This window comes from Corallincola holothuriorum (assembly GCF_003336225.1).
In the GTDB taxonomy this organism is placed as follows: domain Bacteria; phylum Pseudomonadota; class Gammaproteobacteria; order Enterobacterales; family Neiellaceae; genus Corallincola; species Corallincola holothuriorum.
In genome coordinates this window covers 1-57,671 of record NZ_QPID01000006.1, presented here as the reverse complement: position 1 = coordinate 57,671, position 57,671 = coordinate 1, and the positions used below count along the sequence as shown (strand labels likewise).

Annotated in this window: 54 protein-coding genes, 1 rRNA gene, 1 other RNA gene and 1 riboswitch (1 of these 57 running past the window's edge); of the genes, 19 read left to right on the top strand and 37 right to left on the bottom strand. The window is 47.1% G+C overall.

Annotated elements, in window-relative coordinates; all coding sequences use genetic code 11:
* The 4 genes from cmoA to DU002_RS10930 form a co-directional block, all read left to right on the top strand.
* Positions 1 to 104, top strand: the 3' end of a protein-coding gene (cmoA, locus tag DU002_RS10945) for a carboxy-S-adenosyl-L-methionine synthase CmoA (protein WP_114338434.1). 625 nt of this gene lie to the left of the window's left edge; only the last 104 of its 729 coding nucleotides appear in the window; its start codon lies beyond the left edge, outside the window; the stop codon is at positions 102 to 104.
* 2 nt (positions 105 to 106) lie between these two features.
* Positions 107 to 1,099: a tRNA 5-methoxyuridine(34)/uridine 5-oxyacetic acid(34) synthase CmoB gene (gene cmoB, locus DU002_RS10940; RefSeq protein ID WP_114338433.1), complete on the top strand. Its 993-nt coding sequence runs from the start codon at positions 107 to 109 to the stop codon at positions 1,097 to 1,099.
* A gap of 176 nt (positions 1,100 to 1,275) precedes the next feature.
* Positions 1,276 to 2,910: a gluzincin family metallopeptidase gene (locus DU002_RS10935; RefSeq protein ID WP_158538032.1), complete on the top strand. Its 1,635-nt coding sequence runs from the start codon at positions 1,276 to 1,278 to the stop codon at positions 2,908 to 2,910.
* Positions 2,911 to 3,023: 113 nt separating this feature from the next.
* The gene (locus DU002_RS10930; RefSeq protein ID WP_114338431.1) at positions 3,024 to 3,917 is read left to right on the top strand and encodes a LysR family transcriptional regulator; all 894 of its coding nucleotides are present in this window, start codon (positions 3,024 to 3,026) and stop codon (positions 3,915 to 3,917) included.
* Positions 3,918 to 3,986: 69 nt separating this feature from the next.
* Here the strand turns inward: DU002_RS10930 and DU002_RS10925 are convergent, their stop codons facing one another.
* The 8 genes from DU002_RS10925 to cysC all read right to left on the bottom strand — a co-directional run bounded on the left by DU002_RS10925 (position 3,987) and on the right by cysC (position 12,784).
* On the bottom strand, positions 3,987 to 4,994 hold the full coding sequence (locus DU002_RS10925) for an NAD-dependent epimerase (protein WP_199405229.1): 1,008 nt from the start codon (positions 4,992 to 4,994) through the stop codon (positions 3,987 to 3,989).
* 111 nt (positions 4,995 to 5,105) lie between these two features.
* The gene (gene galE / locus DU002_RS10920; RefSeq protein ID WP_114338429.1) at positions 5,106 to 6,122 is read right to left on the bottom strand and encodes a UDP-glucose 4-epimerase GalE; all 1,017 of its coding nucleotides are present in this window, start codon (positions 6,120 to 6,122) and stop codon (positions 5,106 to 5,108) included.
* A gap of 74 nt (positions 6,123 to 6,196) precedes the next feature.
* Positions 6,197 to 7,090, bottom strand: coding sequence for a UTP--glucose-1-phosphate uridylyltransferase GalU (galU, locus tag DU002_RS10915; protein ID WP_114338428.1), 894 nt, complete (start codon positions 7,088 to 7,090; stop codon positions 6,197 to 6,199).
* 145 nt (positions 7,091 to 7,235) lie between these two features.
* Positions 7,236 to 8,963 carry an SLC13 family permease gene (locus DU002_RS10910; protein ID WP_114338427.1) on the bottom strand — a complete coding sequence of 576 codons (1,728 nt, stop codon included), beginning with the start codon at positions 8,961 to 8,963 and terminating at the stop codon, positions 7,236 to 7,238.
* A 5-nt stretch (positions 8,964 to 8,968) separates the two neighbouring features.
* Positions 8,969 to 10,387: a sulfate adenylyltransferase subunit CysN gene (gene cysN / locus DU002_RS10905; protein WP_114338426.1), complete on the bottom strand. Its 1,419-nt coding sequence runs from the start codon at positions 10,385 to 10,387 to the stop codon at positions 8,969 to 8,971.
* Between the two features lie 39 nt (positions 10,388 to 10,426).
* Positions 10,427 to 11,335: a sulfate adenylyltransferase subunit CysD gene (gene cysD / locus DU002_RS10900; RefSeq protein ID WP_114338425.1), complete on the bottom strand. Its 909-nt coding sequence runs from the start codon at positions 11,333 to 11,335 to the stop codon at positions 10,427 to 10,429.
* Between the two features lie 24 nt (positions 11,336 to 11,359).
* Positions 11,360 to 12,163, bottom strand: a complete 804-nt coding sequence (gene cysQ / locus DU002_RS10895) for a 3'(2'),5'-bisphosphate nucleotidase CysQ (RefSeq protein WP_114338424.1) — start codon at positions 12,161 to 12,163, stop codon at positions 11,360 to 11,362.
* An 18-nt stretch (positions 12,164 to 12,181) separates the two neighbouring features.
* Positions 12,182 to 12,784 carry an adenylyl-sulfate kinase gene (gene cysC, locus DU002_RS10890; RefSeq protein ID WP_114338423.1) on the bottom strand — a complete coding sequence of 201 codons (603 nt, stop codon included), beginning with the start codon at positions 12,782 to 12,784 and terminating at the stop codon, positions 12,182 to 12,184.
* A gap of 357 nt (positions 12,785 to 13,141) precedes the next feature.
* Here cysC and gltX point away from each other — a divergent pair, with 357 nt between their 5' ends.
* Together gltX and DU002_RS10880 are read left to right on the top strand one after the other, a co-directional pair.
* Complete coding sequence (gltX, locus tag DU002_RS10885; RefSeq protein ID WP_114338422.1) at positions 13,142 to 14,629, top strand: glutamate--tRNA ligase; 1,488 nt, start codon at positions 13,142 to 13,144, stop codon at positions 14,627 to 14,629.
* A gap of 234 nt (positions 14,630 to 14,863) precedes the next feature.
* Positions 14,864 to 15,193 carry a ComEA family DNA-binding protein gene (locus DU002_RS10880; RefSeq protein ID WP_158538031.1) on the top strand — a complete coding sequence of 110 codons (330 nt, stop codon included), beginning with the start codon at positions 14,864 to 14,866 and terminating at the stop codon, positions 15,191 to 15,193.
* A 73-nt stretch (positions 15,194 to 15,266) separates the two neighbouring features.
* On the opposite strand, the gene recR is transcribed toward DU002_RS10880, so the two are convergent.
* Positions 15,267 to 15,869, bottom strand: coding sequence for a recombination mediator RecR (gene recR / locus DU002_RS10875; RefSeq protein ID WP_114338420.1), 603 nt, complete (start codon positions 15,867 to 15,869; stop codon positions 15,267 to 15,269).
* 145 nt (positions 15,870 to 16,014) lie between these two features.
* Here recR and DU002_RS10870 point away from each other — a divergent pair, with 145 nt between their 5' ends.
* A complete protein-coding gene (locus DU002_RS10870) occupies positions 16,015 to 16,551 on the top strand; it encodes a glutathione peroxidase (RefSeq protein WP_114338419.1) in 537 nt (178 codons plus the stop codon).
* Between the two features lie 47 nt (positions 16,552 to 16,598).
* Here DU002_RS10870 and DU002_RS10865 read toward each other — a convergent pair whose 3' ends face one another.
* From DU002_RS10865 to DU002_RS10830, 8 genes are all read right to left on the bottom strand, one after another.
* The gene (locus tag DU002_RS10865; RefSeq protein ID WP_114338418.1) at positions 16,599 to 20,204 is read right to left on the bottom strand and encodes a putative Ig domain-containing protein; all 3,606 of its coding nucleotides are present in this window, start codon (positions 20,202 to 20,204) and stop codon (positions 16,599 to 16,601) included.
* Between the two features lie 241 nt (positions 20,205 to 20,445).
* On the bottom strand, positions 20,446 to 20,772 hold the full coding sequence (locus DU002_RS10860) for a YbaB/EbfC family nucleoid-associated protein (RefSeq protein ID WP_114338417.1): 327 nt from the start codon (positions 20,770 to 20,772) through the stop codon (positions 20,446 to 20,448).
* Positions 20,773 to 20,847: 75 nt separating this feature from the next.
* A complete protein-coding gene (gene dnaX, locus DU002_RS10855; protein WP_114338416.1) occupies positions 20,848 to 23,235 on the bottom strand; it encodes a DNA polymerase III subunit gamma/tau in 2,388 nt (795 codons plus the stop codon).
* Positions 23,236 to 23,240: 5 nt separating this feature from the next.
* Positions 23,241 to 23,786, bottom strand: a complete 546-nt coding sequence (gene apt, locus DU002_RS10850) for an adenine phosphoribosyltransferase (protein ID WP_114338415.1) — start codon at positions 23,784 to 23,786, stop codon at positions 23,241 to 23,243.
* 97 nt (positions 23,787 to 23,883) lie between these two features.
* Positions 23,884 to 24,249 (bottom strand): response regulator, encoded by a 366-nt coding sequence (locus DU002_RS10845; protein ID WP_114338414.1) that lies wholly within the window; start codon positions 24,247 to 24,249, stop codon positions 23,884 to 23,886.
* Between the two features lie 472 nt (positions 24,250 to 24,721).
* Positions 24,722 to 25,477, bottom strand: coding sequence for an HvfC family RiPP maturation protein (locus DU002_RS10840; RefSeq protein WP_114338413.1), 756 nt, complete (start codon positions 25,475 to 25,477; stop codon positions 24,722 to 24,724).
* Positions 25,474 to 26,322 (bottom strand): HvfB family MNIO-type RiPP peptide maturase, encoded by an 849-nt coding sequence (locus DU002_RS10835; RefSeq protein WP_114338412.1) that lies wholly within the window; start codon positions 26,320 to 26,322, stop codon positions 25,474 to 25,476. The genes DU002_RS10840 and DU002_RS10835 overlap by 4 nt, the downstream gene beginning before the upstream one ends.
* Positions 26,323 to 26,413: 91 nt before the next feature.
* Positions 26,414 to 26,800, bottom strand: coding sequence for an HvfA family oxazolone/thioamide-modified RiPP metallophore (locus tag DU002_RS10830; RefSeq protein ID WP_114338411.1), 387 nt, complete (start codon positions 26,798 to 26,800; stop codon positions 26,414 to 26,416).
* A gap of 231 nt (positions 26,801 to 27,031) precedes the next feature.
* Between DU002_RS10830 and DU002_RS10825 the strand changes: the two genes are divergently transcribed.
* Together DU002_RS10825 and DU002_RS10820 are read left to right on the top strand one after the other, a co-directional pair.
* Positions 27,032 to 27,991, top strand: a complete 960-nt coding sequence (locus DU002_RS10825; RefSeq protein ID WP_114338410.1) for a tRNA-dihydrouridine synthase — start codon at positions 27,032 to 27,034, stop codon at positions 27,989 to 27,991.
* Positions 27,992 to 28,071: 80 nt separating this feature from the next.
* Positions 28,072 to 28,464 (top strand): TraR/DksA C4-type zinc finger protein, encoded by a 393-nt coding sequence (locus DU002_RS10820; RefSeq protein ID WP_114338409.1) that lies wholly within the window; start codon positions 28,072 to 28,074, stop codon positions 28,462 to 28,464.
* A 49-nt stretch (positions 28,465 to 28,513) separates the two neighbouring features.
* Here the strand turns inward: DU002_RS10820 and DU002_RS10815 are convergent, their stop codons facing one another.
* Positions 28,514 to 30,298: a DUF885 domain-containing protein gene (locus DU002_RS10815; protein WP_114338408.1), complete on the bottom strand. Its 1,785-nt coding sequence runs from the start codon at positions 30,296 to 30,298 to the stop codon at positions 28,514 to 28,516.
* A 77-nt stretch (positions 30,299 to 30,375) separates the two neighbouring features.
* Between DU002_RS10815 and DU002_RS10810 the strand changes: the two genes are divergently transcribed.
* Positions 30,376 to 30,909, top strand: coding sequence for a GGDEF domain-containing protein (locus DU002_RS10810; protein WP_114338407.1), 534 nt, complete (start codon positions 30,376 to 30,378; stop codon positions 30,907 to 30,909).
* A gap of 37 nt (positions 30,910 to 30,946) precedes the next feature.
* Here the strand turns inward: DU002_RS10810 and DU002_RS10805 are convergent, their stop codons facing one another.
* The 8 genes from DU002_RS10805 to DU002_RS10770 all read right to left on the bottom strand — a co-directional run bounded on the left by DU002_RS10805 (position 30,947) and on the right by DU002_RS10770 (position 39,764).
* Positions 30,947 to 32,215 (bottom strand): tetratricopeptide repeat protein, encoded by a 1,269-nt coding sequence (locus DU002_RS10805; protein WP_114338406.1) that lies wholly within the window; start codon positions 32,213 to 32,215, stop codon positions 30,947 to 30,949.
* Positions 32,215 to 32,829 (bottom strand): energy transducer TonB, encoded by a 615-nt coding sequence (locus DU002_RS10800; protein WP_114338405.1) that lies wholly within the window; start codon positions 32,827 to 32,829, stop codon positions 32,215 to 32,217. Before DU002_RS10800 ends, DU002_RS10805 begins: the two co-directional genes overlap by 1 nt.
* Before the next feature lie 2 nt (positions 32,830 to 32,831).
* Positions 32,832 to 33,233 carry an ExbD/TolR family protein gene (locus tag DU002_RS10795; RefSeq protein WP_114338404.1) on the bottom strand — a complete coding sequence of 134 codons (402 nt, stop codon included), beginning with the start codon at positions 33,231 to 33,233 and terminating at the stop codon, positions 32,832 to 32,834.
* A 14-nt stretch (positions 33,234 to 33,247) separates the two neighbouring features.
* Entirely contained in the window at positions 33,248 to 33,772 is a 525-nt protein-coding gene (locus DU002_RS10790) for a MotA/TolQ/ExbB proton channel family protein (protein WP_114338621.1), read from the bottom strand.
* A gap of 2 nt (positions 33,773 to 33,774) precedes the next feature.
* Entirely contained in the window at positions 33,775 to 35,127 is a 1,353-nt protein-coding gene (locus DU002_RS10785; protein ID WP_114338403.1) for a MotA/TolQ/ExbB proton channel family protein, read from the bottom strand.
* On the bottom strand, positions 35,124 to 35,903 hold the full coding sequence (locus DU002_RS10780; protein ID WP_114338402.1) for a DUF3450 domain-containing protein: 780 nt from the start codon (positions 35,901 to 35,903) through the stop codon (positions 35,124 to 35,126). Before DU002_RS10780 ends, DU002_RS10785 begins: the two co-directional genes overlap by 4 nt.
* A gap of 252 nt (positions 35,904 to 36,155) precedes the next feature.
* The gene (locus DU002_RS10775; RefSeq protein ID WP_158538030.1) at positions 36,156 to 36,806 is read right to left on the bottom strand and encodes a TIGR02466 family protein; all 651 of its coding nucleotides are present in this window, start codon (positions 36,804 to 36,806) and stop codon (positions 36,156 to 36,158) included.
* A 60-nt stretch (positions 36,807 to 36,866) separates the two neighbouring features.
* Positions 36,867 to 39,764 carry a TonB-dependent receptor plug domain-containing protein gene (locus tag DU002_RS10770; RefSeq protein ID WP_114338400.1) on the bottom strand — a complete coding sequence of 966 codons (2,898 nt, stop codon included), beginning with the start codon at positions 39,762 to 39,764 and terminating at the stop codon, positions 36,867 to 36,869.
* A 479-nt stretch (positions 39,765 to 40,243) separates the two neighbouring features.
* On the opposite strand from DU002_RS10770, the gene DU002_RS10765 reads away from it, so the two are divergent.
* The 6 genes from DU002_RS10765 to DU002_RS10740 all read left to right on the top strand — a co-directional run bounded on the left by DU002_RS10765 (position 40,244) and on the right by DU002_RS10740 (position 44,992).
* The gene (locus tag DU002_RS10765; protein WP_114338399.1) at positions 40,244 to 41,017 is read left to right on the top strand and encodes a TSUP family transporter; all 774 of its coding nucleotides are present in this window, start codon (positions 40,244 to 40,246) and stop codon (positions 41,015 to 41,017) included.
* On the top strand, positions 41,011 to 41,556 hold the full coding sequence (priC, locus tag DU002_RS10760; RefSeq protein WP_114338398.1) for a primosomal replication protein PriC: 546 nt from the start codon (positions 41,011 to 41,013) through the stop codon (positions 41,554 to 41,556). The genes DU002_RS10765 and priC overlap by 7 nt, the downstream gene beginning before the upstream one ends.
* A 16-nt stretch (positions 41,557 to 41,572) precedes the next feature.
* A complete protein-coding gene (locus DU002_RS10755; protein WP_114338397.1) occupies positions 41,573 to 42,220 on the top strand; it encodes a DUF2057 family protein in 648 nt (215 codons plus the stop codon).
* Between the two features lie 137 nt (positions 42,221 to 42,357).
* Positions 42,358 to 42,627, top strand: a complete 270-nt coding sequence (locus tag DU002_RS10750; RefSeq protein WP_114338396.1) for a late competence development ComFB family protein — start codon at positions 42,358 to 42,360, stop codon at positions 42,625 to 42,627.
* 86 nt (positions 42,628 to 42,713) lie between these two features.
* On the top strand, positions 42,714 to 43,532 hold the full coding sequence (locus DU002_RS10745; protein ID WP_114338395.1) for a YccT family protein: 819 nt from the start codon (positions 42,714 to 42,716) through the stop codon (positions 43,530 to 43,532).
* Between the two features lie 290 nt (positions 43,533 to 43,822).
* Positions 43,823 to 44,992 carry a porin gene (locus DU002_RS10740; RefSeq protein ID WP_114338394.1) on the top strand — a complete coding sequence of 390 codons (1,170 nt, stop codon included), beginning with the start codon at positions 43,823 to 43,825 and terminating at the stop codon, positions 44,990 to 44,992.
* 135 nt (positions 44,993 to 45,127) lie between these two features.
* On the opposite strand, the gene DU002_RS10735 is transcribed toward DU002_RS10740, so the two are convergent.
* Positions 45,128 to 45,778: a hypothetical protein gene (locus tag DU002_RS10735; protein WP_114338393.1), complete on the bottom strand. Its 651-nt coding sequence runs from the start codon at positions 45,776 to 45,778 to the stop codon at positions 45,128 to 45,130.
* A gap of 49 nt (positions 45,779 to 45,827) precedes the next feature.
* Complete coding sequence (locus DU002_RS10730) at positions 45,828 to 47,708, bottom strand: aspartate:alanine exchanger family transporter (protein ID WP_233496477.1); 1,881 nt, start codon at positions 47,706 to 47,708, stop codon at positions 45,828 to 45,830.
* Positions 47,709 to 48,137: 429 nt separating this feature from the next.
* Here DU002_RS10730 and DU002_RS10725 point away from each other — a divergent pair, with 429 nt between their 5' ends.
* A complete protein-coding gene (locus DU002_RS10725; protein WP_114338391.1) occupies positions 48,138 to 49,520 on the top strand; it encodes a glutamate decarboxylase in 1,383 nt (460 codons plus the stop codon).
* Between the two features lie 180 nt (positions 49,521 to 49,700).
* Positions 49,701 to 50,273 (top strand): YtfJ family protein, encoded by a 573-nt coding sequence (locus DU002_RS10720; protein ID WP_114338390.1) that lies wholly within the window; start codon positions 49,701 to 49,703, stop codon positions 50,271 to 50,273.
* Between the two features lie 35 nt (positions 50,274 to 50,308).
* On the opposite strand, the gene ffs is transcribed toward DU002_RS10720, so the two are convergent.
* Both ffs and DU002_RS10710 read right to left on the bottom strand, forming a co-directional pair.
* Positions 50,309 to 50,405, bottom strand: an RNA gene (ffs, locus tag DU002_RS10715) — signal recognition particle sRNA small type.
* Positions 50,406 to 50,480: 75 nt separating this feature from the next.
* On the bottom strand, positions 50,481 to 52,349 hold the full coding sequence (locus tag DU002_RS10710; RefSeq protein ID WP_114338389.1) for an AsmA family protein: 1,869 nt from the start codon (positions 52,347 to 52,349) through the stop codon (positions 50,481 to 50,483).
* Positions 52,350 to 52,516: 167 nt separating this feature from the next.
* Between DU002_RS10710 and DU002_RS10705 the strand changes: the two genes are divergently transcribed.
* Positions 52,517 to 52,843: a hypothetical protein gene (locus DU002_RS10705; RefSeq protein ID WP_114338388.1), complete on the top strand. Its 327-nt coding sequence runs from the start codon at positions 52,517 to 52,519 to the stop codon at positions 52,841 to 52,843.
* A 52-nt stretch (positions 52,844 to 52,895) separates the two neighbouring features.
* Here DU002_RS10705 and bluB read toward each other — a convergent pair whose 3' ends face one another.
* The 7 genes from bluB to rrf all read right to left on the bottom strand — a co-directional run.
* Positions 52,896 to 53,555 (bottom strand): 5,6-dimethylbenzimidazole synthase, encoded by a 660-nt coding sequence (gene bluB, locus DU002_RS10700; RefSeq protein ID WP_114338387.1) that lies wholly within the window; start codon positions 53,553 to 53,555, stop codon positions 52,896 to 52,898.
* A 5-nt stretch (positions 53,556 to 53,560) separates the two neighbouring features.
* Positions 53,561 to 54,166, bottom strand: a complete 606-nt coding sequence (gene cobO / locus DU002_RS10695; protein ID WP_114338386.1) for a cob(I)yrinic acid a,c-diamide adenosyltransferase — start codon at positions 54,164 to 54,166, stop codon at positions 53,561 to 53,563.
* On the bottom strand, positions 54,167 to 54,808 hold the full coding sequence (locus DU002_RS10690; protein WP_114338385.1) for a histidine phosphatase family protein: 642 nt from the start codon (positions 54,806 to 54,808) through the stop codon (positions 54,167 to 54,169). It lies immediately after the preceding gene.
* Positions 54,805 to 55,323, bottom strand: a complete 519-nt coding sequence (cobU, locus tag DU002_RS10685; RefSeq protein ID WP_114338384.1) for a bifunctional adenosylcobinamide kinase/adenosylcobinamide-phosphate guanylyltransferase — start codon at positions 55,321 to 55,323, stop codon at positions 54,805 to 54,807. Before cobU ends, DU002_RS10690 begins: the two co-directional genes overlap by 4 nt.
* Positions 55,320 to 56,084, bottom strand: a complete 765-nt coding sequence (locus DU002_RS10680; RefSeq protein ID WP_114338383.1) for an adenosylcobinamide-GDP ribazoletransferase — start codon at positions 56,082 to 56,084, stop codon at positions 55,320 to 55,322. The genes cobU and DU002_RS10680 overlap by 4 nt, the downstream gene beginning before the upstream one ends.
* Complete coding sequence (gene cobT / locus DU002_RS10675; protein ID WP_114338382.1) at positions 56,084 to 57,109, bottom strand: nicotinate-nucleotide--dimethylbenzimidazole phosphoribosyltransferase; 1,026 nt, start codon at positions 57,107 to 57,109, stop codon at positions 56,084 to 56,086. Before cobT ends, DU002_RS10680 begins: the two co-directional genes overlap by 1 nt.
* Before the next feature lie 88 nt (positions 57,110 to 57,197).
* A riboswitch (cobalamin riboswitch) is annotated at positions 57,198 to 57,345 on the bottom strand.
* Positions 57,346 to 57,597: 252 nt separating this feature from the next.
* A 5S ribosomal RNA gene (rrf, locus tag DU002_RS19665) occupies positions 57,598 to 57,671 on the bottom strand; the annotation flags it as partial.

The following is a 57,671-nucleotide window of genomic DNA, read 5'->3' as shown; positions in this document are numbered from 1 at the left end:
ACACCGCTCAGTTACATACGGAACGCTTAAATGAAATCGGCTTCAAACATGTAGCCACGTGGTTTCAATGCTTTAATTTCACCTCATTACTGGCGATCAAATAGCAATGCATGCTTCTCAAGATCAACAACTGTTTGAAGATTTCTACGCTGACATTATCGGCTCACCGCTTAGCCATTGGTTACAAACCGCGCCGGCACAATTAGCCCGTTGGCAAAAAGAACAACGTCACGGCGAATTAGACAGTTGGTTACGGGTGGTCAGCAAACTGCCTGAATTAAGTAGTACTTCCAACGACCTCAAACACAGTGTCACCTTTGGTAGTGAAGCCGAGGCTAGCAACTCAGATAGAGCCCGTATGACCGGCTTGCTAAAGCAACTGATGCCCTGGCGCAAGGGGCCTTTCCAACTATATGGTATGGATATCGATACGGAATGGCGCTCAGATTGGAAGTGGGAGCGGCTACTTCCGCATATCAGCTCACTGACAGATCGCAACGTGTTAGATGTCGGTTGTGGCAGTGGTTATCACATGTGGCGTATGTTGGGCGAAGGTGCAGCACGGGTTATCGGCGTCGATCCCACGCAGCTATTTTTAGTACAATTTTTGGCAATTAAACACTTTGCGCCAAAAACTAACCCGATCCACCTGCTGCCATTAGGGATCCAAGAGCTGCCAGAGCTGAAAGCATTTGATACGGTGTTTAGCATGGGCGTGCTCTATCATCGCCGCTCGCCAATTGACCATCTGTTTCAACTGAAATCACAACTCCGTCCGGGCGGTGAATTGGTGCTGGAAACATTAGTCATCGATGGCGATAAAGATCAGGTGCTGGTGCCGGGTGAGCGCTACGCACAAATGCCCAATGTCTGGTTTGTACCCAGCAGTGAGGCCTTAGAGCACTGGCTGGAGCGCTGCGGCATGGTAAATATTCGCACCGTTGATATAAATGTCACCACCGTTGACGAGCAACGCAGTACAGATTGGATGGACCGGTTGTCGCTAAACAACTATTTAGACCGGAATGACCAAAGCAAAACAGTAGAAGGTCATCCTGCGCCAAAAAGATCAATCATCATCGCTAATCGACCGGAATGAGCTTAAGGCGCCTCTTCCCACTGAGCTGTCCTGCCCCCTCCCTATGGGCATTACTACTGTGTTTCGTTTGGAGCTGTTTATCCACATCAGCTTCAAGCGCGCAGCGTCCAGCTCTGGCAGCGGAGTGGCAAAGTGCAGATCTATTGCGCCAGCGTTGCAGCCAAGCAGTCGACCTAATGATGAATGGGCCAAGGTTTACAGCCGATCACGGCGCAGATGCAGGGCGCAAGTTAGGGATCTGGATGGCGCCTTTTTTCGATCTATTGGCTCAAGTCGAGCAATTGCAGCGCACACACCCCGATCCTCATTGGCGAGAAACCGCTGGTTATTGCCGCCTATCTATCAACCTAGCCATAACAGAATGGCACAATGGCAACAGTGATCATTGGTTTGCTCCATTCCTCCAGTCGAAACAAGAAAGCCCGGCTGCATCATGGCAACAACATCAATGGCGAAAGGAGTACCCTGGGCTGTGGCAGAAAAATTACCCCGCAGCAACCAAAGAGGAGATAAACGCGGCGCGACTAAGCTTTAAAAGCGCGCTCCAACAAGACTTGCCAATTACACTGCCTAAAAAATGTCTTGAAAAAACGCCCTTACGAGCACAGCAGTTAAGTGAACAGCTCGCAATAACGGTCGATTTTTCCGACCCCAGTCGTTATCTCAGCTTTATGCGCTCAGCCTATCGTAGCGAATGCCGAGCCTTCGTTTATCGAGCCTATCAACAACGTGGCGGCAAAGCCGCGAGAAAACAGCTTAACCGTTTGTTGGCTGCTCGACTCTCATTGGCGACGCAAATGGGCTACGCCAGCTGGTCACACTATAGGCAACGGGATGCGCTCCTCGAACGTAAACAGGTCAGGGATTTTCTCACCACCCTAGAACGAGCCCTCACTGTCGAAGTATCCACGAAAACTAAGCAACAGTTTAAACCATGGGATCACTGGCGGCATCAAGCAATAGCAGCCAAAGAATCACCGACAAAAGAGATAACCCCAAGCGGAACTATATTTAATAAACGGCTTCTGTACTGGTCCGAAGCGCTAGGGATCAGAGGCAAAAAAGTAAATCTGCCGATCTGGCAAAGTCATATGGCGGTGTGGCAACTCACCGATGAAGAGGGGCTGATCTTTGGCGAAATTTACCTTGATCTATCGAGCCCTGATCCGGGCTTAGCGACTAGTCGTTTACGTTACCCTGTAGCCGGATTTCAGTCAGGTGCCATGCTCATCAGTACCAATAGATCCCAGCCAGTTACTACGTCAAAAGTAGATAGCAGCATATTAAAAGCGATCTACGGCATACTGTTTCACCCGACACACCCTGACTTCTCTTCATCTCCCTACCCGGACCTGGAAGGGTTTGAAGAGCGATTACTTAACCAGATAACCAAGCCAAACAGTTTTACCGCCCCCCCTCCGGTGAAACTACTCAAACGTGTGCTAATCGCCAAATTGGCTTATGTATACCATCAGCATAATCTGAGCATGACCGACCTAACGTCCTTAAACATGCGCCTGCTGGGAGATAACCGCCATCTTGTTGATGCGCCGTTAGCATCCTTGCCATACGCTATGTTGACGCTTGCTACAGCAGATAGCTTGAGCTATCGCGCGCTGTGGCAATATGCGTTAGCTAAACGCATCGCAAACCGCTACCAGCGAGGTGAAATCACCATTAGCGATATTATGCTGGCGTTGCATCAACTCAGAGGGGCTACGGCACAACAATCCCTAATTGATTTAGCAGCGCTCGACCAGATCGATGATCCACTCGCAAGTGGCCTCGCCAAATCCTTATTGCGCCACTGACACGGTTGCCCTTGTGCAACAAAATTGAATAGTTACAATATGATCAGCTCACATGGATGTAGGTAAAGGCATGTCACGCCCTTTTGTCTCATTGCAACAATGGAAGTAGAGAAATGACACAATACCGTCCCCGCACTACTTTGGAACAGTGGCGTATCTTGCAAGCCGTCGTTGATGCTGGCAGTTACGCCAAAGCAGCCGAACGACTCAGCAAGAGTCAATCATCGTTAAACCACGCTGTCGCCAAGATGCAGACGCTATTAGGTGTCCAGCTATTAGAGGTCAGAGGCCGCAAGGCTTTCCTTACTAAGGCTGGAGAAGTGATGCTCCGGCGCTCGCGACAGCTGACCGAAAATATCGAATCGCTCGAAAACCTGGCTGAAAACATTGATATGGGCTGGGAGCCGGAGATCCGACTCGCTGTTGAATTAATCTATCCAACAGAAGCCCTCAATCAGGTGCTGGCTTTTTTCGAGCCTGAAAGTCGCGGCTCACGGATCAATATTCAACGCGTCGTCCTATCTGGTGGTCAAGAGGCGGTTGTCTCGGGAGAGGTCGACCTAGCCATCGTCAATCATGTACCCAAAGGCTATCTTGGCCAGCCGCTCTGCAGTGGAGAGCTTTGGCTGGTCTGCCACCCAGATAATCCCCTCAACAATGAGGTGCCACTGGAATCGCAGCACTTGGAAAAATCATTGCAACTGGTGATCCGCGACACCGGAAAGCAACCAAAAGAAGAACAGGGTTGGCTGAAATCCGAACAGCGATGGACGGTCGACAATTTCTATGAGGCACTGGATCTTTTGCTACAAGGGATTGGATTTGCTTGGCTACCACCACATATTGTCACTGAGCAGGTGCAACAGGGTAAGCTCTCGCGCCTGTCTCTCTCTGGGAGCAAAAAAAAATCCGTCGTCCTTAGTCTGGTACAACCCACCCCCGACAACGTTGGTCCAGGCACACAACGACTCACGGAATTGTTTCTCAATCACCACCGCGAGACCTAATAAATTCTAAATAAAAAAAGCGGCTTACCTTGAGGAAGCCGCTGATCTTATATGCGAACAGTCATCGTTTTATACTTGGTAGTAATCACGATACCAATCGACGAAATTCTGGATCCCCGTTTCAATCGGCGTCGACGGATGAAAACCTACCGATTTGTTTAAATCTTCGATATCAGCATAAGTAGCAGGCACATCGCCCGGTTGGATCGGCATATAGTTACGCTCAGCTTCCTTACCCAGCGCTTTCTCAATACAAGTAATAAAATGCTCTAACTCTACCGGTTGATGATTACCGATATTAAAGACTTTATATGGGGCACTTGAACAATGAGGCTGCGGCGCGGCGCCAGACCAGCTCGAGTTCTGTGCTGCGGGCTGATCCTGAATACGGACGATCCCTTCAACAATATCATCAACATAAGTGAAATCACGCTGCATTTTTCCGTGATTGTATACGTCGATAGGTTTCCCTTCCAAAATCGCCTTGGTGAACAAGAACAGCGCCATATCTGGACGCCCCCATGGGCCGTATACAGTAAAGAACCTCAAACCCGTGGTTGGCATACCGTAAAGGTGGCTATAGGTATGTGCCATCAATTCATTAGCTTTTTTGGTTGCTGCATACAAAGACACCGGATGGTCAACATTGTTATGCGTTGCAAACGGCATGGTGGTGTTCAGCCCATAAACAGAGCTGGAAGAGGCATATACCAGATGTTCAACATCGTTATGGCGGCACCCTTCCAGAATGGTCAGTGTACCTGTGATATTCGCATCCGTATAAGCAAACGGATGCTCTAAGGAATAACGCACCCCTGCTTGGGCTGCCAAATGAATAACACGATCAAACTTCTCATTAGCAAACAGCTTGGCAATACCATCTCGATCTTCCAGTGCCACTCGGACATGACGAAAGTTCACCAACTTGTCTAACATGCGCAGACGATCAAGCTTTAAGTTCACATCGTAATAATCGTTAACGATATCTAAACCAACAACCTCGTGTCCTTCATTACATAGACGCATCGATGTATGAAAACCGATAAAGCCTGCCGCACCTGTCACAAGAAATTTCATCATTCTTTCCCATTATAAATCAGCAAAAAGCTCGGAAAACCCGAGCTATTTAATCTCAATTGTTACGACACCAAACTACAGCTTTCATGCGAATTCAGCAATGCCACGCGCCTATGCTTTAGCATATCCATGGGGGTTGGCTGATTGCCAGCGCCACGTGTCTACGGTCATATCCTCAACCGTTCTCGTCGCTTGCCACCCGAGTTCCGTACTGGCTAACGCAGGATCCGCCCAACACTCAGCGATATCTCCAGCCCGCCTTGGCGCTAAAGTATATGGCACCGATTTACCGCTGGCAGTTTCAAACGCTTTCACCATCTGTAGTACTGAGTAACCACAGCCAGTACCAAGATTGTATGTGACGACGCCTGGTGAAGTAGTCAGTTTATCCAAGGCACGTAAGTGACCAACCGCCAGATCCACCACATGAATGTAATCTCTTACGCCTGTTCCGTCCTGCGTTGGGTAGTCATCACCAAACACATTCAACCGCTCAAGCTTACCAACTGCGACTTGCGAAATATAAGGCATCAGGTTGTTTGGTAAACCATTAGGATCTTCACCAATCAAGCCGCTTTCGTGAGCACCGACCGGGTTGAAGTAACGTAACAAAGCAATATTCCAACTACTATCGGAGACATATAGATCTCGCAATATTTCCTCAACCATCAGCTTACTGCGGCCATAAGGGTTGGTGGCACTGGTAGGAAAGTTTTCTCGAATAGGCACCGATGCCGGATCACCATAAACCGTGGCCGATGAACTGAATACCAGGTTCTTAACGCCGAACTCTGCCATCACTTCACAAAGCACTATCGTACCAGTGACGTTATTCATGTAGTAGCTGAGCGGCTTCTGAACGGACTCCCCAACAGCCTTCAATCCAGCAAAATGCACCACAGCGGAGATATCGTGTAATTGGAACACTTTTCGCAAAGCTTCACGATCCAAAATATCGACCTGATAGAAAGGCACTTTTTTACCAGTGATCTGCTCAACTCTTGCCAGAGAAACATCTGACGAATTTGATAAATTATCAACAACGACCAAGTCTTGGCCTTCATTCAATAGCTCAACCACTGTGTGACTGCCAATATACCCAGCACCACCAGTTACTAATATCGTCATGGGAGATCCAGTTGTTTAATAGAAAAGCCGATTAGTACTTAACGTACTAATCGGACTAACACAAAGAGAAAAGTTTACAGCTTAGCTGTAACCTCTTTCAGGTACTCGGCAAACTCTTTACCCAGCCCCTTATGACGCAGTGCGTACTCGACATTGGCTTTCATGTAGCCAAGCTTACTACCGCAATCGTGGCTTTGCCCTTTCATATAATAAGCATTAACTTGCTGCTGCTTCATCAGTACAGCAATAGCATCTGTTAACTGGATTTCGTCGCCTGCACCTGCCGGGGTAAACTCAAGAATATCCCAAATATCAGAACTTAAAACATAACGACCAACGACGGCGAGATTCGAAGGAGCATCTTCCTTAGCAGGCTTCTCAACGATAGCTGTCATCGGCGCTGATTCGCCAGGCTGCAACTCGTGCCCTTTCACGTCGGCAATACCAAACTTAGAAACATCTTCGTCAGGTACAGCTTCCATCATCACCTGGCTACAACCGGTGTCCTTGAACATACGCACCATTTCAGCCATGTTGTCACGAGTAAGATCACTCTTAACATCATCAATAATGACATCTGGCAGCACTACGGCGAAAGGCGCATCACCAACCATAGGGCGGGCGCACAAAATCGCATGGCCAAGTCCTTTAGCCGTCCCCTGACGCACGTGCATAATGGTGACATCTTTCGGACAAATGCTTTGCACTTCATCGAGCAACTGGCGCTTAACACGCTTTTCCAGCGTCGCTTCAAGTTCAAAGGAGGTATCAAAATGGTTCTCAATTGAGTTCTTACTGCCGTGAGTCACCAAAACGATCTCTTTGATTCCTGCAGCAACACATTCATTTACAACGTATTGGATCAAAGGCTTATCGACGATCGGCAGCATCTCTTTCGGGATGGCCTTGGTGGCGGGAAGCATTCTGGTCCCCAGACCGGCAACCGGAATCACTGCTTTCCTTATCATTTACGTGTCCTTACTTAAAATTAGGTGAAGTTGAGGAGATTATACGCCGAATGTGACAGATTCGTTAAGCTAAAATGTGACTTAAGTCTCATCAAATTTTAATAGTCTTCGCTAATGCGCCATATCAGTGCATCGAAGTATCAATTCAGAATGGGAACAGGCGTGGAACAAGAAAAATAACGACAAGACTGTAAACTACGGAAATAGGCAGCCCTACTCTAATAAAATCAATAAGTTGGTAGCGACCCGTATTAAAAACCATTAAGTTAGTTTGATAGCCATAAGGGCTGACAAAGCTGGCGCTAGCGCCAAATGCCACAGCTAAGGCAAAGGGCATCAAATTCACATCGAACCCCATAGACAGGCCATAGGCTAGCGGAAAGGTCAATGCAGCTGCGGCATTGTTCGTGACTAACTCAGTCATCACCAAAGTCATCAAATACACACCAACAAATGCCAACCACACCTCCTGTCCAGCAAACACACGCTCAGCATAAAGCGCCAGTAACTCGGCCAAGCCACTATTTTCAACAGCCTTGGCTAGCGTCAGCGCAGCTGTCACGATTAACCAAAGCTCAAAAGGAAAACGTCGCTTAACTTCATTGGTGTTTAAAACTTTGATGGCCAACATGCCCGCCAACAAAAAGATCAATCCAGAGAGCAGCGATAGGAGATTGAGCGCAGCCAGACCAATGACAGTAACGAAGCCGGCCAAAATAGCCCACTCCTGCAACCGGGTAAGCGCCTTTGGTAACCGAATGCCACTGACGATAAAGAAGTTCTTAGCGATATTACGATGTTGAGTAAAATCAGGCCCGACAGCCAATACTAAGTTGTCACCCGCTCGTATTTTTACATCACCCAACTTACCGCTGATCTGCTCACCACCGCGACGCATCGCCACAACGGCAGCATCAAAACGGGCTCGAAAACCAGCGCGCTTAAGGGTGCGTCCAATTACCGATGCCGTTGGTGTCACCACCACTTCAATTAAGTTTTCTGAAGGGAGACCGTTACTCTCAGCAAACATATTCAAGCCATCATACTGCTTGAGTTGATAGAGTTTGCTGACGTCACCGGAAAACACCAAACGATCACCCGCTTCAATCAACACTTGGGGTGTCACAGGGCTAATCAGGTGCTCATCACGAACAATCTCCACAAGGAAAAGTGACTCCATGTTACGCAAGCCATTTTCGAGCACACTTTTACCGATCAGTGGTGAGTCAGCAGCCACTTTGGCATCAATGAAGTAGCGCTTGAACTCCCCTTCTTCCTGTTCATGCAAGGGGAGCCAATGACTAACACACAGGAGGGTGGCTCCACCGGCAACAACCAGAGAAAGGCCAACCCAGAAAAAATCAAAAAATTCGAATCCCGGCGCACCAGCATCGATGATTAAGCTATCAACGATCAGGTTGGTTGATGTGCCAATCAAAGTCATGGTGCCACCCAGTATGGCGGCATAAGACAATGGGATAAGCAACTTGGAAGGCGCGTGAATACCATTATTGCGCAGTGAAGGAATGAGTGAAGCCACTACCGCTGTATTATTAAGAAACGCGGAAGTAATCGCGGTAAAACCTATTAAGCGCAGTAAAGTAACAAAATAGCTCGTGGAGATTAGCTTATGGGAAAGCCGTTTTAACCAACTGGTCTTTTCCAAACCCAGTGACACACTCATTAATAACAACAGAGTTACGAGGCCTGGATTAACCGCGTTATGAATGAGTTCCGCCTGATCAACAAGCGACAAACCTAACGCGGCAATCAATACGATGCCAAATAACGAAGCAGGACGGACACGGGTAAATAGCAACCCGGCAAGCAGAAAACCAAACAAACCGAGCACCGTCCACTGCGTTAGCGTCATCGGATCTACTTCACGATGTCGAGCAGATCTTTCGCTTCCCAATGAGGGAAGTGCTTACGAACAAGCGCATTAAGCTCCAATTCAAAATCACTGAAATCAGAACGACTCGTTTCCGCACGTTTACCGGTACCAACCACCATACCAGCACCAACCGTCACATTGGTCAATCGGTCAATAATGACAAAATTGCCACAACCTTTGACCTTCTGATAACTATCAAATGCCACCGGCTGATTCAGGTTAACCTGACAACGGCCAATCTCATTCAAGTTAAGACGCACGGCGTCATTGTGCTCCATGGTGTTCACGTCAATCTGATAATCGATCTCTGAAACACTGCCCGCTGTCGTCTTAGTCGCTAACTTAAAATCATACTGTTTACGCGGCAACATTGGCTCTTCCGCCATCCAAACAATGGTGACATCAAGGGCATCTGTTACCTGGGGACGATTATTGGCATGAACCAGCATATCGCCACGACTCACGTCAATTTCATCTTCCAATGTCAGGGTAATCGCCTGACTAGCAAACGCTTCTTCCAATTCACCATCAAACGTGGTGATCGTTTTCACGCGAGACTGCTTACCAGACGGTAACGCGACCACCTCGTCACCGACACGAACAACACCACCGGCGATAGTGCCAGCAAAACCTCTGAAATCCAGGTTGGGGCGATTGACATACTGAACTGGCAGACGGAAATCATCGAAATTACGTGCAGCCGTAATTTCAGCACTTTCCAGCATCCCCATGAGAGTTTCACCATGATACCAAGGCGTCTGCTCACTTCGTTCGACAACATTATCGCCTTTAAGGGCGGACAATGGCACAAACTTAATATGAGGGCTCTCTAGCTTCTCTGCGAACTTAAGGTACTCGCTACGGATCTCTTCAAACACAGTCTCAGAGAATTCCATCAAATCCATCTTATTAACAGCCACGACCACCTGTTTGATCCCCAACAGAGAGACGATGAAGCTGTGACGTTTAGTTTGCGTTTGCACACCATAACGAGCATCAATCAGGATCACGGCTAAATCACAGGTCGACGCACCCGTCGCCATATTACGTGTGTACTGCTCATGACCCGGTGTGTCAGCGATAATAAACTTACGCTTATCCGTGGAGAAATAACGATACGCCACATCAATAGTGATGCCCTGCTCTCGCTCTGACTGCAAACCATCGACCAAAAGGGCTAGATCGAACTCTTCGTCAGTGGTGTTAAATTTCTTCGAATCTTTCTTAATTGACGCCATCTGATCTTCAAAGATCATCTTGGAATCATGCAGCAAGCGACCAATGAGGGTACTTTTACCATCATCGACGTTACCGCAAGTCAGAAAGCGCATTAGCTCTTTCTGTTCATGCTGTTTTAAATACCCCTGAATATCCGAGGCGATCAAATCTGATTGATGAGACATATTCTACTGTTCCGTTTTCGTCGCTATCGTTCGATCTATTTAGAAGTAACCTTCACGTTTCTTCTGTTCCATCGAAGCCGCCTGATCGTGATCGATCACCCGTCCCTGACGTTCTGACGTCTTAGTCAGCAACATCTCTTGGATGATTTCCGGCAACGTCGTAGCAGTCGACTCAACTGCCCCCGTCAACGGATAACATCCGAGGGTACGGAACCTCACCATCTTCATCTCGGGAACCTCGCCCTCTTTCAACGGCATGCGCTCGTCGTCAACCATGATCAAGGTACCATCACGTTCAACGACTGGACGTTTCTCGGCGAAGTACAAAGGCACGATCTCTATATTTTCCAAATAGATATATTGCCAGATATCTAGTTCCGTCCAGTTAGATAGGGGGAATACACGGATACTTTCGCCCTTATTAACCTTGCCGTTATAGATATCCCACAGCTCTGGTCGCTGGTTTTTAGGATCCCAGCGATGATGATTATCACGGAACGAGTAAACCCGCTCTTTGGCCCGAGATTTCTCTTCATCACGTCTGGCACCGCCAAAGGCCGCATCAAACTTATAGTGATCCAAGGCTTGCTTCAGGCCTTGTGTTTTCATCACATCAGTATGCTTAGCGCTGCCATGGGTAAATGGCCCCATGCCCATATCCACGCCTTCCTGATTGATATGCACTAACAGATCCATATCGTGCTTATCCGTGAAGCGATCACGAAATTCAATCATCTCCTTAAACTTCCAGGTGGTGTCCACATGGAGTAATGGAAATGGCAATTTACCAGGATAAAACGCTTTACGAGCAAGGTGCAGCATCACCGCCGAGTCTTTGCCTACAGAATAAAGCATTACTGGGTTATCGAATTCAGCCGCCACTTCGCGGATGATATGTATACTCTCAGCTTCTAATGCCTTGAGGTGGGTCATATTGAACGGTTTCATGGTTCAGTCACTACTTTGCTAGCGTTAAAAAGCATCTGCAGAGAGCAAGGCGCTGCTCGCTGCTATGAAAAATGGATTGAGTATCGATTCTTTGTGGTTATAGCGAAGTGGCTCTCTGCTATCTGCATCAACCATCTCACCACCCGCAGCCACCAATACCGCATGTGCTGCAGCCGTATCCCATTCAGACGTCAAACCCAAGCGAGGATAAAGGTGCGCACGTCCTTCGGCGACCAAACAGATCTTTAAAGAGCTACCCATCGCCACCATCTCATGACTCGGCAGCTTGGTGAGAAACTCTGCGACCTCCTTGGACTGATGACTACGAGAGCCCACCACAGCCCATGTATCACTCGGCCGTGGTGCCAATGCAGAAATGGCGGTTTCTTTACCTGACTCAATTTTGTAAGCACCGAGCTCAATACCACCAATGTAGGCGGTACCAAGTACAGGAGCGACAACCACGCCTAACACCGGCTTACCCTGATCGATAAGGGCAATATTGACCGTGAACTCACCGTTCCGCTTGATGAACTCTTTGGTGCCATCAAGAGGATCGATTAGCCAATAGGTATTCCACTGCTGACGGGTCGGCCAATCGATATCATCAGACTCTTCAGATAACACTGGGATGTCAGGGGTAAGTAGGGACAAGCCTTGCATAATGGCTTGGTGTGATGCCAAATCTGCCGCAGTTAAAGGGCTATCATCGCCTTTAATCTGTACATCGAAATCATCTCTTTCATAGACCTCCATGATGGCATCACCAGCAGCCTCAGCCACAGTGAGCACATCAAGCAGGAGTTCTTTATCTTGAGCTAAAGACATACTCTCTTCCTTAAGGGATTAGCGTTTTGCAGGCAGATAGCCTTCGCTTTCCAAATAACTGAGCAGTTGTTGCGCACACTCTTCGACACTCAGCTGCGCCGTTTTAACAATCACTTCCGCTTGCTCAGGTGTCTCATATTCACTATCGATACCAGTGAAATTAGGAATATCGCCTTTGCGCGCTTTCTTATACAGACCCTTTGGATCGCGTTGTTCGCAAACATCCAGAGGTGTATCGACGAACACCTCAATAAATTCGCCTACTTCAAGTAGCTGACGAACCATTTGCCGGTCAGCGCGGAACGGTGAGATAAACGCTGTTAACACCATCACGCCAGCATCAACAAACAGCTTTGCCACTTCTCCGATACGGCGGATGTTTTCTACTCTATCTTTATCACTGAATCCCAGATCACCACACAGGCCGTGACGAATATTGTCACCATCTAGCAGGTAGGTGTGCACACCATTGTGATGGAGTAGTTCTTCCAGACAACCAGCCACTGTCGACTTCCCCGAGCCACTCAACCCGGTAAACCAAAGAACCGCAGGTTTATGCGACTTGAGCTCTGCGCGCTCCGCCTTAGTAACCTTGTGATGATGCCAAACGATATTATTCATTAAGAAATCCCTCTCGCCAGCTGAAAGTGCTGACTTAACATAGCGATAAATTAACCCAGCTTGTATATTCCAAAAAAGAATTTTTATTTAGTTTTTATTCCATTTTGGAATATGGAGTTTTTAGACGAACTAGCCAACACTACTCAACCAGTAATTCTGACATTATTGAAGCATCGGCACGTCACAAACCAGCCCGATAGAAACTATCTGCACTAGCTTACAGCAAGCTACAGAGAGATAAATCCGCCTTTGCGGCAACAGACTCTCGCACGCTCGCAGCCCTTGGCATACAATAGCGCCTCATATATGTGCCTGTCCCGAGCAGGTTATCTATTTGGAAAACAATCGAGGCCTTAAATGACTCAGGTTCGCACACGCGTCGCCCCCTCACCTACTGGAGACCCCCACGTAGGTACTGCATATATCGCTCTGTTCAACTACGCCTTTGCTAAACAGCACGGCGGCAAATTTATTCTACGAATAGAAGATACGGATCAAGCACGCAGTACCCCAGAATCTGAACAGATGATTGTTAAGGCACTGCGCTGGCTCGGACTGGACTGGGATGAAGGCCCTGACACTGGTGGTGACTGTGGCCCTTACCGACAAAGTGAACGTGGCGATATTTACCAGCAGTATGCCCAGCAACTCATTGCCGATGGCCATGCTTTTTACTGTTTTGCCACCCCAGAAGAACTTGACCAGATGCGCAAAGAACAGCAGGAAGCAGGGTTGCGCCCCAAATATGATGGCCGCGGACTCAATCACACCCAGCAAGAGATCGAACAGAGATTGGCTGCCGGTGATCCCTACGTCATACGTATGAAGATCCCTGAACAAGGCAGCTTCAAGTTTAATGACCACCTACGGGGTGAAGTTGAGATCCCTTGGGAACAGATCGACATGCAAGTGCTGATGAAACAGGATGGCTTACCCACCTATTTTCTCGCCAACGTGGTTGATGATCACTTGATGGGGATCACCCATGTATTTCGCGGCGAAGAGTGGCTACCCTCGGCTCCGAAGTTACTCCAGCTGTACGCCTATCTAGGATGGGAAGCACCGGTTCTGGGTCACATGCCGTTACTGCGTAACCCGGATAAAAGTAAGCTTTCTAAACGTAAGAACCCTACCAGCATCCTCTATTACCAACGAATGGGTTATCTACCACAAGCGCTGCTCAACTATTTAGCTCGCATGGGTTGGTCAATGCCAGATGAAAGCGAAAAATTCACTCTGGAGCAGATGATTGCAAACTTCGATATCAAACGCGTTTCATTAGGTGGTCCGGTGTTTGATCCTGAGAAACTCGATTGGCTGAATGGCCTTTGGATCCGCGAAGACCTCAGTGATGATGACTTTATCAGCGAAATCCACAAATGGGCCTATAACGAAAGCTATCTCCGCCAGATGTTACCCCATATTAAGAGCCGCGTAGAACGTTTCTCTCAAGTCGCGCCTCTCACCAATTTTATGTACAGCGGCCTGCTTGATCTGCCAGCCTCAGCTTTCGATGGCTTAGCCTTGGATGAAGAGCAATTGCGTAAGGTACTGCAATTTGTTGCTTGGAAGATGGACCAACTCAACCACTGGGATAAAGAGCATATTTTTCCGGCATTAAAGTCCTTGGCAAGAGCCATGGATATAAAGATGAAAGAGTTTATGGCACCCATTTTCATCTCTATTGCCGGTACAACGGCAACCTTCTCGGTGGTTGATGCCATGGCAATACTCGGCCCCGATCTGAGCCGCGCCCGTCTTCGTCAAGCGTCACAAACGGTGGGCAGTCCGTCGAAGAAAGAAGCGAAGCGCTGGCAAAAAGAGTTTGATGCTCTAGCAATCTAAGGCTGTTTTCGAAACGGCATACTAGCACTTGAAAGGCGCATTCATTTTTGAACGCGCTTTTTATTTACAACTAATAAATCAAAGACTTAATCACATGTTGTTTTGTGAGGCGCTTCATATTTTCATCTTTAAGCTTGTCGAAAAATTCTGCATTTATCGCCACTTGAGCTAGATATTGATCCTGTGCAACCGATGCACAATATTCAACTAACCAATACTCAAGGAGGAGTTATTATGCGTACTCGCATATTCCACGCTATTGCATTTTCCGCCGCTCTATTAACCACCACGAGTCTGAGTGTTATCGCAAAAGATGCTGATATCGATAGCTCTACTGCTAGCAGCAGTCAGCAAACCATTCAGATAAACCAAGCCAGCGCCGAAGAGATCGCTGATGCTTTGGAGGGTGTGGGGATGAACAAAGCCCAAGCGATAGTCGACTATCGAAACATGTATGGCCCATTTACCTCGTTAGCGACGCTAGAAGCGGTTAAAGGGATAGGAGTAAAAACGGTCGAGGCGAACAGTGCAAAGATCGCTTTTGATGTTCCAATAAAAAAGTAACCCCAGACAAAAATAGAAAAAGGCCGCTACGCGGCCTTTTTACTCTCATAAAACATCATAAAACTGCAAATCATTACTCAACCCGCTTACGACCAGCAAATGAATGGGCTAACGTCGTGCCATCAATACTCTCTAGCTCACCACCAACCGGCACACCATGAGCAATTCGGCTCGCATGTAAACCACAGCTGTTAGCCATATCAGCAATATAGTGCGCAGTAGCCTCGCCTTCTACTGTCGGATTTGTTGCTAAAATGACCTCTTTCAGATCGCCTGCGGAAAATGCCCGCTGTAACTGATCCAGTCCGATATCAGCAGGCCCGATCCCGTCGAGGGGAGACAGGTGCCCCATTAGCACGAAATAGCGTCCATGAAACTGGCCGCTTTGCTCAACCGCAACAATATCCGCGGGGCTTTCCACAACACACAGCACACCACTGGCTTGACGCTTAGGGCTGGCACAGATATCACAAACATCTTGCTCGGTATAAGTACGACAGCGCTGACAATGGCCTACTTTATCTAACGCTTGTTGCAGAGCATCAGCAAGTACAGCTCCGCCACGCCGGTTTCGCTCCAAAAGATGAAACGCCATACGCTGTGCACTTTTTGGCCCCACACCAGGTAAACAGCGCAGAGCTTCAATTAATTCTGTTAATAGCGGTGAAAACTTCATAAAACCAACCGTTGTAAGCAAGGAGGCTAATCTATCAGTGGCAGCTTGTTGCTGTCGAGATCCTTACAACATTCCTTTTCAGGTGATCACTGTCGTCGATAGCCACGTATACTGCAGCTATAACAAACACTCAACGAGTGCCGCAATGACAAAATGGATGGTTCTACCTTTTCTGATCTGCTCAGTAGAGCTTTATGCTGCGACCTGTGACAGCCTGTTTGACGGGCAAGAACGCCGGAAGTTACATAGCAGCGCTTCTATTGAGCTATGCCCCCTCACCAGTAATAAGCCGGTACTGATCGTTAATACAGCGAGCCATTGCGGTTTTACTCCTCATTTCAAAACACTAGAGGCGATACACGAGCAATATCAAGCACAGGGTCTGGTCGTCATCGGAGTACCCTCAGACGACTTTTGGCAGGAAGAAGATAAAGAAAAAGACACGGCCGAAGTATGCTACATCAATTACGGCGTTACATTTACCATGCTGGCCACCAGCAGCGTGCGAGGCGACGATGCCGATCCTATTTTTAAACAACTAGCACAACGCAGCGGCAGCGCACCAAAGTGGAACTTCTACAAATACCTGGTTGATACAGATGGTTCAGTTCAGGTCTTCCCGCCAACCACAGCACCGGACTCAGAAGAGTTTCAACAAGCTATTATCAAGCTGCTGAAATAGAAAAGGCCGCTATTCATAGCGGCCTTTTTAACGACAACGGCTAAAATTTAGTTGCAGGTCGCAACTAAAAGATTACCCTCATCCAGATTGTCATTCACTTCAAACAAGTAAACATAATCACCTGCCGCTGGAATGCTTATTTCACTCTCAGTTTGCGCTCCAGATGCCACTTCAAGATACGTCACTTGATCGACCGTCACACTACCGCCTGCTGCATACTCAAAGGCCCAATCAGCACTGGCAAACTTAAAGGTAAAGTCCGTAGCCATAGGCTCAGCAACTTTTACTTGATAACGGTTATCACCAACATACTCAAACTTATGAGTGTCTGGTGTGGCAGCAAAGTTATCACCGGTTACATAACTCCCCCGGATCCACATATCCTGTCCGATAGGTCCAACTTCACCGGTTGCTGCCGCGTTGCAATCAACAGGCTCGGCCAGCGGCGGAGCCTCTGGTGCAGGCGGGTCATTAGGCTCAAAAACCAGTGGCGGCGCTTCGTACGCGATAACATTTTCACCATAGTTTACATATCCGGCAGCACCTTCCGTGGTATCAAACACTAAGTCACCGGCAATGGCATTTTCGTAGTTGTCATGAACAAGGAACTTAAAGCAGTCAGAACTATCAGTGTACGCAGACACTTCATACACCCCACCGTAGTCACCCACTGTCGCAGCACGAACACCGCTGTCCATAGAAATAGTCTTCTCAAATACTTCCGTTACCGCATCACAACTATCGTCGTTCCAAGCATACAGCTCATAGTCTTGGTAAAGTTCGAACACCTCGGCATCCGTTAAGTCATATGTCATCGACAATGGCAATGCAAAGTGTACGGTTACCGTTTGACGAGGTCTCGCCGCCTCTTCCGCGATAATAATCTGTTCAAGTTTGCTCTCTGCATCAGCTTCATTCAGGAAACCATGGAATACATTATCTTGGTTCCAGTCCATGCGAGAACTAAATGTACCTAACTCAGTATCAACACTATCAAGAGGAATACTTGAGTAATACAATCCTTTTTGAACAACGACCCCACCAGGCACAAGTCTGAGTTTCCAACCATTAGGCAGCTCATTTAGAGCAGTCTCAGTCACGACCCATTCATCTTCAAATCTGTTGACCAAAAACCAAGTGCGCGTTTGTCCATCGGCGTCAACAAAGAAGCTTTCGCTAAAACGAAGTACGTTATAGCCGCTAAGCCCCGGGATCTGAGACTCATCTATTTCTGCGAAGGAAAAATCATCTGCCAACGCTTGAAGGACTTGAGACTCTAGTTCAACAACATCTTGAGTACCCCACTCTGGATATTCGTGTCCAACCCAAAGGCCGTTTTCACCACGCTCCCAGACACGTAAAACTTGGCCGATGTCGTCTTCAGCTTTAGTAAACGGATAGGCAGGTAACGCATAGTGATGGTACGTCGTAAAGTCAGTGGTTCGTTCGTCACTTAATGTGCGAAGAACAGTTGTCCAATCCTGGAACTTGATCTTATTCCCATCAAGGTCAAATACCGGTGTTAAAGACTCTGGATCTAACACATAACGTGCCCCAGACAATTCCGTGATACGTTTACCATCAACCAAACGGGTAGTTTCAGAACGTTCATCCCAGAAGCTGCTGAGCTCTCCACCATCCCAACGGAAATCGGCATACTCTTCCAGTTCTCTATCTCCGCTTTTGGCAAATATAGGCTTGGCATTGGTCTCGACACGTGTCCCGTCGGGAGATACAACTTCGGTAATAACTTCGTTGACGGAGCCATCTGCGCTCCAATCTTTCTCGATGACGTGAGTCACAATGCCCGCTTGACTGGTAGTGCGAGTGCGACTTTCACTATATGTGGCTGTTTCAAGATCAGTGGGTTCGAACTCATCAAACTGAGTTAAATGAACCAAACCATCTTCACTAAACTGCTTCGATTCAACCCGATGCTGAACCATATCTACCGCAGAAAAATCCTGCTCAGCGACTGCAGCAACTAAATCAACATCATCAAATATTCGGCCATTGTCGCGTGCGCCTTCAACGGAAGGTGAGCTCTCGTCAAAGTACTCTAGGTAATCTTTAGATTGCGCGGCGTCATCATAGTTACCAACACGGTAACTTTGCCCCTTGAAATTCATTTCACCATCACGGTCTTTATCGACCTGCCATGAAGAAATGCTTACAAAAGTACCATCGCTAGAGAAAGTTTCCTTCCATTGCGCCGTTTCATACGCAACTGGCTCGCCATCTTCGAGTATCAAATTGTAATGAGCATCTGCGAAGTACTTAACCGCCTCGCCCTCTACCATTCGAGCCTGACCCTTTGTGATGATCTCTGAGTACTCTTCAACCAGGTAAAGAAGCTCCGAGGTATGCCAATCGACAAAACTATAACGGCGTTTTCCAGCTTTAACCGTTTGGTTATCTTCTAGTTGCTGAGCTATTTCGTCGGCCTTGGCTTTAGCCGCCTGCAGATCGTCGGTTCTCTCAATCGCGGCTTGTGCCAATTCAGATTTGAACTCATCAGCAACGGCATCATCAAGAAAGTCACCGAACAACAGCGCATCATCCGCACTTTGAGCCAACGAAGTGGAAACTGTCGCTTTCGCCGCTAGCAGTTCTTGTTTGAGCTGTTCGCTAGTCACTGTACCAGTCAAGGCAAGGTGCAAGGTATCTTCCAGTTCATCAACAGCTAAGGTAGTAAATGGCGTGACAACACCCGCTTCCGCTTGAGCCTGTGCAAAATCTAACTCAGGTAACGGAAGTCCGGATAACACAACGGGGTTAGACGAGAAATCTTCACCAGTATCAACATCAACAGCACCGTCACCCAGCAATGCTCGTAACGGAACTTGCGTTGCTAACATCACATCATCACTGGTCAATACGAGTGAATAGCTCCCCGTATTGTCGGTCACAGCACGAGGTTCCCCTTCATCCAATTGACCATTGAGATTCCTATCAAGGAAAACCACAGCACCAGACACATAGCCATCAATAACTTTGCCGGCTAACGTAATTAAGTCTGTGACTGTAATATCAAAAGGAGGTAACGACGAAGATACCACTCCGTCAGAGGCAGAAATAACAACCGACGTAACAACACCGCTGTCGTCACTTTCAGGGACGCCAGTAATAGCTCCAGTGTTCGTATCAAACTCAGCCCAATCAGGCTTATTTTCAATAGAGAATGTTAGCGGCGCACCACCCGCATCCATCGCTACAGGTGTAAAAGAATAATCCACTCCCTCATCGACCTGAACCACGGGTGCACCTGAAATAGCCGGAGCAACATTGTTAACCGTAATTTCAAAAGCCAGCAAGTTCGCGCTAAGCGAACCATCAGTAACAGAGATAACAATAGAAGAGGTTGTACCCAGATCTGTGGCCGTGGGCGTGCCTGTCAAGCGACCCGTTTGCTCATCAAAAACAGCCCACGCTGGCATTCCTGTAATAGAGAATGTAAGTGGTGATGATTCTGCATCAGCAGATGTAGGCAGAAAGCTATAACTGCTGCCCTCATCGATCGTAGTTATTGGAGAGCCTGAGATTGTCGGCGCTTGATTAACGGGAGTAGAGCCACCGCCACCTCCGCCACCACACGCAGAAAGTACAACAGCCATACCTATGGCTGCTGCCAGTTTACTCTTTGTTAGCATCATTACTGCTGATCCTTTGCACTGTTCAATAGAAATGTAAAAACCCTTAGAGCGAAATACGGAGCATCCAACTCACTCGCAGAGGCGGGAAATTCAGCAGCAGGGTATCAAACTAGCAACGCTAATTTAACCATTACTTAACAAAAATTAATCAGGATCAAAAGTGAAAATAACAATCTGTGAGGCAAATCAAACAGACAAAAAAGCCGCAATGAAGCGGCTGATTTATAAAGAGCGTATTTTACTAAAAAGGCATCTTCATACCTGGAGGTAATTTCATACCACCAGTGGCTTCCGCCATCTTACTCTTATTGGTTTCCTCGATACGACGAACGGCGTCATTGACGGCTGCAGCCACCAGATCTTCCACCATCTCTTTGTCATCTTCCATCAGGCTAGGATCAATCTCAACACGACGTACGCTATGACTACCAGTCATGGTGACCTTAACAAGACCAGCACCGGCTTCACCGGTGACTTCCATATTGGCGATCTCTTCCTGCAGCTTCTGCATTTTATCCTGCATCTGCTGCGCCTGTTTCATCAGGTTGCCTAAGCCACCTTTCATCATCGTTCTTTCCTCATTTTTATCATCATTACAGATGAACTTTTGATGCCGCCAACATACTCAGGGCGACTCAATATTTCAAGTTAATGGCTTGATAGAATCATCATCAACGCTGGCATCGAACTGCTCAACGAAAAACTGAACATTCAGATCGGCGTTGATGATCTGTTTCGTTCGCTCCAACAACTCGTTTTTTAAACGCTGCTGTATCTGCCGAGGAGTTTCATCTGCGTCCTCTTGAGCCAGGTCGATGACTAAAGAGATACGCTGCCCAGACAGATCACTTAATGCTTCGACCAACTGTGCCTGTAAGCGTTCCGTTGCCAGGTGCTTTTGTTCTGCCACTAACCCCAGACGCCAAACATCTCCCTGCTCAATTAGTACCGAGTTGATAGCAAGTTGCCGCACGATCCCACCGAGTTCGCAAAGCTCAATCAACTTGCTCCACACATCATCGGTAGGCAGTAATTTGCGTTTTGATGGCGCTTTTTTGCTTACCGAATCAGCCGTAACTGGCACTGAAGCGGCTTGATTAACAGAGTTTGTCGGTATTGAGCTTTGTCCGCCGCTATCAGCATCCGCTGTATTCTCAGTCACTGCTTGCTGTTGTGACGTTATCTCTTGCTGACTTGTTTCGATAGGCTGTGGCCTGTTTAACATCACCGGGTTGGGTGATGTTGCGCCCAACCCTTTAGGCTTTTTTCCGCTTCGCTCCAAATTCAGTTTATGGCTACGCAGAATATTTCTTGCGGCAATAGCCTTACCCGCCCCGCTCTGAACCTCGGTATTCGGTGCTGGGGCATCTTGAGTTGCCACATCCTGAACAGCGGTTTGCTGTGCTGAAGTTTGCTGACTGCCCGAATAACCATGCTCGGTAGCAGTCAACATAATATGCTCCTGCTCCCTAACCAGTGCGTCTTGCATACTTAATGCGGCGGAGTCACTTGATGACCACTGTTCCTCATCACTACTCTGGTTATCTGTCTCAGCATGACTATCGGTGGTGGAATGCTCGATGACCGCAGGCGCTACCACAAGCGGCGCAGTTACGCTCTCGGGTGACGCCTCTACCTCATCATGACTAACGCCAACACTTGAGCCTGCCTCAGCATAGGCTGCCACTGGAACACTGCTACCATGGGGCTGCTGCGGAGGCTTTTCCGGCTCATCGGCAACCGCTTGCGGTTGTGGATCCAAGACTGGGAGATCTGACGGCCTGTTCAAAGGCTCTACCGGTTTCGGCGTGGTCTTGTTGGCACTAGATTCGACTATTGCTACCGGGGGTTCCCCTCCCGGCTCTGCACTGCTTGTTACCACACTATCAGCATGAGCACTCAAAGTGCTGACGTTCTTGTTGGGTTCAACGCCCTGCTCAGTTCCCTTTGGGCGAAAGCTCAGGCAACGTAACAGCGTCATTTCCAAAGCCACCCGCGGATCAGGAGAAAGTGGCAACTCTCTGCGTCCCTCGACCATAAAACGGTAGTAAAGCTGAACCATCTCAGGGGCTATACCACCGGCTAATTCAGGTAGTCCCTGCCATAGGGCAGACTGTGCGATGGAATCATCCATACCTATCTGTTGCAACATCGCAATACGATGCAACGCATCAGACAACTCGGAAAGCAGTTTATCGAAATCAGGAGAGTATTGAGCCAAGTGGGCAACTTGCGCCATCGCGGCGGAACCATCGCCCTTGACTATGGCGGCTAATAATTGCGTCAGCTGTTCACGTTGCACCGTACCCAACATCTGACATACCGTCAGGTAAGCCGCAGAGCCATTGCCGTGAGCAACCGCTTGGTCGGTCAAACTAAGCGCATCCCGCATGCTACCTCGAGCAGCACGGGCGATCTCAATCAGCGCATCATTGTCGAACGGGATCTGCTCAGCACTGAGTACCGAGCGTAAATGATTTGATATCTCATCCACCGACAGACTACGAAGATTAAACTGCAAGCAGCGGGATAAAATAGTGATAGGCAATTTTTGCGGATCAGTGGTGGCCAGCAAAAATTTCACATGGGGCGGCGGCTCTTCCAGAGTTTTTAACAGCGCATTGAAACTGTGTTTAGACAGCATATGCACTTCATCAATCAAGTAAACCTTATAGCGCCCACGAGTCGGCCGATACTGCACGTTTTCCAATAACTCTCGTGTATCTTCGACTTTGGTACGCGACGCCGCATCAATTTCAATCAAGTCAACAAAGTTGCCCTGCTTTACCTCCATACAGGCGCTGCATACACCGCAAGGTGTCGGTGTCGGTCCCTGCTCACAATTCAAACTCTTTGCGAGTAGCCTTGCGATGGTGGTTTTTCCCACCCCTCGCGTACCACTAAAGAGAAAAGCATGATGCAGTCTCTGTTGTGCAATACCGTTACTTATCGCCTGAACAACATGAGGTTGGCCAACAACTTCAGCAAAGGTTTGAGGCCGCCATGTACGTGCTAACGCCTGATAGCTCATCTGTGTTAATCACCCTCAAACTGACATAGATAGTGACACTCAATTCCGTGCTCGACTAAACGTTGCTCGCCACCGATATCAGGCAAAGAGATAACAAAACTCGCACCAACAACCTCTCCCCCCATACGACGAACCAGCTTAGCCGTGGCCTCAATGGTGCCGCCTGTCGCCAGTAAGTCGTCAACTAACAGCACTTTGTCACCTGGCTCAATGGCATCAACGTGTAATTCCAACGTGTCCATACCGTATTCGAGCTCATAGGTCTCATCAATCGTCTCGCGAGGTAGCTTATTTGGTTTTCTTACCGGCACAAAGCCAACCCCTAGCGCAAGAGCGACAGGAGCACCAAAGATAAAACCTCTAGCCTCGGTACCGACAACTTTGGTGATACCCGTATTTTTAAAGGGCTCAGTTAACAGAGAGATGGCCAGAGAAAACGCCTCTCCGTGCTCGATCAGTGAGGTGACATCCCTAAACTGGATCCCCGGCTTGGGGTAATCTGGAATGGTTTTAATATTGTTACGAATAGTGGCGAGGTTCTGCGGATCCATGGAAATCTGTTGTTAGGAAAACATTGGAACAAAGATTACCATAGAACGTCACTATGCAGAAAAAGCCACACGCAGGCTTGCATCACAGAAGGGAGATTTAGGCAGCCATCGAGCGGTGGCACTGCTTTATTGTTTCCAGCAATAGGTCACCGTTTATCGGTTTGGATAGGACGCCATCAACTATCTGGCGATCATATTCGCAATGGCTATCCGTGCTCAACAACAGAATAGGGGTATTACTGTAGGCAGGAAGTCGACGAATGTTTTTCGCCAACGTCATACCATCCATAATAGGCATACGTTGATCGATAACCACAGCCGCAAAGCTACGTTTTCGTGCATAAGTTAATGCACTCAAGCCATCACCGGCTTGTTCAATATAGACACCGAGCATTTGAAGCTGCAAGGCTAAGGCCTTACGCACTTTAATGTTGTCATCCACTAACAATACTGTTTGTTCCATTTGCCTCACGTCCTTATCTGGTGACTACGAGCGGCGATCGCGGGGCATTATAGAGAAAACACCTCTAATCGCTAGCCTCTATGCCGCAACAACGTAAAACAGCCATCACAAAATCGATAAATTACGTCAATACATCGGTACAGATCGACATTGACTACTTGGTATGACCTATCCCTGAACAGATAAGTTTCATCAAAAAGAAGCTAAAAATAACTAGCAAGAGGAATATAGGAAGGCACAGCAAAGGGAAAGGCTAACACCGTTGTGAAAGCCTCGACAGTGTTTAACCTACGAGCTTAAACCACGTCAAAGTGGCAGGTAAGGTAGGGATTAACAGGACAGCTAAAAAGCCCAAAAAATAGGCAAAATTAAAGGGTTCTTTAAACGGTTGCTCAGACATACGACACCATCAAATTGATCTAGATCAAAACAAAGCGCGCATGCTACTGAAAAAGCCACTCGGTCACAAGCATTAGTCAGAATGAAAATGACGAATAATTCCACGCTGCGATAACTGAGCAACTATCTGCGCAACTCCACCTGTTAACTGCTCAATATTGAACTGAGGAGCAACAGCAATTAGCTGTTCAGCTAACGTCGTAATAGTGCCACCCGGTGTTTCACTCAACATTTGCAATAACTGAGCAGTCATCGCATTAAGTTCTAGAAAACACACCTCATCCTGACGATCGCGATACACCGCTAAATAGGTTGGCTGTTCCCCCACAGCTGCGGGCTGGAACTCAACACTAATATGGTGCACAGGGTACTGGTAGCTGACCACCATCGCGGTATTAGCCAACATTAGTCGCTCAGAGGTTTCCGGGGCGGTAGCAACAAATCCGTCCGACTCAGTATCTAATGCAGCAGACACAGCAAGCTCGACCCATTCGTAATGGGCCAACTCGCGCATAAATGTCGGGTCGGCATCTCCAAGCTGATATTCATCAGCAAGAAAGGTCACGAATTCATTGGAGATATCGAGAAAAATGGGAGATCGGCAATCATGGCAGGCAAAAAACTGACGCACCAATACGAGCCACTCATCCTCATGATAAAGCGAATGAAGCACAGGGAATGCTGAATCAATGAAGCCTTTGACATTATTAAAAAATAGTTCCCGGTATACCTTCAGTCGACGCTCTTCGATACCGCTAGGAGGCTTGTTATCAAGTGGCTGACGAATATGCTCAGTCAACTCATATTGAATGACCTGAAATGATCTCATGCTATCAACACCTCAGGCTCAACAGCGATGCTCTGCTGGATCTGGCGGATCTTATCAACCTCTAGCAGCAACTCTTTCATCGGCGGTAAGTTAAAATCCCTTTCTAATAAAGTCGGAAGTACCCCATGAAATCGATACGCCTCCTTTAATAAATTCCAGACCGGGTCAATCACGTCCGCCCCATGGGTATCAACGATTAAATCATCGGCTTCGTTATAGTGCCCGGCGACATGAATATAGCGGATCCGTTTGCTCGGCAGTCCGCGCAAAAAAGTGACCGGATCATAGCCATGATTAACTGAATTCACATAGATGTTATTAACATCTAACAGTAACTCACAGTCCGCTTCTTCCAATACTCGATTGATAAAATCGAGCTCATTAATCTCCTGGCCGGGCGCGGCATAATAAGAGACATTTTCGAGAACCAATGGGCGCTCTAATATCTCTTGCACCTGTTTTACACGATCCGCGACATAGAGTGCGGCTTCTTCTGTGAACGGTATTGGAAGCAAGTCATAAAGATGGCCGTAACCGGAGCAGTAGCTGAGATGTTCTGAATACAAAGAAATTTGGTGTGCATCCAAAAAAGCTTTGACCTGGCGAACAAACTCCAAGTCCAACGGCTGTGGCGCACCAATCGACAAACTCAACCCATGACATAAAAACTGATGACACTCAGTTAACTGACGAAATTGCTTGCCGAATTTACCACCCAATCGCATCCAGTTTTCTGGAGCGACTTCCCAAAAATCGACCTCATTGGCTGACTTAGCGAGTGCATCATCCAGCATTTCTCTGCGCAGCCCTAAGCCGGCGCCTTTAATTTCGTCAACAGGCTTCATCTTACTACCCCGAACTTCTCAATGCCCAGAAACAACTACAGCCAGCTGCTGCTGGCTGTATGCCATGGCGTTTCCACCAGCAAATTAGTAGTTACTTAGCACCACCACATTTGCCTTCGCCGCATTTACCTTCTTTGGCAGCTTTCTTTTCGCCACCACATTTACCTTCGCCGCACTTGCCTTCTTTAGCGGCTTTCTTTTCGCCACCGCATTTACCTTCGCCGCACTTACCTTCTTTGGCAGCTTTCTTTTCGCCACCGCATTTACCTTCGCCGCACTTACCTTCTTTGGCTGATTTCTTACCTTCACCACACTTGCCTTCGCCGCACTTACCTTCAGCGCCATCAAGTTGATAACCAGCGACCAGATCCTGCACCGCAAATGGATTTGCTTCAGCATGTGCCGGCAGAGCGGCTAATGAACCAATAACAACCGCACCCAGAGCTGCTGCAACGCTAGTTTTCTTAATCTTGTTCATAACGATTTCCTTTTTACGTATTTAACAATTTTGTTGTGGTTAATATCGAGTCGTTGCTTCAGCCACAGCCCCGATGTATTTGATAAGACCTTACCGGCCAGATTTTTATTTCACTTTTTTTCAATGATTTTGATCAACATAGTTTAGAACAAGAAAGGTAGAACCGCGTGACGCCTCTAAAACAAGCGATTAAACTGCTGCGAATTGAACAACAGAAGCCGGCTTCTACCCATGCAAATATATTTGGCCCCAATGGAAGGCGTGATGGATGACGTCATGCGCGATCTCTTGACCAGGCGGGGTAATTTCGATCTTTGCATGACGGAGTTTGTTCGGGTTTCTGATGGTCTATTACCGAATAGAGTCTTTCGCCGTTACTGCCCTGAGCTCGCATTAGGGGGCAAGACACCGAGCGGTACTCCGGTGAGAATACAGCTCTTGGGTCAAGATCCCGAGCTGTTAGCAGAAAACGCCGCCAGAGCGATTTCACTAGGGTCGCAAGGGATCGACCTGAATTTTGGTTGCCCAGCCAAAACCGTTAATAAAAGCCGCGGAGGCGCAATACTTTTACAATCCACAGCACAGATTGAACGTATCGTTGCCAGCGTTAGAGCTGCTATCCCCTCCAGTAGTCAACTGTCGGTAAAAATTCGCTTAGGGTGGGAAGATTGCCAGCTAGCGGAAGATAATGCGCTGGCGATAGAAGGCGCAGGCGCTAACAGTCTCATCATTCACGGCCGCACCAAAGCACAAGGCTACCTGCCGCCTGCCGACTGGCGACGCATAGGAAAAATCCGCTCGCACCTTAAAATACCGGTAATAGCCAACGGTGACATTTGGAGCCCTGATGATTACCGCCAGTGTCGAGACGAAAGTGGTTGTGATGACATCATGTTAGGTCGTGGAGCCCTGCGTATGCCCAATTTGGCAGCACAAATAAAGGGAGCCAATAGAGGCGTTAAGATCCCCCCGGATGATTGGCAAGCAATAAAAATTGAACTGGGTTACTTCTACCGTCTGACAATGCGTTCACGCAATAGAGCCTATTTTGCCAATCGAACTAAGCAATGGTTGGCGCAATTAGCCCTCCGTCACCCCAAAGCAAAAGAAGCCTTTAACAGGATCCGCAAATTGACGTCAGATCAAGAAATAGTCAGAGTTCTTTGGCAGCATTCAAGCGATTTGATTTAGGTCATCCGAAATAGCCAAGCCGTTACCTATGATAGCTACATCACATTTTGTATTTTTATTAGGTCAAAACGGTAGCTTACATGTGTAGCCCTTTGAGCAAACAGCACCAAGAGAAGTTTGAAGATATGCTATCGCAACAAGCTGATGCCCTGTGTAAACAAGCACAGGCGTTGCACATTTCATCACAAGCATTGGCAGCCAATGGCGATATCAAACAGCCCAACAGCATCGACCACTGGATAGACTTTCTCTATCAGTGCAATGACGATGCCTCTTTCCAGATAAGAAGAAAACTTGAAGGCATTGCGGCCGCACAGCAGCAAATTGAGCTGGGTCTGTATGGGCTCTGCTCTGATTGCGAAAGCCCAATTACCCTAGAACGCTTACTCCAGGAGCCTTCCCAGCAGCGTTGTGGCATCTGCGAAGCTAAATTCAACCAATTATCAGCCAGTAGCAAACGAGTCTGGCTCTAAGTGAACCTCAGATAAATGGCCGCACTTGAACCAGTGCGGCCACTTCAACTCAAGAAAAAGAGTTAATCCAATTATCCACCTTCTCTTCAAGTACTGCCAACGGCAAACTGCCATCGAGCAATACTTGGTTGTGGAATTCACGCAGCTCGAATCGCTCACCCAAAGCAGCTTCAGCCTTCTCCCTTAGCTCAATGATTTTCAGCTGGCCAATCTTATAAGATAAGGCTTGGCCTGGGATCGCCATATAGCGTTCAACTTCAGCGACGACGTCAGACTTCGCCATGGCGGAATTATCCAGCATATATTGGATGGCTTGCTCTCGACTCCAGCCTTTGGCATGTAGACCTGTGTCGACAACCAAGCGCATCGCGCGCAACATTTCATCGCTCAACTTTCCAAAGTATTGATAGGGATCTTTAAACAGGCCCATCTCCATTCCAAGATATTCCGCATAGAGCGCCCACCCCTCAACAAAGGCTGTCGCACTACTAAACCTCTGATAGGCAGGCAGATCGTCCAACTCTTGCTGAATAGTGATTTGAAAATGGTGCCCAGGGGCAGCTTCGTGTAACGATAAGGTGGTCATCCCCCACTTAGGTTGCGCTTGCAAATTGTATGTATTGATATAAAAAACACCCGGACGAGAACCGTCAGGAGAGCCAGGCTCGTAAGAGGCTCCCGCTGCAGACTGCTCTCTGAATGCCTCAACGGGCCGAACTTCATAGTCGGTCTTAGGCATCACGTCAAAATAGGCAGGGAGTACAGCATTGATTTGCGCTTTTAAGCCACTATAGCCTGCGATCAGCTGACTTTTGTCACTAAAAAAATAACTTGGGTCAGATGCCAGGTGCTGCAAGAATGCTGAAAGATCACCAGTAAACCCTACTCGTTGACGCACTGCTTCCATCTCATTCCGGATCCGAGCAACTTCCCCTAAACCAATATGGTGGATCTTTTCCACTGGCATCTCGGTTGTTGTATGACGATTGGCCAGATGTTGATACCAGGTCGCGCCGTTCGGCAGATCCCACATCCCATCAGAGCCTCTCGCTAACATAAGATATTCATCGTTCAAAAAGCGGTAGAGCTTAGTAAATGAAGGGATCACGAGTTCAGAAATTGCTTTGCGATAATCCGCCTGGAGCTGTTGCTGTTGTTCTTCGCTCAACGATGAAGGAAGCTGCTTAAGTGGCTGTACAAAAGTACTGGTGTCTATATCGGTAACCAGTTGTGACGATATCTGCTCAAGCATTCGCTCAACTAATATCTTCGGCAACACAACGCGACTCTCGGCCCCTTCTCGCATCCTGACGATGACATCATCAACCCAAAGTTCAAAGCCGGCCATGCGCGCCATAAAATCACGATAGTCTTTTTCTGTAGTAAAGGGTTGTGCGCTCTCCCCACTGCCAAGTTGCACAAATGTGCTGTAGCGAGAATAGAACTGATTAATCGGCATAAAACGCTGTGGAAACGTTTCATCTGCGAGATCGACTTGGCGATCGTACAGAAATATATCCAAGGTTAACTTTCGTGCCGCAGATAACTTATCCCTAGGGATCGCTTCGGCCTTTTCTTCATAGCTGGCATTCAACTCATGCCTAGCATGTAAATAAGCGTCGGTAAGATCGTTGCCCAGCACACCATTATACTGATACTCCCCCATGAATGGCGCATACAAAGGGTCTAACGCTAGCACTTCATCTAAGTAACCATCAACCAAAGTTGTGACGGCTTGATCAGCTGATTTAGCGGACTGAACAGTTATGTCAGATTTGGGTTCACAACCTGATAAAAAAAGTACAAAGGCTATGATAAAAATAATTCGTTGCATCACTTACTTCCAACCTATCCATCGACTGCGTTCTATACTTGAGCTAACTACGATAATAAAACTCAGAGCCGATTGTTATGATTTTTTCCTATCGAAATAGTGCATTTAGGGACGTTGTTACAGGTTTATATAACCAAGCCTACTTCTTAGAGGTGTTTCAACGGGAATGGAAACGACAACTTCGAGAGCAGCAATCACTTTCCATCTTATTAATTGATCCACATTTACCGCACACGCCACAAGCACAACAAAAGCTTTTGCTAAACAAATTAGCCAGATTACTTGAAGACAGCACTTATCGCGCTACCGACATCGTTTCCCGAATCGATCCCATGTTATTTACACTTTGCCTTTTCAATCTCAATGAATCCGGTACAGAGACCGTACTGAACCGACTGTTTGCTATGTTAGAACAATTGCAGATCAGCCAAAGCGAGGAAAACGGCGCTCCAGTAAACATTGCCATCGGGGCTTTGAACGTCCTGCCATCACCAGATATTGAGATCGACTCTTTATTCGCTGAACTACAAAGATTAACGAACGCCGCAGAACAAAAAGGGCAAAACCAGTTTGAACTGGAACGTTTATCGATACACGCAATGAGACACTAAATAGAAATAAAAACGGCTTCCGAAGAAGCCGTTGATTCTAAAGCTTAACGCCGTTACGTCCTGCCTTTTCCCGAATATAAGCAGTCCAGCTGGTAGCTGACTTCTTAGTATTGGGATATTCCTTAGCCTTCAGAACACTGGCGTAAGCATCTTTATAGTTGTTCTGATAGAGGTAGGCCTCAACCAAAGACATATAGATGCGTCCAGGGTTTGTTACCCCTAGTTCCAGAGCTTTATGGTAAGCATCGGCTGCTTGCTGATAGTTCTGATTTTGCAACTGCAAATTAGCCAACTTGCGCCAATAGTTAGCATCACCGGTCAGTTCTGCAGCGGCCTTATAGTACTCAGCAGCGCGATCAATCTCTTTTGCTGAATGCCATGTATTAGCCAAAACAGACAGGCTTTGTTCATTGCGTTCAAGCAAACCAGATTTCAAGTATTTATCCTGAATCACTGCAGATTTGTAAGGCATTCCATTTGTCGCATAAAGCTGAGCAAGCGCTTTAATTTCATTTGGCTTTTCGAGGATCTTTTGCTTATAAGCAAGTTCCATCGTCGCCAGCGCTTTTTGATACTCATCAACCATCATATAAAACATGCCAAGCTGTGGCCACCAACGTGTATCTTCAGGAAATAGGCTAACAAGTTCCTCTAATACGCGAACACTCTTCTTAAAGTCTTTCTGCTCATAGTAAGAAGAAAGCTTTAATACGTAGGCGTTCTTTTCAGGCTTACTAGAAACCGCAATAGCCTGATCAATGGGGGCAATCATATCGGCATAGCGACCAATCTGATAATAAGCCTGCGCCTTTCGAAGATAGACTGAAACATCTTGCTTTCCAGTAAATTCCATCCACGCATCATAAGACGTAATTGCATCGGCAAACATCTCTGCTTGCATCTGCAAATCTGCCAACAATCGCAAAGATTGAGCCTGCTCTGCAGTGTTCAATACATCGGGCTCGACAGAAGCCTTCAAGAGTTCAACAGCCTTTTTAGTCTGTCCCTCTTGAAGTGCATACATGTTACCTAAGAACCGGTCAATGTAGGCTTTATCGTAAGCTTTACTCGCTTTCTTCTTTACATCGTTCAGGATTTCAATGGCACCAGGGATGTCATTGTTTTCTGAATATGCTTCAAAAGCGCGTGTTACTTTCTTACCTAAGTTCTGAGACAACAAGCGCGTTTTACGCTTTTTATGCTTCTCTGCAACAGGATCTTTCTCAGCCGCACTCACTGTATTTGCGACAGGAAGACTAAAAGCGAAGACTGTCGCGAATAATGCGATAGCTATATTCTTAATCATCAATCCCCTCCCAAACTGAAGTCTAACTGAACAACAATACCTGGCTGCTCCACCGCTTTACCGTCTACAAATTTAGGGTCATAAACCCATTTACGCAGAGCTCGCTTAGCGTTTTTATCAAATACACGCTTGGGCTGCCCTTCAAGGACTTTGATGTCCTTAGGTCGCCCGTCTGTACCGATAGTAAAGCGCAGTTTCACCCAACCTTCGATACCATCTCGAGCAGCTTTGGGCGGATAATCAGGTGGAATACGGACTTTAGGCGTCGCGTCCCCCTCCTTCTTAATCGCACCAGGGCCCCCCATTCCGCCAGCATCTGAAGATATATCAACAGCAGGTACATCAAGAGAAATACCCGGTGCAGAGTTATCTACTGGATCTGGCTCAACTGGTGGCGCCTTTGGCGGCTGTTTAGGTGGCGGTGGTGGCGGTGGCGGAACACGACGACGTTCCTGTACCGACGATTTGGGTTTATCCATCACGATATCGATCACGGGCGTTGGAGCACCCGCTTCGTGCCGTTTAGGCCCCCCTCCAATGAGAGCAGCCATAAATACGAACAGACCGAAGGTGACGGCTACGCCCAACAATAGGGAAATCAGTAACCGTACCATAGTTAGTTATTCTCCGCGGCAACCGATATCTTGTCGATACCTGCCTGCTTCACTTGGTCCATCACTTTAACAACGACACCATGTTTGGCTTCGACGTCAGCTTGAATAACCACAGTATCAGTAGGCTGCTCTGCCAGCATACGTTCGATATTAGCGCCAACACGCTCTACATCAACCATACGCTTGTCCATCCAAATTTCGCCATTCTCACGAACAGCAATAAAAATGTTAGCATTCTTCTGCTTAGTTGCAGTTGATGCTTTTGGACGAAGAACTTCAATACCCGCTTCCTTAACGAAGGAGGTCGTCACAATAAAGAAGATCAGCATGATAAATACGATGTCGAGCATCGGCGTCATATCAATGCCGGCTTCCTCTTCTTGGCTTCTATGTTTACGTGCCATCTCAAAATCTCTCTTTAATGATGCGGCAAGCTGTCGATCAGACTCTCGCGGGCCACTTTAACTTTGGCCTCAAGGCGTGAACTAAAAAATACGCCTGATAATGCAGCAACCATTCCTGCCATTGTAGGGACAGTTGCCATCGAGATACCTGATGCCATCAAACGTGGGTTACCCGTACCTTGAACAGCCATGATCTCAAATACCGCGATCATACCTGTAACGGTGCCAAGCAAACCGATCAGTGGACAAATAGCCACCAGCGTTTTGATAAACAGCATGCGTGCATTCAGCTTTTCAGCCGCTTCGGAAATCCAGGCCTCACGGATCCTGTGTGCGTACCATGAAGTGGTATCTGCGCGAGCATCCCAATTCGCAACGATAGCGTTGCGAACACGAGGAAACTCAACGTAGAGGAACCAATATCTTTCGATCATTAGTACCCACATTAGGAAAAGCGCGGCCGCAACGATCCAGAGGACGTCACCGCCAGTAGCGATGAAGTTCCTGACAGATTCCCAAAGCTCCATCAGGTAAATCATCATTAGGCTTTCTCCTGCTCCGCATGAGCGGCCACAATTCCAGCGCTCTGCTCGTCAAGTACTTGAACAATGCTCTTGCTGCGAGCAGCAACCAAGCTATGCACAAGGATCAATGGCAATGCAGCAATTAGGCCCTGGGCCGTTGTTACCAATGCCATAGAGATAGAGCCAGCCATCACTTTAGGATCGCCAGTACCAAACAGTGTGATTGATTCAAACGTTTTAATCATACCCGTTACAGTACCTAACAGACCCAATAGTGGGGCAATTGCGGCTAAGATTTTGATAATGGCTACACCACGTTCGATTCTAGGAGTCTCACGTAACACAGCTTCATCAAGTTTGAGTTCAAGATTTTCGGTATCCGAAGCCTTGTTCTCTTGATATACCTTAAGAATACGGCCCAGAGGGTTGCCTTCATTAGGCGCATCAGTATTTTTCAATTGACGACGGATCTTGGCACCAATCAAGCCCAAGGTAATAAAGCGTTCAATAGCGATCAAGAAACCAAGCGCTAGCACGCCGGTAATGATGTAACCAACCAAACCACCTTGATGATAACGCTCTGTAATCGTCGCTTTCGCTGTCTGTAAACCTAAAATCAATCCCTGTGATGGATCGATGTACAAAGGTTCGAAGCCTGCCGTTGCTTGATTGAACGTAGAAACTGCGCCAACGATGTAGCCGTCAGGCTGACGACCTAATGGCTGCACTGTTGCTGTATCAGAACCAAACAACAGGTACTTATCTTCACCTAGGAGGTTAAAAGTACCGACACGAGTAACAGTTTGCTCGGTGCTACCACCTTCAAGTTCGACAACCTCGGCGTTGAATTTAACCACTTTGCCTGATTCTGTCATTTCGGTCTGAAGAGCAAACCAAAGATCTTCCAACTCTTTCAGGGTTGGTAGCTCTTTAGCTTCAGCCAATTTAGACAGCAGCTCGCCTCGGCCTTTATATTGAGCGCTAACGATGGAAGTAGAAATACGGCCAACGGTATCACCGGCTGCTTGGCGAACCACACCAAACATTTCACCCAAGGTACCCTTGGCATTCTCCAACTCAGTCTCTTTTTCGACTAAAGCTAATTCATTCGCGTTAAACTGCTTTTGTAGTTTAACTTGGCGAGCTTCTTCTGCTGCCTGCGCTCTTTTAGCTTTTTTCAATAGAGAGAGTTTGTCTGCTCGCTCATCAAGGAATTCCTGCTCACGTTCCTTATTCAGCTTGCGTTCGCTGATGCGATCTTGCTTCACCTGTTTGAGCAGTTGGTCAAGGCTCGCGACGTTTGCAGATGCTGGTAAGGCTGTGAAAAGTACAGCGGCAGCAACTGAGATACTTACTAGAACTTTTCTCATTTTCCACTCTCCGCTGCTTTAACAGGTAGTTTGATCAAATCGACCGCAGCCTGCTTGCGTGCCATACGAATCGCTTGAGTAATCGGATTCAGATATTCATCACCAAGCACTTGCCAAGCTCGGGCGTCGTTATCCCAAACCCAAGCATTTTTCTGATCTAGTGACTGAGCAACAAAAACCACACGACCCAAGTGGAAAAGATCAACTGTGACAACAGAGCCATCAAGCTCTAGTTCACCTTGATAGGATGCAATCTTGTTACCGTAATCGTTTTCGATCTGGTAAGCCTCTAGCACCTGACGATATTTCTCAGAAGTGGTAACGTCAGACCGCCCCATCAGCTCACGTAGGCGCTCAACGCGTTCAGTACGATCTTTGAGCAGAATAGGCACATCGAGAGCAATAAACTGTTCCAGCGTATCGATCATGCGATACATCAGTGGAACAACACCTTGGCGGGTCTCTTCGATACCATCTATTTGCGTTTGAAGCGAAGAAAGAACGGCATTTTGATCATTGACAAGGCGCTGTAAATGATCGTTATAAACTTTTAAATTTTCAGTCTGGTCGACGACTTCACGATACTCAACAAGCAGATCTTGGCTCTGCTCGTACAGGCTATCGATCTTATCCTGTGACTTTGCAGCTTCTTTATGAATACGGACCGATTCTGCCTGGACATCAGAAAGCGGTTCCGCTGTAGCGCTCACGGTAGCGAAGGCAAAAGCCCCAGCCAACGCAGAAGCGATAAGGCTTTTCTTTAATACTCTGGACATAGTTCCCAACCAACTATTGGCGTTAGAATTTCCATGACGGATCATGGGTTTTTTTTGGCTATTGTCTTTCTTATTATTAGCGTGTGCAAACAGCGCACAACAACTGACAAATCCTCTTAGATCTTGCCAGAAATGTCAATAAATCATGCCAAACGTTTCATTTTGAATGTAGATAACTGTAAAGCATATGTTGCAAACAAGGTACTTAGGCAAAATGAAAACGAGCCTTTCTCTATAGGTTTCAACCACAACCTATGTGAACCAGCAGTTAAATGCGATTGTGATTCGACGACCGGAGCCTACATAAGGAGAGACCTCATGCATTAAGTAGCTAGGAAAGATAACTAAGTCACCAGCTTTCGGTTGTATCACAAGAGTATTGTGACTTAACGGCCCTTGTAACGAACAATTACCGGCGTCACGATGCATTTTGATTGCGGGATTTGGTGTCGCAAACTTTACTAATCCACTGTCCTTTGATTCCGCAAGAGATTCACCTGGATCAACAAAATAGATGCCAGACCAGCTAGCGTTTGGATGATTATGCTGTGACACATAGCCACCATTCGACGTTAAATGTACCCAGCTATGAATATTAGGTTTAAGTTTAAGCGAAGCAGTTTGATCAAGGTTGTTTAGCTTTGCGACACTATGCAACAAACTATGCATGATAAATTTACGCAGCGATCTGATCTGAGGTTCTTCTCGATCCAATAAGGCCCATTCAGACTCATATATATTGACTTGATTAGTCGGTACTGGCTGAAGCGTTTTATAAACCCCATCTTTTTCCCAAGCCAAAAACATATCGCGAAGATCGCGATTCAAAGCTTCCGGTGATGGATAAGAAACTCTAACAATGGGTACAGCGAAGTGCATACCAATGTTGATGTTTGACTGCATAAAAACCCCCATAAAAAAAGGCAGACCAAGTCTGCCTTTTTTACTGTCACCTAATACCAATTAGAAATTGATTTGAGTGCTCAGATACCAACGACGACCAACGAGGTCGTATGTGTACAAGTCGGTATTTGAATCATTATAGCTTGTGTAATAAGGAGGCTCTTCGTCCCACAAGTTGTTTACACCTGCTTGAATTCGAACATTATCCAATACGTTATAACCAACTGACGCATCATGATACCAAACCTCATCAACTTCCAAAGAGCCTGGGTTCTCGTAGTCTGCAGGATCTTCTCCATACAGCGCTTTCAACTCATCAGTCATCGAATCGATATAACGGATCTGATAGAACGCGTCCCACTTATCTCCTGCAACTTGCAGTGCTAAGTTAGATTTCCACTCAGGTGTAGATCCAGAACCAAATGTAACAACACCAACGTAATCTAACTTAGTTCCGTCCGGGCTGGTTTCTTCGAACTTATCTACCCACGTAGTATCCCAAGTTACCGTCCAGTCTAGACCCGTTGCTTGGAAGTTATAACGCACGTTGAAGTCAATACCAGCTGTTTCTAACTTGGATGCGTTTTCATCCAAGTAGAGAATGCCATCAACTTCACCGTCAGCTAAACGAGTAAAGTCATTACAGTAAGAACCTGAACCTCCGATACCACCATCAGCAGACGCGTAGCACTGATTAAGCTTTGTGGTCGGGTCAATCTGTGAGATCGCATCGTCAATCTCAATACTGTAATAATCTACAGTCAAAGATAAACCATCACCTAATCCACCAAACAAACCATCAAAGTCAGCTACGAAACCAGCGGTGAAAATATCAGCCACTTCAGGGCTCAAATCTTCGTTACCACCGGCAATAGCACGTACTTGACCGTCCTGCTGCTCATAGGCTCCGCCAAGGTCAGCCATACAGTTTTGATAAGTGTTGCTATTTGGATCGAGGGTCTGCCAATTACTACAAGGGTCACTATAACCCTCATAAGAATCGCCTTGACCACCAAACAATTCAGGAATACTTGGGGCACGGAAAGCTTGGTCTGTGTACTTAGAGCGGATCATGAAGTTCTCATTGATTGTCCAAGTAGCCCCCAAGTTCCACGTACTATCGGAACCAAACGTCGAATAATCAAAATAACGCATCGCTGCAGTCATATCCAAACGTTCAACACCCGGCAGGTCTGCGAGCACAGGAATTGCTAATTCGAGGTAACCCTCGTTAACGTCGTATTCACCTTCTGTAGGTAAAGCAGCGTTACCACCACCGATACCGTATTGAGACAATACATCTGGGTTATCAGAGCCAGTTTCACGACGATGCTCAACACCGAACGCAAAGCCCATCATACCGGCAGGTAACTCAAACACTTCACCTGAAATATTCGCACCGTAAAGCTCTTGGCTGTTATCACCAGTATCCACTTCGGTATAAGAGACATAGTTAGCAGCAGCAGCAAGCTGGTCGTCGGTCATATGACCTACACCGAACCAGTTCGCACATGGAACTTGGTCTACGCCATTACCACCTTCAACACAGACGCTTTCATCCATGGTCTCAGCGAAACGCTCTTTATTGACCTGGTTCTTAGTCTTCGCTGTACCATTGTTACGAGCATACTGATAAAAAACTTCCCAATCGAAAGTTCTTTCAGCCGCATCAAACGTACCATTGAAGCCGGTAACTAAACGGAAAGTATCAACTTCCTGTTCCATTTTACGAGGGCCAATATCCGTCATACGGCGGGTATTCATGGTCGCATCGAATTCATCTGCGTCGTTCCAAACACCATCGCCATTTACGTCATTAAAGAAACCGTTTTCTGCAAACCAGCCATCAGACGTTGTCGGGTTGTAGTATGAACCTGCAGCCGATGTGCCAAGGCCATCAGGACGGGTTGGAGCCATTTGCTGCTTAGAACGGCGGTTGGTATACATACCTTCAGCAAACACACTGATATCATCAGCTACGTCGTACTTACCGTTGAAGTTCAACTGCACACGGCTTTGTGGTGTATCGAGGTATGAAGAAGAAGCGTAGTTGTAGCTGTCTTCAAAGAAACTGTAGTCTTTAAAGCTTTGGCCACCAGCACCAACTTCACCGAGGCTCTGACCGCCAGGCAACCACTGTCTTTGCCCGCCTACACCATCACCGTTGGCATCAACTAAATTACCACGACCACCGATGGTGCCGCTTGAACCGCCACAGAATTTGTCGTACTTACCGTCGCCATCCAAATCAAGGAATTCGAAGATTGGGCACTCAGAGAAGTCACGATCAGACTGACGAACTTCTTTTTTATCATAATATGTTGCGTTGACAACAAAATGACCACGATCGAAGCTTTGGCCAAGAGTTGCACTCAAAGTACCTTCTTCGCCATCATTTTCAAAGGTTTCACCATACTGCGCATCAAACTGGAAGCCTTCAAAATCATCTTTCAAGATAACGTTGATTACACCAGCAATTGCATCAGAGCCGTAGACAGCAGAAGCGCCATCTTTAAGCACTTCAATACGCTTAATGAAGGTGACAGGAATGTTATTTAAGTCAACGGAGGCATTGGCGCCTGTACCTGACATTGGGAAACGACGTCCGTTAACCAATACCAGAGTTCGCTCAGAACCCAAACCACGCATATTCGCTTCAGCTTTACCCACTGAACCGTTGTTAACATTGGTACCCAAAGCGGCACCTGCGGTAGAAGTCATCTGACGAAGAGCATCGTCAATACGAGTAATACCCTTTTCCATCAAATCCTGTGCGGAAATGATACTTACCGGACTTGCGGTTTCTAGGTCAGTACGCTTAATACGCGAACCTGTAACCTCAATACGTTCAACTTCTTCGTCCGCCGCATAGGCCGGAACTGCGGTAGCTGCGCTCGCAAACGCGCCACCAATCATAGCTAGGCGCACAGCCTTAGCCAGTTTGCTGGATGTGTACATCTGTTTTTCTCCCTGGACCACTTATTTTTAAAAGTGTTTTTTTTATGCATCGGCTGAATCAAGTCAGTCCGAATAGTGAACAAGTCAGCTAAGCAAACCTGTTCTGTCGCACCTCGGATATAAGCACAAGATTCCCTAATTGGTCAACACCAATTTTACAATTGATTAATATCCGTTTACTTAGCTTTACAAAAACCACAAAAAGCCTATCACTTTAGAATCAATGTGTTAGCGGAGAGCAATTGCTTGACTTTAGTGCGAAAGGAGCTACCGGCGCGCCAAATTGATGCAATCACTAAGCAAGTGTTGAAGGGATGTAACGAAACGTTACAGTACATTATTTACACTAAAATTCGATACTTAGCCGCCACCGAACCGCCCGTAACGCCAATCGACATTACACGGCGGCTAGCTAGAGCAATATGGAGGGCTGTGTTAACCTCCTTAGATCTCTCCTCGCGATAGAATACTGCGGTAAAATGTTTGAACTAGGCTTAGACCTACATGTATGGGCATTGCTCTGCGGAGCCGCGCTCCTTGCAGGTTTTGTTGACGCCATCGCTGGCGGAGGAGGTCTACTTACAGTACCTGCACTAATGTCTGCCGGATTACCGCCCCATATCGTATTAGGCACCAACAAGCTGGCCGCCACATTCGGCTCGTTCGCAGCCAGCCTTACTTATTATCGCAAACGTCTGTTCCAACCGATGTTTTGGGTCTATTCAATATGCTGCACAGCGGTCGGTGCCATCATAGGCACAGTGGTCGTGGATCTAATTAGTGCTGACTGGCTGGAGCGTATACTGCCTTTAGTCATCATATTTATTGCGCTTTATACACTGTTTCAACGTACGCCCCCTTTATATCAAAACCGTTTACCCAAGCGCTCATCACGCCTTGTTAAAGCACAATCTGCACAAGGCGTAGTTTTAGGTTTCTATGACGGTTTTGCCGGTCCTGGCACGGGTGCATTTTGGATGGTTTCAAATATGGCGATCTACAAAATGGATATTTTACGCTCCAGTGGTGTTGCCAAAGCAATGAACTTCGTCAGCAATGCTTGCTCACTGGCTGCGTTTATTTGGTTAAGTCATGTGAATTGGGGAATTGGCTTAGCCATGGGAATATGCATCATGTTAGGTTCCTTTATCGGTGCTCACACCGCGATCCGTTTTGGTGCAAGTTTTATCAAACCTGTTTTTATTACTGTCGTCGTGTTGATGGCACTTAAATTGGCATATCAAGCATGGTGAATTCGGCAAATCAGTGGTTACAAGGTATCGGCACAAAAATTGATGCGCTAGATAGACAAATAAAAGAGGGGCACCTCAAGAGTAGTATTCGTCACGAACAGCTGTTTGGCACCTACCCTGTTAACCTGAAACAAGCCTGCCAGCAATGCAGGGAAACACTAGCCCGGGTTCGCGAAGCCTCACAGCGTCATAAAAGTGAAGCATTACTGCAATATTATTGCGAACAGCTTAATGACCAGCTTGCTGCCTTGTTCAATGCCGTCAAGCAGGCGTCACAAACTAAAACTGAACAACACACAAACTACTCTGCAGAAGTACTTAAGCTGAAAGAGCAGTTGGACAAGCATAGAGAATACGAACGCAGATTGCTTAGACGAGTGCAACAGTGTCAGCACTCCGTGGACAACGCCAGAAGTGAGCAATTCCGCCAGCAATGGTTGAATTGGTTACAAACCGAAAAAAGCCGACTACAGAAGTGTCGACAGGCATCAGCTGAGATCGAAGATCAGTTAGAGCTTGCGCAACGCCAGCATCAATAGTGAGGAGAATCCAAGGATGCGTCACCTAATCATTATCTTGTTATCAGTAGCAGCTATAACATTGCCGCAACAAGCTGCAGCTAATACCACATTAGCCATTCCAGAAGAGATAGAAGTAATCAGTGTTGATGGCAAAGATCTTGGATTTCGTTTGCTAAATCAGCCTGATAGGCTGAACTTCGCAAAAGGCGAGCATGTTCTGGAACTACGCTATAAAGACTTATTTGAAGACGATGAAGGTGCGCACGCGGTCATCAAATCTGTGCCCTTGTATGTCCGTTTTGCCGCTATCGAAAATGGCGAATTTAAGATGCTGCTGGAGATCCCGGAAGATGAAGAGAGTGCAGAGATCTTTGCGGCAGCGCCTAGTGTGCAGATAATCAATACACAAGATAACTCTGTAGTAATGACTCGACAGGTAACAGAAACCAAGCAGCAGCAAAACTGGCTTGCCAGTTTATTAGCTCTGCCAGATGCTGACGAGGTGCATACTGCCCCCGCAGTTCCAATTTCTGACGACCTAGCGACGCCACAAACAGCTTCCTCGGTGGCAACCGGAGCTAAGCCAGTTACGCCTAAAACACTTGAGATGCTCAGATACTGGTGGCAGGAGGCCGATGTTGCAACCCGCCAACAGTTCATGAAAGAAGTACTCAGCCAATAGTCTTCATCACCCTCCCCTCAAAGACAGGCATCAAACCATGAGCTATAGCTCATAGTTTGATGCCACCGATTGTATAACTGCCCATCGCTTAGCTAGGCTATTGATTGTTAAATCTGAAACGAGATTGAGAGTCAGCTATGAAATTGGATTTAGATATTCGCAATTATTTTGAGCAATTGGTTGCAGAGCGGATTGCAAAACTAAACATCGATGAATCTGACGATGTAGAGTTTCAATCTGACCTCATGTGTTTAGCATTAAATCAGCTGCCCCCTCGCTATATTCGCCACGAAGTAGATATGGCCTTTTATCTCCCCGCCAATGAACGTTTACAAATGGAGATGCAGGCCAACGAGGCCGTCGAAAAGTCACTCCATTTTCTCAGAGAGCGAGCATCAGAAGCTTAGTAAAGACTTATCTGCATAAATAGAGTCGAAGTTTCAGTGTCAACTAAGCTTCCGTACCTATCTAAATCCAGGAAGGACAGTAAATAATGTGGGCCAAATACTTCGCACACTCGCTATTCTTTTTCCGCTCGGGATTCCACTACTGGATTGTGATTGGTGGCGTTTTGGTATCAGCTGCGGTTCCGGCTGCAGCTGATAGCTTTCGCGCAGATATCGCTTTCAAAGTGCTGTATGTTGACGATAAAGAGATAGGCTCATTCCAGTCTCAAGGAAAACCCTTTCCACTAAACGCCGGTGACCATCAAGTTTTACTGCGCTACTCGAAGGACTTTGGGCGCCCCACCTCACCAGATGTCATTAGCTCTGAGCCAATCGTCATCCTATTCAGTAGTCAGCCAGGGCAGACGATTTCAATTCAAGCAGCACTCCCTAGTAACAAGCGCGAAGCGCGGAAATATGTCAATCAGCCTAGCTTCGAGCTGATTGATGAAAATGGTGTTCAGCTTCCAATCCAATGGTTCATGTTGCCTCCTCAAGATGGCTTCCAACTCAACAGAGATCTACCCGCAGAAGCTGAAGCCTATAAGAAACAGCATCAAATCTCTCTTGCTACCACATCAAATGAACCCGCACTCGCACAACCCGCCGCCGAAAAACTTCAACCAGCCAAAATACAAACACCTCCAACACCATCTGCACCAGTAGCATCAACGGGCCTAGATAACTCCTTATCAACTGTGACAACGGGCACAGAGTCCGTCAGTGTGATGCCCCCCCCGGACCAAACCACACCACCAGCTCCCCGAGTCAATAGTGACAAGTTAGAAGCACTGCAGCAGCTATATAGCCAAGCAGATGAAGAAACAAGAAAACGTTTCCAGATTTGGATAATCAATCAACAATAAGAAGCCAAAACCAAAAAGCTGAACGGCGGCGCGACTTCATACACTTTTGCGCCCAATAACACCGCCCCACGAGCCTCACTTTTCAATAAAGTAAAGCTAAAAAAAGCTCAAAACCTATCTCCCGCTTTCTTTCAATCCCCCGCACTGTTTTTCAAAGCTGATTTTTACGTTTTAGCTTACTTTTACCATATATAAAGCCGATACGGTGCTACGCTTAGTCTAACGCCAAATATCTCTATATATAAAAGAGTTAAGTGCGTATTTGAAAGGATGAATACGGAGACTTCGCAATGCAAAAATCAATAATTGCGCTGGCTATCAGTACACTGATACTGCCAGCGACGGCCCATGCGGCTGATGTTTACAAAAGCGGAAAAACAACGGCAGCCATTGGCGGTTACCTCGAGATGAATCTTACCCAGTCCGACGGCGACACCGATATGGACGACATTAATTCAAGGATCAACTTCTCCTATACTCAAGAGCTGACCGAAGGCTGGGATGCATTTGGCTTTGTAGAATGGCGTATAAACCTGGTAGATAACACAGATCGAATAGGCTTTAGTCAAGGTGGCGATAGCTTTGCCAGCTCTGCCGATGACTTCAACAATACCGTTAATTTACGCCATGGCCAAATTGGTGTTAAACATGACAAATGGGGCACAATCAAGGCAGGCAAACAGTGGTCAGCCTACTATGACGTCACAGCGCCCACTGACGTGCTTCTCGTTTGGGGCGGTAACGCCTCCGGAACATACAACTATGGTACGGACGGTGGCCAATCAGGTACCGGTCGTGCCGAAAAAGCGATTACCTACCGCAACAGCTGGGGTGATTTTGACCTCGCACTGCAGTATCAGGCGAAGTCAGGTTCTGAAACAGACATCTACGCCTGCCAACAGGATCCAAACGTACCTTGTGATCCCGATAACTTGGGGCCAGTAGTCACCAGCATTGAATACGATTATGGTGCTGGCGGCTCAGTTACCTACCATACGCCCTGGGACATCGCCCTAGGAGTGGCTTACAACCGTTCTGAACTCAGCAATGCCCCCAATGTTGCTGGCTTTAACGATGACTACGAAGACGTTGTCGCTGTAGGAGCGGTTTATGGCGCCTATAGCGATCCCATCAATATCGCCATCAACTACAACTGGGGAGAAAACCACGAATTTGATGATGCCGGTACGGTATTTGATAGCGAAGGGCTGGAGATTTATGGCCACTATATGCCGGTGTCAGACTGGCGCTTATACGCTGCATACAATTACCTGAAAGAAGCAGGCGATGACGCCGGCTATGATGGTGATTTCGAACTGAAATACTTTGCTTTTGGTGCCCAATATATCTGGACAGAAACCTTCATTCTATACACAGAAAACAAGATTGAAGACAGCAGCTTCACCAGCGACAAAGATCCTGACAACATCTACTCGCTCGGTGTCAGATACTATTACTAAGTCGTCAAGCGCTATCTCCCAAAAAGGATCACCTAGGTGATCCTTTTTTATAACAGCATGACATTATTAACTTCGATAGTTGCAAAACACACTAGGGCGGCATCACCAACAAAACTGAACTTATAATTTGGCAAGTTACCAACGAAATGGCTGTATTAATTCAAACAAAAACAGCGCAAATGAAAACTCAGGATTTGACACATCATCGATGAGCGTAGCATGTGCATGCAACCAGGATAAAAAAAGCATCACAGCAGCATAAGCGAGCAGTAAACGAAAATTAACCTGAGAGGAAAACGGCGATCTTAATATAGAAACAGACGGGCCAACGTAAGCTGCAAAAAACCAGCCTAACCCACCAACAGCAAGTAAACCTGTATGCAAGATTGCTATCTGCGCGGCCTTCTGCGGCCAATTAGCAGCGAGAATATCGATAGACAAACCAAGCGGTGCAAAAAAACCTGATACCGTGCTGGCTAACGCCAAATACATCAGCAGATCGCCAGCGACGAGAGACCAGTGATTGCAAACTCCCACCGGATCCATGCTGCCAGACAAGAGGTAAACCACCATGGCGATAATCGAGAGAGCCATCGCCAATAGCAAAGCGGTCATAACACCGGCATGTACTAGGTGATCGACACCTGAAACCGGTTGGCCACCCGGTAATTCATTGATACGCGCCAGTTGAAACGATGCCACTGCGATATTAAAACCAATGACAGTCAAACGTGAACGCATCACGTTGACCGCCACTTTAACTTGTTGTGTACCCGATTCAGCCATTTAAAAACCCCATCGTAACTTCATCGGGCATAAACACCACACGCCGGAGCTAAGACATCACCATCGCCAGATAACCAAATATCAACACCAGCATCGAGGTCAATGCGTAGGGCACTGGATAACCAACGGCAGGAATAGAGCTACCACACGCATCCTGCGCACCCTTCATTGCGGGAGTACTGTTTCGACCGCCTGCACACGCTCCAGCGAGGATCATTGGGTTCATCTTGCGTACGTATAAGCCATAGAGCCAAGCCAGCAATGGTGGTACTAACGCACCAAGCAAACCCAGGATGGCGATTTTAATAACCACAGTTCCCTGAAACGAGTTGAGGATCTTTGGTCCTACATTGGCAGCTAGTACCGCAATGAACAAACTCAAGCCAATATCCTGCAAAAAGCTCCTTGCTCCTTCGGCCATGGGACCACCAAAAGCTGGATTCCGCGTTCTTAAAAATGAGAACATAATCCCCGTTAACATACATCCTGCCGATGTACCCAAAGCGAACGGGATCCCCCCCATGGTGACGCTGAAATGACCAACGACAAAGCCAATCACTAAAGAGACCGCCAAATAAAATGTCTCTGTGACGGTACTTTCGACTATTGGTTTGCCGCCTAATTTTTTTGCCGCTTCATCAACACACCATTTAGGTCCCGCTAAGCGAACCACGTCGCCGACTTCAACGATTGTTTGCGGCAGATGAGGGATAGCCTGACCTTGCCGAAAAATTGCTTTGCAATAAAGACCAAAACCGATCTCCTTGCCGAGCTCTTCTATCGTCTTACCTGCATATTCAGTTTTACCCACATGTATGTCGGCAACTTCGATCTCGATATCACGGGCGCGGATCTCATCTACCTCAGTGCCAACTTTATCTTCGCCTTTGGCAATTAAATTAGCGTAACGTCCACGAACTCCGATCACATCACCCATTTGAATAGTGGGATTAGTTGATGCATCAAAAACGTCATCACCGCGCACTACCTTAAGTACCGCGGCATTTGGATAGAGCGCAAATAGTTCACGAATACTCTTACCTACTAATTCCTCATGCTCAACTTTATAGCTACGGATCTCAACAGGCAGTGTTCCAGGACTGGAAAAACCCGCCGTACCAGGGAGCGCTTCCGTACCCTCTCCGCCACCAAAGTCGGCCTCCGCTTCTTTCCCCGCCTTTACCGGATCGATGCCGAACATAGCTGGCAAATATTTAATAAATAGAATAATAAAAACTGTAGAGAGCACATAACTGACAGCATAGCCTGCAGCCATATTTGCCCCAATAGTATCGGCAGTCAGTCCCTCAGGTATATGATAGGCACCACTGGAAACAGCGGACTGTGCAACGCCCATCACCGCCGTTACCGTATAGCTACCAGAAATAATTCCCGCAGCATAACCTGGCGCTAAATCAAGCAGCTTTGCCCCGAAAAATACGATAGCGAAATTAGCACAAACAACAATCAAGCCAATGACTATGAAATCAATACCGCCTCTCGCTAATCCGGAGAAAAATTGCGGCCCGACTTTCATACCAATGGCGTACATAAACATCATCAGAAAGATGTCAGACACTAAGCCTGGAGCCGTTATGCTGATGTCATAAAGAACGTATGAACTTAAAGAGATCGCTATACCAACGACCAGCGTACCCGCGGTAGAACCTAACCCAACCCCTTTGATTGTGACAGATCCCAATGGATACCCAATAGCAAGAGCAACAAACAGAAAGACAAACGGGTTTTCGCTTAGATAGTTAAATAGATAGGCAATAGGGCCAGACACTGTGGCCACTTCACTACTCGCAGCGTTAGCTCCCAAAGAGATAAAACAAAGTATAACCAATAGTGGGGGGCACAATTTGGGCTTAAGTCGTTCCCCTGCTTTCGCTAGCCGCTTCATAGTGTTCTGTCGAGAAAAGGTCATAGGGACAAATTCCTTGTTACCACAATAGTCGGAGTGTCTGGTTTATTAAATTAGATCTGGCCGCCAGCTCTATTACGTTGCTTTACCTCCTCCGCAGATGAAGCCGGAGCATTCGCTATAACGCAAAAAGTAAAAGTCAACCCCAATAAATGTAGGCTAAAAAACAAACAACCAGCAGGTTATCTTCTAGTTATTGATCTAGGTTTAATTTTCAACAAACAACTGCTTAAGCATTCTTGCTTGCCTAGTGAAGTTGTCTATGTTTTGTCAATGGTGATGTCTGTTCTGACGTTGGACATTGGCAGAGGTTGGTCACTAGAGATGGTAAAACATCACAAGCTATGCGCATTGTAATCATGAAGGTATATCGGACTTATACCGTGAGATTGCTATGACCGCTGATTACTATAAGTAAGGAAGGCAGACACAATGAGCAACAGAGACGAACATAACGATCCAAACATTTCAATGTATGAAGAGTTCCAGCTGGAGATTGGTGAAAACGAATTTCCAAAAACTGGCGTTTCCGCTCGTTCAGCGAAAGCGCGGTTGGAAGCCCACATGTGGACTGACGCCAATCCGATGCTCAACCTGTCCAGCTTTGTGACCACTTTTATTGAGCCTGAATTAAAAGAGCTTGAGGGAGCCCATGCTCATGTCAACTATGTTGACCATGACATGTACCCTAAGACATATGACCTTGAAACCAGAATGGTCAACATGATCCATCAACTCTGGAATGGCCCGGCAGATGTTGAACCTTATGGTGCGGCTACCGTAGGTAGCTCTGAAGCGTGTATGTTGGCGGGATTAGCTCACAAGTGGAATTGGCGCGAAGCGAGAAAGGCAGCAGGAAAAGATGCCAGCAAACCCAATATGGTCACTGGTGGGAACGTCCAGATTGTCTGGAAAAAGTTCATGAAGTACTTCGATGTTGAAGCGAAGATTGTGCCGCTGGAAGTCGGTAACTACCGTCTAACAGCAGAACACCTCGATGAATACGTTGATGAAAATACAATCTGTGTCGTTGCAATTGCAGGTCAGACCTTCACTGGTGAGGATGACGAAATTCAGGAGATACATGATTGGTTAGATGCTTATGAAAAGAAAACCGGCATCTCAATTCCGTTGCATATTGATGGCGCGTCAGGTGGTTTTGTAAATCCTTTCCTTTATCCCGACTACGAATGGGACTTCCGCTTGCCTCGGGTGCAGTCGATTAATGCATCTGGGCATAAATTTGGCTTGGTTAATCCTGGACTAGGCTGGGTCGTGTTTAGGGACAAAAAAGTTTTTAATGAAGACCTTATATTCTATGTGAACTACCTTGGTGGAGAATCGCCCACAGCAACACTCAATTTCAGTCGCAATGCGGCACCCATTATTGCGCAGGCATATCAGTTTATGCGTTATGGCTTTGAAGGCTATAAACGTATTATGGAACTGACTATGGAAAATACGGTTCACCTCCGAGATCTACTGTTGGAAAGCGGTTATTTCGAAGTGATGAACAAAACCCAACGTATTCCTGTGGTGGCGTTAACACTGAAAGATCACGTTAAGAACTTTAACGAGTTTGATGTATCAGCCAAAGTACGAGAAAAAGGTTGGGTACTGTCAGCTTATACCATGCCACCCAAAGCAGAAACGGTCGTTTCATTACGGATCGTTGTGCGAGCCCACCTAAACAAACACGTTATTGGTCAATTGGCAGAAGATATAATCAACGCCTGTAAGTATCTGGAAGAGCATGGTGGTACAGCCACACCACCAGCCTTACACAGTCACGATAAGTCCTCACCTAAGTGCTAATGTATCCATAGTACTTGAAACAAAGTAAGCCAGTGCTGGGCGTTGTCGGCTAGCACTGGCTTTCTTTGTTTAGACTGACGCAACAAACAAGTAAATAAAAAAACACATCAGTACTCTCAAGAGCTTTACGATAGATCACTTTTAGATCTATCTGATTAACGACTAACGGGGACGTGACAAATGGCGACAAAAACTGACCTGCGACTACCCATTTTTATCATCGTATACGGATTTTTCACCTGTTTCACAGTGTCGGCTCATAACCTTTCCATCGGTGGGACGGCACCAACCGTCGCGGTAGATAAACTCGGTGAAATAGTCCTCACCAAAGAAGAGATAAGCTATCAACCGTGGGATACCAGCAAGTTGGCAGGTAAAGTTCGAGTGATTCAAGCGATGGCCGGCCGAACCAGTGCCAAGCAGATGAATGCACCATTAATGACGATGATTAGCGAACAACATTTTCCTGAGCAGAGCTATCAAACCACAACCATTATCAACCAAGATGATGCTATGTGGGGAACCAGCGGCATCGTTAAGTCCTCGGCGGAAAGTAGCAAAAAAGAGTTCCCATGGTCATCTTTGGTCGTCGATCAAGAGGGTGACATTGCTAAAGCTTGGGGGTTGAAAGAGGAAAGTTCAGCGATCATTGTGCAAAATCAGATGGGAGAAATTTTATTCGTTAAAGAGGGCAAACTAAGCGATAAAGAGATGCAACAAGTAATTGAATTAATAAATAAAACGATTCAATAACTTGATATTTTATAGAGAAGAGGTTTGGGTGGCGACCCCACCAGCCACACCCCGGCACACGAGTCATACGCTGCGGTTGCTCCCTTCCGGGCCTGGCCGAGTTCACATATTATCGTTGCGAGGGGACCAATAGGGCCACCATAACTGCACCTCGAAAGGCGCGGCGACTATATCCTAAAGCCGCCGCACTTTGCAAGTACCCTCAGACTAAAGAAAGTCGCCTAATTTATCTTTCAACGATTTAAGCTTTTCGTTATCGTCCAATTTTTCATCAAGCTTCTGTTGTAAGTCACCTTTAACCTTATTTCCCATCGCCGATTCTAGATCGAGTGAGATATCTGGCGCAGCCATGGCGCCACTAATATGTAAAGGTATCTCAACATCTTTAAGGTCATCGGTCCCCTTCCCGCCCTGACCTTCCAAACTCGCCACTAGAGCCACTAACAAACGATAATCCAATTGCTCCGTCACTAGACCCGCACTACCACGGCCGTTAAGCCTTAGTAGTGGTGACATCATCAGTAAGTCTGGATTAGTTACTTGACCATCAGCGAGATTAAATGAGCCCGTTAATGCCGTAAAATCAGTTTTCTGAGGCGCGTCTGTTGCTTTATCTCCTTTACCAGTCAGAGTCGCATAAGTTGAGCGGATAAGATGTGGAACATTAATGCCATTGACAGCACCGTCTTTGAATTCAAAGTTACCACGACCATTCGCCCCCTTTTTAATCGCATCAGGAGTCAACCCCACGCCTTTAAGTCTAAAACTTACGCTACCCTTGCCTGAAACCAACTCTTTGTCGGCAAGTGCTTTAACCAATGGCAATGCTTCAACCTCCCTTACCTGGGTACTGAGCTGATAGCCCGCAGGATAAATAGTGCCATCTAAAATAGCTGATAGCGCCAAATCGCCGCCATATAGCTTAGCTAATACCGGGGCAGCACTGAGCTTGCCGTCTACAATTTTCAATGTCAGCAATAGATCTTGAATAGAAAGATTAGAAGCATTTAGTTGCGCAACCTTAACGGTTCCAGCCAAATCAACCCCATTAAGCCCACTCAGGTCTGGCTCAGTTGCAGGCTCTTGAGGTGCGCTCGGCGCTGGCTTGGCATTTTCAGCCGATGCAGGCTGACTTGCGGGCAATAGCTTATCAATATCAATCAGCTCTGAAGCTAATTCGAATCGAATAACAGGAACATCTTGATGGGCAAGCGAGAAATAACCGTCCATAGCTTGACCGTCAAATGACAAACCAAGCGGATTAAGAGATAGCAATTTATCCTGCTTTAGATAGCTAAGCTGAGCTTTCACTAAGGCACTCATTTCACCATTTGGAATGCTACTTCCAGTGGCTAAAAGTGCTATCTGTAAATCTCTTACCTCCACGACTGAACTCGCTGAGACAATACTTAGTGAGCCTGAGACATCAACAGCTGCACTGATCTCCGGTGTTGACGCTTCTATATGACAAGACAACTCACCCACAGTATCTGCAGCAACAGGTCCCAAAGTACAAGCTTCAATGGTGACGGTTTGTTTAGTCTGCGCATCTAAATCTTCAGAGATAAGTTCAACGTCGGTTAAGGCCACTGAGCCTAAATAGAAGCCTGGGGGCAGTATGGGTTGAACAACGTCACTCGGCTCCGCCTCAACGATCACTTCATCTTCATGCTGCGCAGGCGTGCCTTGTGCAGCCAAATCATCGAGATTAGATACACCGTCTCTCTTCTGCAGGCGAACAGCGACCCCGTTTAGGCTGACACCATGGATCTCTACCTGACCGCTAAACAGAGGCAATAGAGCCACAGAGACACTCACATCAGCCACTTCAATCATTGGCTCAACCGGAAAACCGACGGCATTGCTTAACTTTACGCCGTCAACTGAAAAGCCGATAGATGGAAAGAGCTGTAATCCGATGTCGCCATCGATGGTTAGAACTCTGCCAGTGGCTTTTTCAACCTGCGATGTCACTTCAGGTTTGTACTTGTTTGGATCAAAGGTGACAACAACCACTATCACCACCAAGAGCAAGAGAGCCAACACAGCGGCCAAAACTTTAAGTATTTTTCCCATCACGTTCACCTGATCACAGTTCCTTTCGTTAAGTGTAGGCAGAATTTAGGGTAGAATATTCTGCTGACGTGGAATAATAGAAACATGTTAACCTTTTGAATTAAAAATAAACCATAACCAATTCAATATATTTGGTCTGGTGTGTTGTACAGTCTCAGGATGTGACGATGTTAAAAAAAGCAGGTTTAGTAGTTTTAGCGATGTTAAGCACCCATGCATGGGCTGAAATTCCCGATGGCGTTTCACCAATGGAACAGGAGTGCTATCAACAGCTAGAAGGATTTATTGTCCTTAACAACGCCCCAGAGCAAGGCGAAGTAGACGGTGTTCCACAGGTTGGTATGAGCAATGAAGAGCTTCAAGTGATTATAGATCAAGAAGGCTACTGCACTGCTTGGCAAGCACTGGTCGAATCATTTATTCGCCAACACGGTGAAGTGTTAGATTCCGTAGAAAGAACAACAGGTATGCCCACCCCCGGCAAATCTCACTAACTTATGTTAGTGCTGAGTGAGGGGCTTCTGCTCCTCACTCCCCCTCTTCCCTCTAACCATTGCTCGGGCAAACCTCATCAAATAGCACTTCAGAAAGTTCACGCTGTTTATCCCAACCTAAGGCTTTTAGCTCTGGGATTTCAGGAAAATCATCGGTATACCCTAGACAGAGATAACCAACCAGCTCCCAAGTATCAGGCGCTTTAACAGCGGCCTTAACCACCTTCGGATCCAAAATACTCACCCAACCGATGCCCACATTTAACGCCCTAGCCATCAGCCACATGTTTTCGATAGCGCAAACCACGCTAAAGCGCCCCATATCAGGCATCGCTGTTTGGCCAAGTACGGGGCCATCATTCGGCGCATAAAACACCGCCAAGTTGATTGGTGACTCTTTTATGCCTTCAAGTTTAAGACGGCGATAAAGCGATTGCTTCTCATCAGTGAAGCAAGCTTCACCTTCACGGTTCTTCTGTTCAAATGAGTCTGATATTTGCTCTTTTGTTGCCTGTTCCTTGATCGTAACAAAGCGCCAAGGTTGCGAAAAACCGACGGAAGGGGCATGTAGACCGGCATTCAATATCCGCTGGTAAACAGCATCAGGAATAGGTTTAGAGGTAAAGTGATTACCCCGAATATCGCGACGCTGCTGGATAACGGATTCAACAGCATCAGCAAACTCTGCGCTGAAACGCCCCCGAGGTGCCATGGAGCTCACCAATCCACCCCTTTACGCGCTTTAATACCAGCATCAAAAGCATGCTTTAATGGCTGTACTTCAGAAACCGTATCAGCAATTTCCGTTAGCCGGCGATGAGCTCCCCGCCCGGTCAATACCACGCTTTGCTCCTCAGGTCTGGCATTAAGAGCATCGATAACTTCATCTAAGTCGAGATAACCGTACTGAACCATATAAGTAATTTCATCCAGTAACACCAAGTGCAGGCTAGGATCGGCTAACATCCGCTTTGCCGCTTGCCAAACTTTCTGCGCAGCCGCAGTATCGGCTTCCTTATTTTGTGTTTCCCAGGTAAATCCCGTATTCATCACCTGAAACTCTACGCCGGCACCTTCGAGAAGGTTACGTTCACCACAATCCCACGTCCCTTTGATGAATTGCACCACAGCAGCCTTATAGCCGTGTCCAACACAACGTGCCACGGTACCAAATCCAGAGGTACTCTTGCCCTTACCGTTCCCAGTGATCACTATCAATACGCCACGCTCGGTTTGCGCCGCATCAACACGCTTATCCACGTTTTCTTTCAGTTTCTGTTGACGCGCTTTGTGGCGTTCATCCTTTACCGCTTTATCGACCATTTAACTCTCCATCAAAAATTTGGGCTGCCATCCGAGATGGCGAACACTGTACTGTGCATCTTGGCCAAGCGCATGATAACGCTGGATAGAGGTCACAGAAGCATAGGGAATACTCAGAGATAACAGGGATTGCATACCGCCACACCCGAAACCCATTACCTCAGCTAATAGCATTCGGATCACTCCACCATGAGTAAAAGCGATAGCCTGTGAATCAAAACGTTGCCATAGCGATGACAATGCCTCAGCTGTGCGACGATGAAACACTTGTAATGGCTCAGCACCAGGCAATGTATCACTCATAGGAGCCCCCCAGAACTTGCCAAGTAGCTGCCGTTCATCTTCCGAATACGCGGCAAAAGGCTTGCCATCTAACTCGCCAAAGTCACATTCACTAAATCCTGTTTCAGTTTGCACTTCAAGCGAACAGCGCTTGGCGATGATATCAGCGGTGCGGCGACATCTAATACGGGGGGAGGTAAACAGCGCATCGTACGCCATCAGATCTCCCATTTGCTCAACGAGTTCAACGGCAGCTTGATGCCCGCGATCTGAAACTGCGGTGTCGGTTCGCCCCAACAGGCATGGCGGACCGGCGACGGCACCGTGACGAATAAGAAAAAGCTCTTGAAGCGTACTCACAAATTCTGCCCTTTGAGCACAAGCGGCATACCTGCGGTTACCAAGGTCACCTTATCTGCAATCTGAGCGACGCGTTGATTCAACCAGCCCGCTTCATCTCGAAAACGTCGCGCCAACCGGTTTTCTGGCACAATCCCCATACCAACTTCATTACTCACCAGGAGCACCCGACACGACATCCGCGCTAATACTGCAAGCAAACGGTCAATTTCAGCAGCCAATGAAGACTCATCAGCAAGCAAGTGGTTACTAAGCCATAACGTCAGGCAATCAACCAGCAAGTAATGTTCGCTGTTGGACAGGGAATCCAGCGTTTCGGCCAGCACCAACGGCGACTCGATCAGCTGCCATTCTGCTGGGCGTTGTAATTGGTGATGTAAAATACGCTCACTCATCTCCTGATCAAAAGCTTGTGCGGTAGCAATGTATACGACGTTGCTACCACTGCGCTTCAGTAGAGATTCAGCGTAAGCACTTTTCCCCGAACGAGCACCACCAAGCACTAATTCAATCACAGCAATGTTCCTGTAACAGCAATGCAAGAAAGATAAATAATAAGTTCTGACAGCTGCTGCGCAGCCCCTAAGGTATCACCGGTATAACCGCCTATTTGACGAATATAGAACTGTTGTAAAATCACTCTCAGAATAACTAAACAAATCAGACTGACGACTGCCATTTGCCACGGAATAAATGCCAACATTAATGCCGCCCAACTCATAGTAAATAACAAACCTAAAGCAGACAGGCGTGTCGCCAGCGGTTTACTCTTACTACTTTCAGCGTCGGCAACATATTTAAGATTAAAAATAAAACTTACCGAGAAGGATCTACTCACAGCATGTGCAACAACGATAATAAGCGCCGATTGCAACTGCGTTAAGCTGGCCGCCTTGAGCATCAACACCATAAACAGCCCGATTGCACCATAAGTACCTATACGAGAATCTTTCATGATCCTCAACTTATGCACGCAATCTAAACCGCCACCAAGCCCGTCACAGGTATCCGCTAGGCCATCTTCATGGAACGCTCCGGTAATAAGAACTGATGCAGCCATAGACAACATAACGCCAATCGTCGTTCCCAGCGCATCAACACAAAGCAAATATACAGCAGCGGCAGCCAAGCCAATAAGGGAACCAACCACGGGAAAATACACGCAGCACCGACTTAACCAGCGAGGATCAAACTCCCCCGGGATCACAACCGGGACACGAGTAAGAAATTGCACGGCTACAAGAAACAGACGCCACTGTAATTGAAACCAATTCATTATTGACTGACGCCCGCATCACCAAAAGAAGCCATCTCATTAAGAAATGCAACGGCACTTTGGCACAAAGGATACGCAAGCGCTGCCCCAGTGCCTTCACCGAGTCTCATTCCTAAATCTAGTAGGGGTCTAGCATTCATCTCTGCCAGTAAACGTTGGTGCCCACGTTCATCTGATGCATGACAAAAGACGAAATAGTCGCGTGCCGCAGGGGCAATTTTATAAGCCAACAAAGCCGCCACTGAAGCAATAAAGCCATCGACAAGAACCACCATTTTGCTTTCGGCTGCAGCAAGCATAGCCCCCGTCATCATCGCTATTTCAAAACCGCCTGCCGCTGCCAGGGCTGAGACCGGATCAAGCCGGCCGTTAACGCGAGCTAGCAACTTGCTGACGACAGCAGCTTTCAGCGAAACGCCAGCATCATCCACACCGGTTCCTCGCCCTACGCATAGATCAGCTTGGATCCCCGTCACTAACGCCATCAACGCAGCGGCAGACGTTGTATTCCCTATTCCCATTTCACCAAAGCCAACAATATTTGTGCCAGTACGCTCCGCGCCAGCAATCAGCTCCTTCGCGTGCGAAAAGGCAAACTGTACTTGTTCTGAGGTCATAGCGTTTTGCAGCAAGAAATTCTTCGTACCCTTACCCAAAGAGCAATTCAGCAGCTTATCAGAGTATTCGATCGTGGAGCTGATGCCTGCATCGACGACGTAAAGCTGAATATCGTGTTGCCGACAAAACACATTAATTGCAGCACCACCGTTGACGAAGTTCATCACCATCTGCGAAGTCACCTCTTTTGGATAGGCACTAACCCCTTCATCGGTGATCCCATGATCGCCAGCGAATACCCAAAACACAGGCTTTGTAAGCGCAGGTGTCGCAGAGTCCTGAATTTGAGCGATCTGCAATGCCAGCGTTTCTAAAGCACCCAATGCGCCCAACGGCTTGGTTTTGTTATCAATGGTAGTTCGAATTAATTGAGTTCTATCGTCACTAATATGGCTAATTGACCACATCTGCTCACCTGCTTAATAAAGAGATAATCAGCTAAAAATGGAGGGAGCATTACTGATAATGCCCAGCCCTCCGAGTTACCCGCTCGGCTGCTGTGCTAGGAGTAAAGCTGGTCATCTGACTTACACAAAACTCTTATCAAACAAATCGTTGAACCAAGTAGTGATCACAGTTGCGGGTACAGTTGTGGATTCTCACCACATTCCCATTTGGAAAGACTTTATTCCCAGAATGACAGGAGAGATGAGTATACGGGTAAACACGCCATGGTCACAACGCTAGGCTTTAATCAATAACGGAGAGAGATTGAAAGTTGTATCGTTTCACTGAACAAACTAAATGAAGAACGATACGCTACTTCATAGTGGCCACGGCGCTAAAGGCTGCTCCAACAAAAAAGCCCCTCGCTTGGGCGAAGGGCTTTACTGTTTTCAATCGCCTTAAACGCAAAAAGGCTACCCTATCGGGTAGCCTCTTCACTGTATTAGGTGTCTGGCGGTGACCTACTCTCACATGGGGAAGCCCCACACTACCATCGGCGCAATTGCGTTTCACTGCTGAGTT

Bases quoted from the DNA above. Each gene is read 5' to 3' on its own strand.
- DU002_RS10710 (WP_114338389.1), bottom strand. From the start codon at position 52,349: ATGGGAAAAATACTTAAAGTTTTGGCCGCTGTGTTGGCTCTCTTGCTC.
- DU002_RS10935 (WP_158538032.1), top strand. From the start codon at position 1,276: ATGATGAATGGGCCAAGGTTTACAGCCGATCACGGCGCAGATGCAGGG.
- cobO (WP_114338386.1), bottom strand. From the start codon at position 54,166: ATGGTCGATAAAGCGGTAAAGGATGAACGCCACAAAGCGCGTCAACAG.
- dnaX (WP_114338416.1), bottom strand. From the start codon at position 23,235: ATGAGCTATCAGGCGTTAGCACGTACATGGCGGCCTCAAACCTTTGCT.
- DU002_RS10705 (WP_114338388.1), top strand. From the start codon at position 52,517: ATGTTAAAAAAAGCAGGTTTAGTAGTTTTAGCGATGTTAAGCACCCAT.
- recR (WP_114338420.1), bottom strand. From the start codon at position 15,869: ATGAAGTTTTCACCGCTATTAACAGAATTAATTGAAGCTCTGCGCTGT.
- DU002_RS10845 (WP_114338414.1), bottom strand. From the start codon at position 24,249: ATGGAACAAACAGTATTGTTAGTGGATGACAACATTAAAGTGCGTAAG.
- DU002_RS10785 (WP_114338403.1), bottom strand. From the start codon at position 35,127: ATGAGAAAAGTTCTAGTAAGTATCTCAGTTGCTGCCGCTGTACTTTTC.
- gltX (WP_114338422.1), top strand. From the start codon at position 13,142: ATGACTCAGGTTCGCACACGCGTCGCCCCCTCACCTACTGGAGACCCC.
- DU002_RS10805 (WP_114338406.1), bottom strand. From the start codon at position 32,215: ATGATTAAGAATATAGCTATCGCATTATTCGCGACAGTCTTCGCTTTT.
- cysN (WP_114338426.1), bottom strand. From the start codon at position 10,387: ATGTCTCATCAATCAGATTTGATCGCCTCGGATATTCAGGGGTATTTA.
- cysQ (WP_114338424.1), bottom strand. From the start codon at position 12,163: ATGTCTTTAGCTCAAGATAAAGAACTCCTGCTTGATGTGCTCACTGTG.
- DU002_RS10810 (WP_114338407.1), top strand. From the start codon at position 30,376: ATGATTTTTTCCTATCGAAATAGTGCATTTAGGGACGTTGTTACAGGT.
- DU002_RS10790 (WP_114338621.1), bottom strand. From the start codon at position 33,772: ATGATTTACCTGATGGAGCTTTGGGAATCTGTCAGGAACTTCATCGCT.
- DU002_RS10750 (WP_114338396.1), top strand. From the start codon at position 42,358: ATGAAATTGGATTTAGATATTCGCAATTATTTTGAGCAATTGGTTGCA.
- DU002_RS10780 (WP_114338402.1), bottom strand. From the start codon at position 35,903: ATGTCCAGAGTATTAAAGAAAAGCCTTATCGCTTCTGCGTTGGCTGGG.
- DU002_RS10745 (WP_114338395.1), top strand. From the start codon at position 42,714: ATGTGGGCCAAATACTTCGCACACTCGCTATTCTTTTTCCGCTCGGGA.
- DU002_RS10755 (WP_114338397.1), top strand. From the start codon at position 41,573: ATGCGTCACCTAATCATTATCTTGTTATCAGTAGCAGCTATAACATTG.
- DU002_RS10830 (WP_114338411.1), bottom strand. From the start codon at position 26,800: ATGAACAAGATTAAGAAAACTAGCGTTGCAGCAGCTCTGGGTGCGGTT.
- DU002_RS10930 (WP_114338431.1), top strand. From the start codon at position 3,024: ATGACACAATACCGTCCCCGCACTACTTTGGAACAGTGGCGTATCTTG.
- DU002_RS10825 (WP_114338410.1), top strand. From the start codon at position 27,032: ATGCAAATATATTTGGCCCCAATGGAAGGCGTGATGGATGACGTCATG.
- DU002_RS10910 (WP_114338427.1), bottom strand. From the start codon at position 8,963: ATGACGCTAACGCAGTGGACGGTGCTCGGTTTGTTTGGTTTTCTGCTT.
- cobT (WP_114338382.1), bottom strand. From the start codon at position 57,109: ATGTGGTCAATTAGCCATATTAGTGACGATAGAACTCAATTAATTCGA.
- apt (WP_114338415.1), bottom strand. From the start codon at position 23,786: ATGGATCCGCAGAACCTCGCCACTATTCGTAACAATATTAAAACCATT.
- DU002_RS10680 (WP_114338383.1), bottom strand. From the start codon at position 56,084: ATGAATTGGTTTCAATTACAGTGGCGTCTGTTTCTTGTAGCCGTGCAA.
- DU002_RS10925 (WP_199405229.1), bottom strand. From the start codon at position 4,994: ATGAAATTTCTTGTGACAGGTGCGGCAGGCTTTATCGGTTTTCATACA.
- DU002_RS10735 (WP_114338393.1), bottom strand. From the start codon at position 45,778: ATGGCTGAATCGGGTACACAACAAGTTAAAGTGGCGGTCAACGTGATG.
- DU002_RS10865 (WP_114338418.1), bottom strand. From the start codon at position 20,204: ATGATGCTAACAAAGAGTAAACTGGCAGCAGCCATAGGTATGGCTGTT.
- galE (WP_114338429.1), bottom strand. From the start codon at position 6,122: ATGACGATATTAGTAACTGGTGGTGCTGGGTATATTGGCAGTCACACA.
- DU002_RS10870 (WP_114338419.1), top strand. From the start codon at position 16,015: ATGACAAAATGGATGGTTCTACCTTTTCTGATCTGCTCAGTAGAGCTT.
- DU002_RS10795 (WP_114338404.1), bottom strand. From the start codon at position 33,233: ATGGCACGTAAACATAGAAGCCAAGAAGAGGAAGCCGGCATTGATATG.
- DU002_RS10740 (WP_114338394.1), top strand. From the start codon at position 43,823: ATGCAAAAATCAATAATTGCGCTGGCTATCAGTACACTGATACTGCCA.
- DU002_RS10800 (WP_114338405.1), bottom strand. From the start codon at position 32,829: ATGGTACGGTTACTGATTTCCCTATTGTTGGGCGTAGCCGTCACCTTC.
- priC (WP_114338398.1), top strand. From the start codon at position 41,011: ATGGTGAATTCGGCAAATCAGTGGTTACAAGGTATCGGCACAAAAATT.
- DU002_RS10820 (WP_114338409.1), top strand. From the start codon at position 28,072: ATGTGTAGCCCTTTGAGCAAACAGCACCAAGAGAAGTTTGAAGATATG.
- galU (WP_114338428.1), bottom strand. From the start codon at position 7,090: ATGATAAGGAAAGCAGTGATTCCGGTTGCCGGTCTGGGGACCAGAATG.
- DU002_RS10725 (WP_114338391.1), top strand. From the start codon at position 48,138: ATGAGCAACAGAGACGAACATAACGATCCAAACATTTCAATGTATGAA.
- DU002_RS10770 (WP_114338400.1), bottom strand. From the start codon at position 39,764: ATGTACACATCCAGCAAACTGGCTAAGGCTGTGCGCCTAGCTATGATT.
- cysC (WP_114338423.1), bottom strand. From the start codon at position 12,784: ATGAATAATATCGTTTGGCATCATCACAAGGTTACTAAGGCGGAGCGC.
- DU002_RS10860 (WP_114338417.1), bottom strand. From the start codon at position 20,772: ATGATGAAAGGTGGCTTAGGCAACCTGATGAAACAGGCGCAGCAGATG.
- cysD (WP_114338425.1), bottom strand. From the start codon at position 11,335: ATGAAACCGTTCAATATGACCCACCTCAAGGCATTAGAAGCTGAGAGT.
- DU002_RS10765 (WP_114338399.1), top strand. From the start codon at position 40,244: ATGTTTGAACTAGGCTTAGACCTACATGTATGGGCATTGCTCTGCGGA.
- DU002_RS10815 (WP_114338408.1), bottom strand. From the start codon at position 30,298: ATGCAACGAATTATTTTTATCATAGCCTTTGTACTTTTTTTATCAGGT.
- DU002_RS10775 (WP_158538030.1), bottom strand. From the start codon at position 36,806: ATGCAGTCAAACATCAACATTGGTATGCACTTCGCTGTACCCATTGTT.
- bluB (WP_114338387.1), bottom strand. From the start codon at position 53,555: ATGGCACCTCGGGGGCGTTTCAGCGCAGAGTTTGCTGATGCTGTTGAA.
- DU002_RS10730 (WP_233496477.1), bottom strand. From the start codon at position 47,708: ATGACCTTTTCTCGACAGAACACTATGAAGCGGCTAGCGAAAGCAGGG.
- DU002_RS10840 (WP_114338413.1), bottom strand. From the start codon at position 25,477: ATGAGATCATTTCAGGTCATTCAATATGAGTTGACTGAGCATATTCGT.
- DU002_RS10835 (WP_114338412.1), bottom strand. From the start codon at position 26,322: ATGAAGCCTGTTGACGAAATTAAAGGCGCCGGCTTAGGGCTGCGCAGA.
- cmoB (WP_114338433.1), top strand. From the start codon at position 107: ATGCATGCTTCTCAAGATCAACAACTGTTTGAAGATTTCTACGCTGAC.
- DU002_RS10720 (WP_114338390.1), top strand. From the start codon at position 49,701: ATGGCGACAAAAACTGACCTGCGACTACCCATTTTTATCATCGTATAC.
- DU002_RS10880 (WP_158538031.1), top strand. From the start codon at position 14,864: ATGCGTACTCGCATATTCCACGCTATTGCATTTTCCGCCGCTCTATTA.